Source organism: Nocardioides sp. T5, assembly GCF_048161455.1.
Lineage (GTDB): Bacteria > Actinomycetota > Actinomycetes > Propionibacteriales > Nocardioidaceae > Nocardioides.
Genome location: NZ_CP182415.1, coordinates 283,503 through 338,122, shown reverse-complemented (window position 1 = coordinate 338,122; position 54,620 = coordinate 283,503). Strand labels below are relative to the sequence as shown.

Here is a 54,620-nt window from a genome sequence, read left to right as displayed (position 1 = left end):
CGAGTAGGTGCCGTTGCGCTGGATGTTGCCGAGGTACTTGTCGTTGGTGTCCTGCAGCTCGGCGGTCGCCGGCTCGAGGATGTGGGTGCTGGTCTGGCTGGCCAGGATGCTGGCGATCGCGGGCTTGCAGACGTCGCAGCCGCGGCCGGTGCCGTGGGCCGCGACGATGTCGTCGAAGCGCCGGTAGCCGTGGACCGCCACGACGTCGAAGAGCTCCTGCCGGGTGAGCCGGAAGTGCTCGCAGATCCCCTTGTCGACGACCCGGCCGACGCTGGCGAAGTGGTCCTCGATGATGTTCTTCACCGTCGCCACGCACGACCCGCACGTCGAGCCGGCACGCGTGCACTGCTTGACGTCGGCCACGCTCTCGCAGCCCTGGTCGGTGACCGCGTGGAGGATGTCGGCCTTCGTCACGTCGTTGCACGAGCAGACCTGCGCCTCGTCGGGCATCCCGAGCTGGATGCCGGCGCCGGTGCCGACCGGGAGGATGAGCTGCTCGGGGTTGTCGGGCAGTGCGAGGCCGCTGCTGACCATCGGGCGCAGGACGCCGTACGCCGACGCGTCGCCGACCAGGATCCCGCCGAGCAGCCGCGTGCCGTCCTCGCTGACCACGAGCTTCTTGTAGACGCCGGCGACCGCGTCGGCGTAGGTCAGCTCGAGGGACCCGTCGGTGGTCGCGAACGCGTCGCCGAAGCTCGCGACGTCGACGCCGAGGAGCTTGAGCTTGGTCGACATGTCGGCGCCGGTGAAGGTGCCCGGGCCGTCGAGGAGCGCGTCGACGACGACCTCGGCCATGGCGTAGCCCGGGGCGACGAGGCCGTACATCGTGCCGCCCGGCGCCGCGCACTCGCCGATCGCGAAGACGTGCGGGTCGGCGGTCCGGCACTGCTCGTCGACCAGTACGCCGCCGCGCGGGGCGACCTCCAGGTCGCACTCGCGGGCCAGGGCGTCGCGCGGTCGGATGCCGGCGGAGAACACCACGACCTGCGCGTCCACGACCTGGGTCGGGGCGCCCTCGTCGGTGCCGGCCTGCCGCACCCTGAGGCCCGTCGCGGACGAGCCGCCCTCGATGGCCTCGGTCACCACGCCGGTGTGCACGGTCACGCCGAGGCGCTCGATGTGCCGTACCAGCGTCGAGCCAGCGCCGTCGTCGAGCTGCACCGGCATCAGCCGGGGTGCCATCTCGACGACGTGGGTGTCGAGGCCGAGCTGGACGAGCGCGTTGGCCGCCTCCAGGCCGAGCAGGCCGCCGCCGATGACGACGCCGCTGGTGGCCGCGGCGCTGGCCGCCTGGATCGCCTCGAGGTCCTCGATGGTGCGGTAGACGAAGCAGCCGTCCTTGCCGCGACCCTCGACGGGCGGGACGAACGGCGCCGCGCCCGTGGCGAGCACCAGGACGTCGTACTCGTGGACGGTGACGGCGCCCGGGTGCGCCAGCAGGTCGCCCACCGCGCTGGGCGGGGACACGACGGTGACGGTCCGCGCGACCCGGTCGACCTCGGTCACGACGCTGTCGAGCACCAGCCGCACCCGCGGGTCGTCGTACTCCCCGCCGGGCAGCAGCGACAGCGCGTCCGAGCCGCCATCCCCATCGGCGTGGGCGAACCAGCTCGTGAGGGCGACACGGTCGTAGGCCGCGCGCGGCTCCTCGCCGATGACGAGGACGTCGTGGGTCTCGGTGAGGCCGCGCTCGACGGCGGCCTGGGCGAACCGGTGGCCCACCATGCCGTGCCCGACGACGACGATCCGCTGGCGCTTGGTCATGCCGAGGAACCTAGGAAGCCGATGTTGTCAGCGGCTTCCACGAATGTTTCGGGCGTGAAAACTGGGTGGCACGACCTCACGCCGGATGGGCCGTTGTGACACACCGTGGTCGAACACCCACGACGGCGTTCGCCCTGTTGTGACGCGCCCCGTGCCACATTCGAGTCCGTTGCCTGTCAGGTGGTGACAGGCGCTGTGACGGAACGACAGGCTCCTGATCATCGGCGGCCGAGCCGTCACACCGACTCCGCCAGCTCCTCCCGCAGGGCGACCAGCACCTCGAGCTGCTCCGGCGTGACGTACGACGGGTTGCTGCCCGCCGGCATCCGCAGCACCTCCAGGGAGCCGAGGTCCGGATGGGCCACGAGCTCCGAGCGGAGCAACGGGTCGGTCAGCGGCGCCAGGACGAGCGGCATCTCGCCGTCGCGGGCCGGGCCGGTGGCGCGGCCGTGGGCGTGGATGCCGGCGGACAGGCCGCGCTCCGTCCCGCTCACCCAGAGCAGCACCGGCTGCCCGGCCGCGACGAGCTCGGTGCGGTAGGTCGGCTGCACGCACCACCTCTGCACGCCCGTGAACCCGGCGCGCACGTGCTCCCGGGTCGAGGCCTCGGCGCCTCTGGCCTTCACCAGCCAGGCGCCGAGCGTGTCGGTGGAGAGGGCACGGGTGGGCACTCCCCGAGCGTCGCACGGGGACCGAACCGGAGCAGGAGCGCCCCTCGGCTCCTAGACGGTGCCGAGCCGTGCCGCCTCGTCAGGCCGCTGCCGGAGGACGTCGGGCAGGAGGTGCTCGAGGACGCCGACCTCCTCGATGTTGTGCCGCACCCACGCCGTGGCCATCTCCGGCGGGAAGACGCGCGAGGTCAGGTGGCGGTTGACCGGTGCAGCCGCCCGACCGCGGGCGCCGAGGTCCATCACGCTGACGTAGTGGGTGCCCTGCTCGCCCGCGGACCAGGTGTGCTCGAGCTGGAAGACCTGGACCCCCAGGACACGGCGCACGAGCCGGATGCCCGTCTCGTCCAGCTTCTCGACCCGCTCGACGGAGTCGACGCCGAAGTCCTCGTTGCGCCCGAACGCCTCGACGATCCGGTAGCGCGCCCCCTCACCCGCGCCGCCGCCCGGTGCCGGGCGCTCGAGCTCCCAGCGGATGTGGTCGAGCGGGTGCCAGGCGAGGTAGCCCGACATCCGTTGGCCGGCATAGGTGACGTCGTCGCCGATGTGGCAGAACCACCACAGCAGCATCTCCGGGGTGACGCCCGCGAGGGGCCGGTGGTCGATCGTGACCCTCATCCGGTGGTGGCTCAATCGGCGGATGCTCGAGCGCGCGGACTCGGGCTCGCGCAGCGGGTGGACCACCGGGCGTGGGGGCGGAAGCACCGCTCGACGGGGCACGGGCCTCTCCCTCCGGACGCGGGTCGTCTCGTGCCCGACGATAGGCCCCAGGCCCTGTGCAAGCTCAGCGGTCGGTGACCGGCAGGTGCACGACCACGTCCTTCATCCGCATCGCGCCGACGACTCGGCTGCCGAAGCCGACGGACATGTCGGAGATCGGCGCGACGGTGAGGAACAGCGTCTGTCCGGCGGGTACGTCGACCGCGACCGACGGCAGCTCGACCCCGCGGCGCGGCTTGTCGATCGCGATGCCGTTCTCGCGGATCGGCAGCATGTTGTTCTGCACGACCCGCGCGTCGAGAGGGCTGGTGCCGACCGACAGCCCGAGGAAGGCACGGTTGTCGAGCCCGATCGTCGTGAGCCTCGCGTCGAGGGTGGGCAAGCCGGCGATCGTGAGCGGGCCCTGCGCGACGGGGTAGGCGACGGGTGCGCCGACGCCGACCGTGCTGACGACCTCGCCGAGCTCGACGTCGGTGGTGGGCGCGACGGCGGGGACGCTGACGCAGCGGTCCCCCGCCGCGGTGGTCAGGTGGTAGCGCCCGAAGCCGGTGAGCCCGGTCTTCTTGCCCTGCAGGTTCTGCTGCAGGAACCGCAGGCCGAGGTCGGCGAGGTCCGGGCTCCCGAGCGTCGGGGAGCAGGCGTCGGTGGTCGCGAGCGGGATGTCGAGGTTGGTGCCGGGCGGGAGCACGGCGGGGAGGGTGTGCCCGCCGTTGTAGCCGACGAAGATGCTGCGCAAGCGGGCCCGGTCGGTGAGCAGCCGGCCGAAGTTCTTCAAGCCCTGGTCGAACGGAAAGAGGTTGTCGGTCGCGCCCTGGCCGAAGAGCACCGGGACGTCGAGGCGGCGTCCCTGGCGCACGTGCCACTCCGGTCCGTTGCGGTCGAGGAACTCGTGGAGGTGGGTGGGCACGTTGCCCGTCGCGGTTGCCTCCACGAAGCCTTGGACCACGCGAGGCGGGAGGGCGTCGGTCGGCAGCGCGGCCGCGGTCAGCGCCGCCGCCCACTCGGTGCGGGGCACGCCCTGCGGGAACAGGCTCTCGGTCAGGCTCCACCAGGTGATCTCGGGGACCAGCGCGTCGAACCGCGTGGCGCCGCGGTCGCGGATCTCGCTCAGCGCGCCGACGAACTGGTAGCCGCCGCCGTAGGACCCGCCGATCGCGCCGAGCACCGGGTCGCCCGGCCGCTGCTCCTGCACCCACGGCTGCGCGGCGACGAGATCGACGACCTCCTGGACGTCCCGGCCCTCCACGTCGGGGTTCTCGATGTGGGCCTTGCCGCCGCTCTCGCCGAAACCACGCTGGTCGAAGCTCAGCACGCCGAACCCGGCGTCGGTCAGGTAGGCGAACGCCGCGGGATCCGTCGTACGGCTGCCGCCCCAGCCGTGGCTGTGCAGCACCATCGGCACGGGACGGTCCTGCGTGGCGCCCGCCGGCCGGAACAGCGTGAAGCAGATGTCGACCGGCGCGGTCGTGCCGGGGTCGGGCACGCTCTGCACGCAGCCGTCGGTCGTGGTGACCGGGTCGGCAGCGGCGACGGGCGTCGGGCCCACGAGCGGGACGGAAGCAGCGGTGAGCACGACGGCGGCGGCTGCGGTGACGAGTCGGTGCATGGCATCTCTCCTGCGACGGGGTCACCGGTAGCAACGAGCAGCCGCCGGGCGGGCTACGCCCGGCCGTGTCGCGAGATCCCCTCACTGCTCTTGACGTCGCCAGCCTCCCTGACCATGATGGTCAGTATTCCTGACGATTTAGGGGTGACCCATGACCCGACTTCCTCCCGTCCGGGTCGCCCGCGCTGCGACGACCGTCCGCACCGCGGTCCAGGGCCTCACGCGCCGGATGGTGCCCGCGCCCGTCGGTGTGCTCGAGCTGGTCTCGGGCCTCATCGAGGCCAACACGGTGTACGCCGTCGCGAAGCTGGGAGTGGCCGACGCGCTGGCCCGCGGTCCCCGCACCGCCGCGGACGTGGCCGCCGAGCTCGGCACCCACCCCGACGCGACCTACCGGCTGATGCGGGCCGCTGCCAGCTACGGCCTGCTGCACCAGGACGGCGACCGGTTCGACCTGACCGCGCTGGGGCGCCCCCTGCAGTCGGACGCGCCCGACTCGATGCGCGCGGTGGTGCTGATGATCGGCGACCCGCGCTACCAGTCGGTGTGGGCCCGGCTGCCGGAGTCGGTCACCACCGGGACGGCCCAGGCCGAGGCCGTCCACGGCGTGTCGATGTGGGAGCTGCTGGACCGCGACGCCGACTACGCCGCCACCTTCAACGAGGCGATGACGCGCCTCACCGCGCTCGACTGGCCGACGGTCGCGGCGGCGTACGACTTCACCCCGTTCCGGCGCATCGTCGACGTCGGCGGCGGCCACGGCCGGCTCCTCGCGTCGATGCTCGGCGTCGCACCGGCGGCCGAGGGCGTGCTGTTCGAGCAGGAGTCGCTCCTGCCCGACGCCGAGGAGCTGCTGCGGGAGGCCGGGGTCCTGTCGCGGTGCCGCCTGGTGGGCGGCTCGTTCCACGACCGCGTGCCCGACGACGGCGACCTCTACGTCATGCGCCGCGTGGTGCACGACCTCGACGACGAGCAGGCGCTCGCCCTCCTGACCACCGTGCGCCGCGACATGCCGGCCAGCGCCACGGTGCTCCTGCTCGAGAGCATCGTGCCCCCGGGCAGCGGGCCCGACTTCGCCAAGACCCTCGACCTCGACATGCTGCTCTTCGCCGGTGGCCGCGAGCGCACCGAGCAGGAGTACGCCGCCCTGCTCGGCCGCGCCGGGCTCGAGATGACGCGCGTCGTGCCAACCATCTCGACGATCTCGCTCGTCGAGGCCCGACCGGCGGCCTGACTCAGCCGCGGAGCCCGGCCCGGAGCTCCTCGAGCGCGGTCGACAGGTCGACCCGAGGCGTCCAGCCCCAGCGCCGCGCGCGGTCGGCCACGATCTGCCCGGCCCAGGCCGGGCTCTCGTCCCAGGTCGGCTCGAGGTCCAGCGCGTCCGTTACCGCGCCGAGGTAGTCGCGCTGGGTGGCCGGCCCGCTGGCCACGTTGACCGGCGTGCACCCGCCCGCGACCGGACCTGACTCGGGGTCGTCGGCGGTCGCGATGGCGCCGGTGGCGACGTCGGCCGCGATGCTCGCCAGGTCGTCGACGTGCACCCACGCGAAGGTCTGGTCGGGGTTGGCGTGCCGCTCGGCCTCGTCGTCGCGGATCTCCGCCGGGCGCACGGTGTTCCAGATCGACGTGGCGCCCGGGCCGAGGATCGCCGGCGGGCGCAGCAGCACCCGCGTCGGACCCGCCAGTCGCTCGAGCGCGGCGTCGACGTCCCGCTTGACGACGCCGTAGGCCGACGAGTCGTCGGGCACCAGCGCCGCGGACTCGTCGACCTCACCCATCCCCGGGCTGCGGTCGTAGACGCCGGCGGTCGAGACGTGGACCAGGAGGGGCACGCCGGCGTCGACGGCCGCCTCGGCGATCGTCATCGTGCCGTCGAGCCCGACGCGACGCTGGTCGTCGCGTCCGCTGCCGAGCGGGTGGACGGTCGTGACGAGGGCGTCGGCACCGGCCACCACGGTGGCCGCGAACGTGGGGTCGGCGAAGTCGCCGACGTGCTCCTCGACGTGCGGGTGCTGCGGCGCGGTGCCCACGCGGCGTACGACGGCGCGCACGGTCGCCCCGCGCTTGCCCAACGCGGACACGACGTGGCTGCCCACGAGTCCGTTGGCACCGGTGACGACGACGATCGGGGAGGTCATGCCTCCACCATGGCACTGCGGTCCTGAACGCGGTCGTCGGCCGTCCGGGGCAGGAGGACGTGGGCGACCGCCAGGACCCAGATGGTGGCGGAGACCAGGCTGGTCATCACGTCGGTCGGGTGGTGGGCGCCCTGGTAGAGCCGGGACGGTGCCACGACGAGCGGCGCGAGGAGCAGCGGCCAGACCCACCGGCGCCAGCGCGGCGCCACCGCAGCGACCCACAGCACGATGCCGCCGTAGACGACGATCGAGGTCGCCACGTGCCCGGACGGGAAGCTGTGGTCCGGCACCAGCCCGGGGTCGAGGATCTCCACCGGCGGCCGGTCACGCGGGACGAAGTGCGTGACGACGAGGTAGAGGGCGAGGTAGCCCCCGACGAGCACCGCGAAGTAGACGAACGGGCGCCAGGAGCGCTGCCACCACGACCCGGCGAGGCCGACCACGACGGCGATGGCGACGCCGACGATCGTGTCGGCGATCGCGCTGCCGGCAGCCGCCGCGGTGTCGAGGTCGGCCGTGCGGTGGTCCTCCAGCCAGCGCGCGACGCCGTCGTCCCACGGGTCGACCACCGAGACCAGCGGCCCGGTGAGGAGCCACCCGACCCCCAGGACCCCGAGGACGACGACGATCCACACCAGGGCCAGGGTGCGCGCGGCCTCGCGCCGCGTCGACGTACTCACGCCGCCGAGGATGCCCCAGATGGCGTCCGTCGTCGTCCACCCCGAGGGATGTCCGCGGTCCGGGCCCGACGCTAGGCCGGCTTGCGCACGTGCAGCCGCACGTGGGTGCCGGTGTCGTCACGACCGACGTCGACGGCCGCCACGAGCTGGCGGGCCAACCACAGTCCGTAGCCGTGCTCGGCCGGCTCGTCGGGCGGCAGCAGCCCCGCGAGCGGGTGCACCGGCATCCCGCCGCGGTCCTGGACGTGCCACACCCACGTCTCGTCCTCGTCGTAGACGTGCACCAGAACCGGGGGCGAGCCGTGCAGCTGGGCGTTGGTCACCACCTCGGTGACCGCCAGCTCCAGGTCGTCGAGGACGCCGCGATCGAGGCCCAGGTCTGCTCCCCGGGTGCGCACCAGGCCGCGGATGAGGGCGACGCCGGCGTGCTGGGAGCAGTCGAGTGTCGCGGCGTACGCCGGCGGACGAGAGACCGCCGCCAGGTCTGCCAGCACCGCTAGCGGGTCCTGGAAGCGGGCGTTGGGCGTCACTGAACCGTCCTCGCACACCCCGTCGTGGGCGGCGAGGGCGATGTCGACCAGGTGGCCGGGCAGACGGGCGTCGTAGGGGCAGAGGAGGTCGACCGGCTGCTCGGCGAAGACGAGGCTGGCCGCCGACTCGAGCCTGCGGTAGTCGACGATCTCGACCGGGGTCCTCGCCGCGAGCGACTGCTCGGCGATCACGCACGACCGCACGCCCGGAGCCGCGGTCACGAAGTCGAGCAGCATCCGGTAGACGTTCCACTGCGGCCCGTAGGCCACGGCGTCGTCGATGACCGTGACCTCGTCGGCGTCACTGCCGAGCTCGGCCCGGATCGCCTCCACCCGCGACGCCGGCGCCATGACGAGCCCGCGGTGGCCCTGGTCGAGGCCCGCGCGAAGGAACCCGCCCGCCTCGGTCGCGTAGTGGCGGTCGCCGTCGTAGAGCAGCGTCGTGTGCGTCGAGGTCGCTGTCACGGCTCGTGCCTCTGTCTCCCCGGCCGGAGCCGGCAGAGGTCGGCTGCCGCGCGGTGTCGCCCGTGCATCACCCGCTCAATCTAGGGCGGCGTGGCGGCGCGGGACCCACAGTTCTCCCACATTTTGGGCCACGGACCGGTTACCTCACCTCCGCATCAGCAGCGCGGAGTCCCCGAACTCGTGCCAGAGGTAGCCCTCCGCGACCGCAGCGTCGTACGCCGCCTGGGTGAGCCGAGGGCCCGCCACCGCCTCGACGAGCAGGAGGTGCGAGGCCATCGGGTCGTGCCACCCGGTGACGAGGCCGTCGACCACCCGGGGCGGGTCCGCCGGCGTGACGACGCGGTCCGTCCACCCGCGCCCGGCGACGACGGAGGACCCCCTCACCGTGGACTCGACGGCGCGGGTCGCCGTGGTGCCGACGGCCACGACACGTCCGCCGTTGGCGCGCGCCTGGTTGATCACGCGCGCACTGGTCGGCGTCACCTCGAACCACTCCGGCCCCGGGGCCTCTCCGGCCTCCTGCGACGACACGCCGGTGTGCAGCGTGACGGGTGCGAGCTGCACGCCCGCGGTGACCAGCCGGGTCACCAGCTCGTGCGTGAACGGACGCCCGGCGGACGCCATCTCGGCGCTGCCCGGCCTCGTCCCGAAGACCGTCTGGTAGTCCGCGAGCGGGTAGCGCCGGTCGAGGTAGCCGTAGGCGATGGGGCGCCCGTTCCAGTCGAGCTGGCGGTCCAGGTCGCCTCGCACCGACACGCGCCACAGGCGGTTGCCGACGCCCGTCGGGGAGGACGCCTGCCCGAGCCACGGCTCGCGGAGCACCAGGCGTACGTCGCCGACACGCACCACGTCGTCCACGCGCGCGGTCAGCAAGGAACGGGCGGCGTCGGGCGCGGTCCGCAGCTCGACGACGGCGTCCCCGTCGTCGAGGCGGTGCGCGACATGGAGCACCACCGGACGCCCGTCGAGGTCCGCATCGACCTCGGCAGCGACGGTCGCCGAGGTGTTGACGACCAGCACGTCGCCTGCGCGCAGGTGGTCGGGAAGGTCGGCGAATCGACCGTGGGACAGCCCGTCCGGGGTCGCCACGAGCAGGCGCACCTCGTCGCGGGCGAGCCCGCGCGACTCGGCGGGTCGGGGTGCGAAGGCCGACGCGGCGAACCGGGTCTGCGGGGTCTCGTGCACGAGCGTCATCGGCCTTCGCCTTTGAAGTCGGCGGCCCGGTGGCGACCGGAGTCCGGCCGCGCGGCCAGCAACGCCAGCAGGTGCGGCACGACCGCCTCCGGGAGCGGTCGATCCGAGATGTCCTCGCCGGGGAAGGCGTCCTGGTGCATCGCCGTACGCATGTCGCCGGGGTCGACGGCGTACGCGCGCAGTCCCGTCTCGGCGCCGTAGGTCAGGGTCACGTGGTCGAGCGCGGCCTTGCTCGCGCCGTAGAGGCCCCACGTCTCGTAGTGGTTCACGGCCGCGTCCGAGCTGATCGAGAGGAGCACACCGTCCGTCGCTCGCAGCCACGGCAGCAGGGCCGAGGTGAGCACCAGCGGACCGCCGATGTTGGTCCGCCAGACGTGCGTGAGGTCGGGGATGTCGACCTCGGCCAGCGGGCGCATCGGCAGCGGACCGAGCGTGCTGGCGTTGTGCACCAGGAGGTCGAGCCGTCCGTGACGCTCCACCTCTGTCCGCAGTCGCTCGCGGTGGTCGGCGTCGGTCAGGTCGCCGACGACCACCGTCACGCCGGCCGGGAGCTCGGCCTCCTTGAACTTCTCCTCACTGCGCCCGTCCGTGACCACCCGCCAGCCGTGCCGCGCGAGCTCGGCGACCAGCGTGCGGCCGAGTCCGGCCGATCCTCCGGTGACCAGCGCCACCCGTTCCGTCGTCCTGTCAGTGCCTGTCTTGTCGGTCATGGCACCATGGTTCAAGTTCAAGTGAACTTGAGTTCAAGAGGTGACCCCGATGGATGCTCGCGACCTGCTGCCGATGGGCGAGATCTCGCGGCGCAGCGGCTTCGCTGCGTCGGCGATCCGCTTCTACGAGGCCGAGGGCCTGATCGAGGCGCACCGCTCGGGCAACGGTCAACGGCGGTTCGAGCGCAGCGTCCTGCGGAGGCTGGCCTTCATCCGGGCTGCCTCCAACGTCGGGCTCAGCATCGAGGAGATCCGCGGCGAGCTCGCCCGGCTGCCCGGCAACCGCACCCCCACCAAGGCCGACTGGCACCGCATCTCCCGGCACTGGGGGCGCCGGCTCGACGAGCAGATCGCCGCACTCCAGCGGCTCAAGGGCGGCCTCGACGGCTGCATCGGGTGTGGCTGCCTGAGCCTGCGCTCGTGCGCCTTCTCCAATCCGGACGACGTGCACGCCGGGGACGGGGCCGGTGCGCGGCTGCTCCCCGACTCGCTGCGGCGCCCGCACCCGACGCGGCGCTCCTCCGGGTAGTCCACCGGGAACCGGTCGTCCGAGGGACCGCCGGAGGACCCGTCGCCGGTGGACTACCCCGGCGGCGTGGCGAAGGAGCGGACGAGCGCGTCCATGGTCGCCGTCCGCTCACGATGGGCGATGATCCGCAGCACCGGCGTCCCGAGCGCGCGGATGCCGTTGGCCCGCAGCCGCACGTCGTGGCGTACGCGCGTCTCCCGCTCGCCGACGGCCTCGAGGGTGTAGCCGGGCCAGCCCTCCATCCTGGTCTTCCCGGACGAGCCGCGGTCCCACCAGTGGTAGACGATCCGGTTCGGGGCGTCGAGCTCGGCGATCTCACCCGGCATCGTCCCCATCCGGGTGCGGTCCTCGTAGGTCGTGCCGGCGGTCACCGGACCGGGCGACGTCTGCCGTGTCCCGCGCAGGATGCTGCCCCGCCCGGGCACCCACGTGTTGTGTCCCTCGATGTCGGCGAGACGGGCGAAGACCTCGCCGATCGGCGCCGCGACCGTGCGCTGGATCTCGAACTCGACGTCGCTCATCTCGCCATGGTCGGCCCGCGCCGACCGCCGCTCAAGCCCGGTCCAGCCCGATCGACGAAGATGCGGGCGTGACCGACTACGCGATCCGCACCGACCTGGCCGCCATGGACCTCGACCGCGTCCACGACTGGCTCAGCACCGACGCGTACTGGTCCCTGGGGCGCAGCCGCGCGGCCGTCGCCACGGCAGCGGAGCACTCGCTGAACGTCGGCGCCTTCACCGACGACGGCCGGCAGGTGGCGTACGCCCGGGTCGTCACCGACCACGCCACCTTCGCCTGGCTCTGCGACGTGTACGTCGACCGGGACCACCGCGGTCGCGGCCTGGGCAAGCGGCTGGTGGCCGCTGTCGCGCAGCGGGTCGACGAGCTGGGCGTCGGCCGCACCCTGCTCAAGACGAGGGACGCCCACGAGGTCTACGCGGGCCACGGCTTCGAGCCCGTTCCCGACCCGGACCTCTGGATGATCAGGACTCCCCCGACAGCGTGAACAGCGTCAGCTGCATCCCGTCGGGCGCGGCGACGCGGGCGTTGCGGTCGCCCCACGGCGTGTCGACGGTGGGCGCCACCGGGGTCGCGCCCGCGGCGGTCAGCGTCGCAGCGGCGGCATCGGCGTCCGGCACCTGCAGCGCGAGGCGCACCTTGCCCGAGACCCGCTCCCCCACCTCGAGGTCGTCGACCATCGCGGCCTGGGCCTCGTCGAAGAGCTCGAGCGTGGCGCGCCCGGCGTCGAGCAGCACCACGCGACCTTGGTCGCTGCTCCAGTCGGCCACCTCGGACAGCCCGAGAGCGTCGCGGTAGAGGCGTACGGCGGCGTCGAAGTCGTCGACGGTGAGGGTGATCCGGAGCTCATGCACGGCGATCTGGGCATCGGTCATGGAGTCGATCGTGCTGGCTCGGGTGCACCTGAGGTCAAGACCCTGCCCGGACCGATGCGGAACTCGCCGATCACGGTGACGCCGTCCTGGGCGTAGAGCGGGATGTCCTGACCGTCGGGGTCCGTCTGGTTCCGTGCCTCGGCGGAGCGGATGAAGCCGCACCGGCCGTTGGTGCCGTAGGCGGCGACCAGGTCCGGGCCCGGGTCGTGCTCGTCGATGGCGGCGCCGGATCCGTAGGACATGCCGTTCTCGTTGACCGGGTAGGGCGGCGCCATCGCGGCCTGGGGACAGTCCTCGAAGACCACCTCGTCGTCGCGGTGCGCACTCGGGTCGATGGCGCGGAAGGTGGCGGCCGGCTCGCCGGGCGACGCGACGACCTGGTGCAGCTGGACGCCCCCGAGGAAGCCGACGACCACCGTCGCGGCCCCCAGCGCCACGCGCACGAGCATCCGTCCTCCTCCGGTACGTCGATGGGACGAGGCGATCGGCCGAGAAGTTGTCAGCCGACCACGACTGGCGCCGGACTGCCCTCGACGAGTCGGCGTACGACGTCCGCGCACCCGCCGCAGCCGGTGGTCGCCCGCGTCCGGTCGACGCACTCCCCCACCGTCCCGCACGCCCGGACCTCGCCCGCGCTCACGCCGGCACACGCGCAGACCTCCGCCTCGTCGGGCAGCGGCGTCGGGGCGTCGGCCGCCTCGGGCAGGAGCAGCTGACCGGGCTCGTCGGGACCGAGCAGGGTGCCCCGGTCGTAGAGCTGGGTGATCAGCCCGACGCGGGACAGGTCGCCGACGAGGGCCGCGGCCACGATCCGCCCGCCGTGGACGACCAGGCGGCGGTGGGATCCGGCGACCGGGTTGGTCACCTCCACGACCTCGCCCGCTGCGCGCTCGGGGTCGCCGAGCACGGCGACGTCGAGGCCGGTGGCGCGCAGGCGCGCGACGCTGCGGTTGCCGTCGTACGACGCCTCCTCCCCGCGCAGCACCCGGGCGAGCACCTCGGCCTGCTCCCAGGCGGGCGAGACGAAGCCGGTCGTCCGGCGACGGTGCTCGGCGCAGTCGCCGATGGCGTGCACCCGGTCGTCGGTGACGCTGGTGAGCGTGTGGTCGACGACGACCCCCCGACGGACCATCAGCCCGGCCCGACGCGCGAGCGCGGTCGACGGGCGGCCGCCGGCGGTGAGGACGACGAGGTCGCTGGGCAGGACGTGGCCGTTGTCGAGCTGCAGCCCGTCGTCGGTGATCCGGACGGCCCGGGCGCCGGTGTAGACCTCGGTGCCGAGACGGCGGAGGTCGCGGGCGAGGACGCGTCCGGCGCCGGGACCGACCTGACGGGCGAGCAGGTGGTCGGCGCCCTCGACGACCTCCGTCCGCAGCCCACGCACCGCTAGCGCCCGGGCGACCTGCAGCCCGAGCAGGCCGCCGCCGACGACGATCGCGCGGGGTCTCGTGACAGGCGCCAGGGCGCCTTCCTCGACCAGCGAGCTGGCGGCTTTGTCGAGGCGCCGGCAGTCGGCGAGCGAGCGGAAGGCGTGGACCGTGGGGTGCAGGGTGCCGTCGCGGCGGACCAGGCCGCGGATCGGCGGCAGGGTGGGGATCGAGCCACAGGCCAGGACGAGCCGGTCGTAGGCGACCCGTTCCCCGTCGACCAGCACGACCGCGCGGGCGGCGCGGTCGATCTCCAGGACCCGCGCCCCCAGCCGCAGGTCGATCCCGTGCGCCGCGAACCACTCCTCCGAGCGCAGGGTCAGCGCGTCGGCGGCGTGGGTGCCCTCGAGCACGGCGGACAGCAGGATCCGGTTGTAGGGGGCGTACGACTCGTCGGCGAGGACGGTCACGGCGAAGCGGTCGTCCCCGGCGAGGTGCTCGACCAGGCGGACGGCGGCCATGCCGCCGCCGACGACGACGATGCGCTCAGCCATGGGTGACCGAGGCCGCGCACACCTTGAACTCCGGCATCCGGGAGGCCGGGTCGAGGGCGTCGTTGGTGAGCCGGTTGGCGCCGACCCAGTGGAACGGCACGAAGACCGTGTCCGGCCGGATCGTCGGCACCACCTTGGCGGGAGCGGTCATCTCGCCGCGCCGGGTCGCCACGCGCACGACGTCGCCCGGCCCGATCCCGATGCGCGCGGCGAGCAGCGGGTGCAGCTCGACGAACGGTCCGTCGTCGGGCAGCGAGCGGACCCGCCGGGTCTGGGCACCGGACTGGTACTGCGCGAGCACCCGCCCGGTCGTGAGGTGCACCGGGTAGTCGGCGCACGGTTGCTCGGCCGCGCCGCGGTGCTCGACGGCGTACATCCGGGCGCGCCCGTCGGGGTGCGCGAACGACTCGGCGAAGAGCCGCTCGCCGCCCCAGAAGACGCCCTGCTCGTCGCGGATCCGGTCGTAGGTGATCGCCGAGTAGTCGGCCGGGCCGCCCGCCGACGCGCGGCCGAGCTCGGTGAAGACCTCCTCCGGGTCGGTCGGGAACGACGCCGCCGACCCGAGCCGCTCCGCGAGCCCGGCGAGCACCTCGAGGTCCGACCGCACGCCCGACGGGGGCGTGACCGCGCGCTGCCGCAGGACCACCCGACCCTCGAGGTTGGTCATCGTCCCGGTCTCCTCGGCCCACTGCGTCACCGGCAGCACGACGTCGGCCAGCGCCGCGGTCTCCGACATCACGATGTCGCACACGACGAGCAGGTCCAGCGCCTCCAGCCGCGAGGTCACGTGGGTCGCCCGTGGTGCGCTGACGACGATGTTGGACCCGAGGACCAGCAGCGCCGACGGGCCGCCCGGTGTGCCGAGCGCGTCGAGGAGCTCGTACGCCGACCTCCCGGGTCCCGGCAGCGAGTCGGGCTCGACCCCCCACACGTCCGCGACGTGCGCGCGGGCGGCGGGGTCGTCGATGCGCCGGTAGCCGGGCAGCTGGTCGGCCTTCTGCCCGTGCTCGCGCCCGCCCTGGCCGTTGCCCTGCCCGGTCAGGCAGCCGTAGCCCGCGCCCCGCCTGCCCACCGCGCCGAGCGCGAGCGCGACGTTGATCCAGGCCAGCACCGTGTCGGAGCCGGTCGAGTGCTGCTCGGCCCCGCGCGCGGTGAGGACCATGACCTTGCGGCCCGCGAGCATGGCCGCCAGCGCCCGCAGCTCGTGCGCCTCGATCCCGGTCACCCGCTCGACCCGTTCGGGCCACCAGGAGGCGACCGAGTCACGCACGTCCTCCCAGCCGGTGGTGCGCTCGGCGAGGTACGTCGTGTCGACCGCGCCGGCGGCGACGAGCAGGTGCAGCAGGCCCAGCGCCAGGGCGAGGTCGGTGCCCGGCACCGGCTGGAGGTGCAGGTCGGCGCGGTCCGCGGTCGGCGTACGCCGTGGGTCGACGACGACGACCTTCCCGCCGCGCTCGCGCAGCCGGTCGAGGTGGCGGGCGGCCGGCGGCATCGTCTCGGCGAGGTTGGAGCCGACGAGCACCAGCACGTCGGTCTCCTCGACGTCGGCCAGCGGGAAGGGCAGCCCGCGGTCGAGGCCGAAGGCGCGGATGCCGGCCGAGGCGGCCGAGCTCATGCACCAGCGACCGTTGTAGTCGATCTGGGAGGTGCCGAGCGCGACCCGGGCGAACTTGCCGAGCGCGTAGGCCTTCTCGTTGGTGAGCCCTCCGCCGCCGAAGACGGCGACCCCGTCCGGCCCTCCCGCCGCCTGCGCGGCTCGGATCCCGTCGGCGACGCGGTCGAGCGCGTCGTCCCACGAGACGGCCGTCCACTCGCCCGTCTTCCGGTCGCGCACCAGCGGCGACGTGAGCCGCTCCCGACTGCCGTACAGCCCGGCCGCGGCCCACCCCTTGCGGCACAGCGCGCCCTGGTTGACGGGGAACTCCTCCCACGCCGACACCTCGGGCGTACGCCGTCCGGCCAGTCGCATCCCGCACTGCAGCGAGCAGTAGGGGCAGTGGGTCTCGGTCGCCACGGTGCTCCTCAGATCCCGGCGCCGGCCAGGCTCTTGGCGCGGACCTCAGCGGGGCGTCGCAGGTAGACCGCCCAGGTCACCGCACCGCAGACGACGTAGAACGCGGTGAACACCAGGAAGGCGCCCTTGGTGGCGGACATGGGGTCGGCCACCCACGGTGCGCTGAAGGCCATCGGGATGAGGAACCCGCCGATGGCGCCCACCGCGCCGATGACGCCGATCGCGGCGGACGCCTGCTTGGTCCCGGCCAGCAGGGCGGCGGTGCGCTCGGGTGTGCCGGGCGTCGTGGCGCGCTCGGCCTCGGTGCGCCAGATCGCCGGGATCATCTTGTAGGTCGAGCCGTTGCCGACGCCGGTGGCGGCGAAGACGCAGAGGAAGAAGGCCAGGAACCACGGGAACCACGACTGGTTGGCCGACGCGATGGCCGGGTCCGCGGTGGGGTTGGGGGTGAGCTGCACGAGCGTCCACAGCACAGCCAGGGTGAAGACGACCATCGCGCCGAACGCGCCCAGCGTCACCCTCGCGCCGCCGACGCGGTCGGCCAGCCACCCGCCGAACGGCCGGGTCGCCGAGCCGACCAGGGCGCCGAGGAACGCGAAGTAGGCGAAGTAGATGCCGGTCCCCAGCGGCGTCGGCTCCGGCACCCAGAAGTTCAGCTTGATGAGCAGGGGCATGGCGGCGGAGTAGCCGATGAACGAGCCGAAGGTGCCGATGTAGAGGAACGCCATGATCCACGTCTGCCGCTTCCGCACGACCTGCAGCTGCTCGCGGGGGGAGGACTTCGCGGTGCCCAGGTTGTCCATGAAGAAGTACGCCGCGAGCGTCGCGACGACCGCGAGGCCGGCGTACACCCAGGCCGCGCGCTGCAGGTCGATCCCGCCCTCCGCCGCCTTGACCAGGCCGAAGATCCCGGCACCGCCGACGATGACGGGCAGGAAGAGCTGGATCAGTGCGACACCGAGGTTGCCGCCCGCTGCGTTGAGGCCCAGCGCGGCGCCCTTCTTGGCCGAGGGGTAGAAGAAGTTGATGTTGGCCATCGACGAGGCGAAGTTGCCGCCGCCGAGGCCGGCCGTGGCCGCGATGACGCAGAACACCCAGTACGGCGTCTCCGGTCGCTGCACGACGTAGGCGAACCCCAGCGTGGGGACGAGCAGCAGAGCCGCGCTCGCCATCGTCCAGTTGCGGCCACCGAACTTCGGCACCGCGAAGGTGTACGGGAGCCGCAGCAACGAGCCGACGAGGTTGGGCAGAGCCACCAGGAGGAAGAGCTGCTGTGGCGTGAAGTCGAAGCCCTGGGCCACCAGGAAGGCCGAGCTCACGCTCCAGATCAGCCACACCGAGAAACCGAGGTGCTCGGCGAAGATCGACCAGACCAGGTTGCGGCGGGCGACGGACCGGCCGGTCGACTCCCAGAAGTCGGGGTCCTCCGGGCGCCAGTCCTCGATCCAGCGACGCGTGCGGCGGGTGTCAGTGGCGGGGGTGCTCATGCCGACGAGCGTCGGCTCCCGGTGTGACGTCCGGCCTGCCGGTCCGGTGGCGGAGCCGTCAACTTCTCCTCACGACCTCACGACGTCACCGAGGAGCGAGGTGCTGCGCGAAATGCAGAGGAGCCCCGACCGCTGTGCGGTCGGGGCTCCTCAGAGGTACGTCAGACGACGCGGACGTTCTCGGCCTGCGGGCCCTTGGGGCCGGCGGTCACGTCGAACTCGACCTTCTGGTTGTCGTCGAGCGACTTGTAGCCGTTGGACTGGATCGCGGAGTAGTGCACGAACACGTCCTCGCCGCCGCCGTCCTGCGCGATGAAGCCGAAGCCCTTGTCAGCGTTGAACCACTTGACAGTTCCCTGAGCCATGATCTGTTCCTTTGTTCTCTTCCGGCGACGACCTGCCGCCGAGGTGCTGAAGACATCCATCGTGCTGATTGTCCAGCGAACCGAAAACCAGGAGATACAAGACACGAGCCGCACCACGTGTGCGGCCAGGACGCGCCAGGCGCATCCCTTCAACACCACGAGCCTACGGCACGCGGCGCCCGGTGACGACTTCCGGGCGGGCCCCGACCGCTCGTCGTACGTCGCCGACCGCTGAGCGACCGGCGACGCCCATCGACCGACAGTGCGACGCGCACCCCTCCCGCGCGGCGCGCGAGCGGTGTCACGGTGACGGCGGTCACACCCGGTGGCCCCACGCTCGTAAGGACCGATCCGTGACTGACCAAGAACAGGCCGCGCGCCACGACCCCATCTACGACCGGCTGCACGCGACACCCGAGTTCGCCGAGCTGCGGCGCCGCTACCGCGGCTTCGTGTTCCCGGCGACCGTCGCCTTCCTGGCCTGGTACCTGCTGTACGTCGTCATGTCGACCTGGGCCGGCGACTTCATGTCGATCAAGCTCTGGGGCAACATCAACGTGGCGCTGGTCTTCGGCCTGCTCCAGTTCGTGACGACGTTCGGCCTCGCCTGGATGTACGCCCGCTTCTCCTCCGCCAAGCTCGACCCGTTGGCCCGCCAGCTCGACGCGGAGTACAACAAGGGAGGCGACGCCTGATGGACACCCAGGTCCTCACCACGTTCCTGTTCCTGTCGGTCGTCGCCCTGACGATCGGCATCACCTTCTGGGCGAGCCGCCAGACCAAGACGGCCGCCGACTTCTACTCCGGCGGGCGGTCGTTCTCCGGCTTCCAGAACGGTCTCGCCATCGGCGGCGACTACATGTCGGCGGCGTCGTTCCTCGGCATCTCCGGCGCCATCGCGGTCTACGGCTACGACGGCTTCCTCTACTCCATCGGCTTCCTCGTGGCATGGCTCGTCGCCCTGCTGCTCGTCGCCGAGATGCTCCGCAACGCCGGCCGCTACACGATGGCCGACCAGCTCGCCTTCCGGATGTCGCAGCGCCCGGTGCGCACGGCGGCGTCGGTCTCGACCGTCGTCGTGTCGATCTTCTACCTGCTGGCGCAGATGGTCGGCGCGGGCTCGCTCGTCGCGCTGCTGCTCGGCGTCGACAGCCAGGCGGTCAAGAACATCACCATCATCGGCGTCGGCGTCCTGATGATCTTCTACGTCGTCGTCGGCGGCATGAAGGGCACGACCTACGTCCAGATCGTCAAGGCCGTGATGCTGATGATCGGTTCCGCGCTGATCGTGGTGCTGGTGCTCGCGGAGTTCAACTTCAACCTCTCCGACCTCCTCGGCGCGGCGGCCGACAACTCCGGCAAGGGCGAGGCGTTCCTGCAGCCCGGTCTGCAGTACGGCGCCTCGCTGACGTCGCAGATCGACTTCCTGTCCCTCGGCCTGGCCCTCGTGCTCGGCACCGCCGGCCTGCCGCACATCCTGATCCGCTTCTACACCGTGCCGACCGCGCAGGACGCCCGGAAGTCGGTGCTGTGGGCCATCGGCCTCATCGGCGCGTTCTACCTCATGACGCTGGTCCTCGGCTTCGGCGCCGCGGCCCTGCTCGACCGTGACCAGGTCGACCCGCTCGAGGGCGGCAACCAGAACCTCGCCTCCCCGCTCCTCGCCGAGGCCGTCGGTGGCGGCGAGGGCTCGACGGGCGGCGCGATCCTGCTCGCGCTCATCTCCGCGGTCGCCTTCGCGACCATCCTCGCGGTGGTCGCGGGCCTCACCCTGGCCAGCTCGTCCTCGGTGGCGCACGACCTCTACAAGGGCGTCATCAAGAAGGACGAGCCGGTCTCGGAGCACGACGAGGTCCGGGTCGCCCGCATCGCCGCGTTCGTCATCGGTGCGATCGCCATCGCCCTGTCGATCCCGGCGCAGCGCCTCAACATCGCGTTCCTCGTGGCCCTGGCCTTCGCCGTCGCCGCGTCGGCCAACCTGCCGGCGATCATCTTCAACATGTTCTGGCGGCGCTTCAACACCCGCGGCGCCACCTGGAGCATCTACGGCGGCCTCATCGCCGCCGTCGGGCTGGTGTTCTTCTCGCCGGTGATGTCGAGCCTGCCGACGTCGCTCTTCCCCGACTCGGACTGGGCGATCTTCCCGCTCAACAACCCCGGCATCATCTCCATCCCGATCGGGTTCCTGCTCGGCTACCTCGGCACGATCACGTCGAAGGAGCCCGCTGCCGAGGACCGCTTCACCGAGCTCGAGGTCCGCGCCCTGACCGGCGCCGGCGCCGAGCAGGCCGTCAAGCACTGAGGCCACGACCGCTGCACCACGCAGACGTACGACGCCCCGGAGGCCAGGCCTCCGGGGCGTCGTCGCGTGGTGCGGTGGATCAGGTGCCGGTGCCCGGCAGGACCGGGACGCCGTTCACGCTCATCGTGCCCCCGTCGTTGTAGGCGTCGGGACCCTCGGGCGCCGTGTTGGCGTCGAAGACGATGCCGGTGGCGGTGAGGACACCCGCGGAGGAGTTCCACAGCCCGCCGCCCTCGTTGCTGGCGTCGTTGCCGGTGATCGAGCCGTCGGTCCAGGTGACTGTCCCGGCGCCGGTGATGTGCAGCGCGCCGCCGTTGCCGGGGGCCGCGCCGGTGGCGTTGCCGCGGGCGTTGACGTTGCTCAGGTCGGCGGAGCCGCCGTTGACCTCGACCGCACCGCCGGCACGCGGGGCGGCGTTGCCGTCGAAGTTCGTCCAGCCGACGGTGAGGTCGCCGTTGAGCGACAGCACGCCTCCGCCGGAGCCGGCCGCGCCGGTCGCCTTGTTGGCCTCGAACGTGGCGCCCATGACGTCGACGTCGCCACCGTCGTTGTAGATCGCGCCGCCGCCCTGGTCGGCCGCAGCCCCGCTGGCGGTGTTGCCCCGCAGGTGCGTGTCACGCACGGCCATCGTGCCGGTGGCGGAGTTCCACAGGCCGCCGCCCTCGACGGCGGCGTTGTCGTACACCTTGGTCTGGGTGACCTCGACCGAGCCGGTGCCGGTCAGGTGCAGGCCGCCGCCGTTGCCGGGCGCGGTGCCGGCGTCGTTGCTCTGCAGCACGGAGCGCGCCACCGTCGTGGTGCCGAGGTTGGCCTCGATGCCGCCGCCGGCACGCTTGGCGGCGTTGCCCTGCACGGTGGTGCCGGTGAGGGTCAGCGTGCCCTGGTTGTTGAGCACCCCACCGCCCGAGCCGGCAGCGCCGGTCGCGGTGTTGCTCGCGATCGTCGAGCCGCTGACCGAGGTGGTGCCGTCGGAGTAGATGCCCCCGCCGCCCTGGTCGGCCGCGGCGCCGGTCGCGGTGTTGCCCGAGATCGTCGAGCCGGTCACGGACAGCTGCCCGGTGGCGGCGTTCCAGAGGCCACCGCCCTCGACGGCGGTGTTGCCGAGCACCTGCGTGGTGTCGACGAGGACCTTGCCGGCACCCGTCAGGTGCAAGCCGCCGCCGTTGCCCGGCGCCGCGCCGGTGCTGTTGGCGCGCAGCGTCGAGCCGACCAGCGTCGTGGACCCGAGGTTGGCCTCGATGCCACCGCCGGCTCGCGGAGCCGTGTTGCCGCGCACCTCCGTGGTGGCGACCACGAGGGTGCCGAGGTTGTTGAGCACGCCGCCACCCGAGCCGGCGGCACCGGTGGCGGTGTTGTCGTGGATCTCGCTGCCGCGCACGGTCAGCGAACCGCCGTCGTTGAAGAGGCCGCCACCGCCCTGGTCGGCAGCCGCTCCGGCCGCGGAGTTGCGCCGGACGGTCGTGCGCTCGACCACGAAGGTGCCGGTCGCGGAGTTCCACAACCCGCCGCCCTCGGCGCTCGCGGTGTTGCCGGACACCAGGCCGTCACGCACGAGCACGTCACCGGTCCCGGTGAGGTGGAGCCCGCCGCCGTTGCCCGGCACGGCGCCGGTGGCGTTGCCGGTCAGCCGGGTGCGGACGAGGAACGTGCTCCCGCCGGCGGCCTCGATGCCGCCGCCGGCCCGCTCGGCCTCGTTGCCGCGGACCCGCGTGTCGACGAGGCGCAGCGTGCCGCCCTCGTTCATCACCGCGCCGCCGGAGGCGCCGGCGCCGGTCACCGTCGAGCTCAGCAGGTGGGACTTGCGCACCTCGACGGTCCCGCGGCTGCGGATCAGTCCGCCGCTCTCGGTCTCCGCGGGCGCACCGTTGCGCAGCTTGGCGCGCTTGATGACCAGCCGGGTGCCAGACCGTACGTCGAAGACCCGGTCGACCTTCTTCGCGTTGATGGTCCGGCCCCGCCCGAGGACGACGAGGTCGGCGCGGACGTCGAGGTCGCCGCGTCCGGCACCGCCGCGGGCGCTGCGGCCCGTGGCGAAGCGGATGGTCCGCACCAGGACGATGCGGTCCTTGGCCTTCGTCCTGTTGGCCTTGCGCACGGCCGTGCGCAGCTGCTTCTCGGTGCGGACCTTCCACGTGCGGGAGGCCTTGCCCTGCTTGTTCGTCGGCGCGGTGCTCGCGGCGCTCACCGTCGTTGCCGCGGCCGCGGTGGCGCCCGAGGCGGGAGCTGCGGCGGGCTCGGCCGCGGCGGGTGCCACCGCGAAGGCGGCGAGTGCGAACGCCGACGCAACCACCCCTGTGGCCGCTCGTCGTCCGGTTGTCCTCAGTGCTGACATCGCTGTCTGCCCTTCTGGTCGTCGTCCGGCGGGCGGTTCCGCCCCCCTGGTCGCCGCCACGCCAGGTGGTGGCGGTGGCGGCACTGGTGGGTACGGCGCCCGGCGCGACCGCGTTCACCCCGATCGCGATCCGGTGCGTGATCGAGGCTGGGTCCGGGGGTTCGGACCGGACGGTGAACGCCGCCGCGTCCTGCGCCGTACACACCACTGTGACCGGCAGACTGCGTGGCGTGAGCGACCCCGACGGCGCCGTACCGTCGCTCGACGACGAGGACGGGGTGATGGCGGCCTACCGGCTCCACGGTGCCGAGGTCTACCGCTTCGTCCTGCGTGGCCTGGACGATCCGGCGTCCGCGCAGGACGTCACCCAGGAGACCTTCGTCAAGGCGTGGCGGCACGCCGACCGCTTCGACCCGGAGGTGGCGTCGCTGCGGGTGTGGCTCTTCGGCATCGCCCGCAACACGATGATCGACCACGTCCGGGCCAGGCGGGCCCGTCCCTGGCAGGGCGCCCTCGCCGACCCACCGACGGTCGAGGCGGCCGCCGGCTCGGTCAGCGACCACGCCGACGCCGTCCTCGACGGGTGGCTGGTGGAGGAGGGTCTGCGCCGCCTCGCCCCGCACCACCGCGAGGCCCTCGTGCAGACCCACCTGCTGGGCCGCCCCTACGACGAGGTGGCGGCCGAGCTCTCGATCCCGGTCGGCACGCTCCGCAGCCGGGTCTTCTACGCGATGCGCGCCCTCAGGGCCGCCATGGATGAGATGGGAGTGAGCCTGTGAGCACCTTCGACGACGCCGCTCACCGCGAGCTGCGCGAGCTGCTGGGCTCCTACGCCCTCGGCCACCTGGCCGGCCCCGAGGCCGACCGGGTGCGCGCCCACCTCGACGGCTGCGCCGCGTGCCGGCTCGAGCCTGGACGGTCTGCTCCCGGTCGCCCGCGCGCTCGGCTCGGTGGACGCCGCGGCGTTCGCCGACCCCGCTCCCCTGCCGCCCACCCTCGGCGACGACGTACGCCGTGCCGTCTCCGAGGCGCGATCGGCACGCGACGACGAGGTCGGCCGGCCGGCGCCGGGAGGCGGCCGACCTGCGCGCGCGACGCGGGCGGGTCCGGTTGGCCACCGTCGCCGCGACGGTCGTGGTGGCCCTGGGGGTGGGCGGCGTCGTGGGTGGCGTCGTCGGCCGGGCGACGGCCCCCGAGCCGCCGACCGTGCCCACCGAGGCGATCTCGATGGCCCCGTCCCCCCAGCGGTCGGTCTCGGTGGACAGCGCCGACCTGGTGGCCCACACGTGGGGGGTCGAGCTCCGGATCGTCGCCGCCGGCTTCGCCGAGGGCGAGACCTTCCGGGCGGCCTTCCGCACCGACGACGGCGAGCTGGTGCCCGCGGGCGAGTTCATCGGCGTCGGCGACTCGCCGATGACGTGCTTCCTCCAGTCGGCCGCGCTGCGCGAGGACGTCACCCAGGTGGTGATCACCGACGACGGTGGCGAGACCGTGCTGTCCTCGGACCTCTGAGCCGCCCACGCCGTCCGTCCGTCGCGCCCGACGGACCGTCCGTCGCTCGCTGACGGTCTCGACCTGTCCGCGGCACACGTGCGCCCGCTAGCGTCGGTGACCACAGTCACATCCGCGATGGGAGCGACCGCACATGAGCAGCGAGACCTTGGCCAACCTCTCCAACGAGGACCGGCGCTTCGACCCCCCGGCCGACCTGGCCGCCGACGCCAACGTCACGGAGGAGGCCTACGCCCGCGCCGACGCCGACCGGGAGGCCTTCTGGGCCGAGGCCGCCGAGCGGCTCGACTGGGGCCAGAAGTGGGACCAGGTCCTCGACTGGACCAACCCGCCGTTCGCCAAGTGGTTCGTCGGCGGCACCCTCAACGCCTCCGTCAACTGCGTGGACCGCCACGTCGCCGCCGGCAACGGCGACAAGGTGGCGATCCACTGGGTCGGCGAGCCCGACGACGACACCCGCGACATCACCTACGCCCACCTCAAGGACGACGTCTCCCGGGCCGCGAACGCGCTGACCGAGCTCGGCGTGAAGAAGGGCGACCGCGTCGCGATCTACATGCCGATGATCCCCGAGGTCGTCGTCGCCATGCTCGCCTGCGCCCGGCTCGGCGCCCCGCACACCGTCGTGTTCGGCGGGTTCTCCGCCGACGCCCTCGCCTCGCGCATCACCGACTGCGAGGCCCACGTCGTCATCACCTCCGACGGTGGTTACCGCCGCGGCGCCGCGTCCGCGCTCAAGCCGGCGGTCGACGAGGCGGTCGGGAAGACCGGCGACCTGGTCCGCAACGTGCTCGTCGTACGCCGCACGGGCCAGGACGTCGAGTGGCACGAGGGTCGCGACGTGTGGTGGCACGACGCCGTCGACGGTGCCTCGGCCGACCACGAGCCGGAGATGCACGACTCCGAGCACCCGCTCTACGTCATGTACACCTCCGGCACCACCGGCAAGCCCAAGGGCATCCTGCACACCACCGGCGGCTACCTCACCGGGACGTCGTACACCCACTGGTCGGTCTTCGACCTCAAGGACGACGACGTCTACTGGTGCACCGCCGACGTCGGCTGGGTGACCGGCCACTCCTACATGGCCTACGGACCGCTGGCCAACGGCGCGACGCAGGTGATGTACGAGGGCACGCCCGAGAAGGGCCGCTGGTGGCAGATCATCCAGGACTACAAGGTCTCGATCTTCTACACCGCCCCCACCGCGATCCGCACCTTCATGAAGCAGGGCCGCGAGATCCCCGACGGCTACGACCTGTCGTCGCTGCGGCTCCTCGGGTCGGTCGGTGAGCCGATCAACCCCGAGGCCTACATGTGGTACCGCGAGGTCATCGGCGGTGACCGCTGCCCGGTCGTCGACACCTGGTGGCAGACCGAGACCGGCCAGATCCTGATCAGTCCCCTGCCCGGCGTCACCGCCGGCAAGCCGGGCTCGGCGATGAAGGCGCTGCCCGGCATCGCCGCCGACGTGGTCGACGACGACGCGAAGCCGGTCGGCAACGGCAACGGCGGCTACCTCGTGCTCAAGGAGCCGTGGCCCGCCATGCTCCGTACGCTCTGGGGTGACGACCAGCGGTTCAAGGACACCTACTGGTCGCGCTGGCCGGGCCTCTACTTCGCCGGCGACGGCGCCAAGCTCGACGACGACGGCGACATCTGGCTGCTCGGCCGGGTCGACGACGTGATGAACGTGTCGGGCCACCGCCTCTCGACGACGGAGATCGAGTCCGCGCTCGTGTCGCACCCCAAGGTCGCCGAGGCGGCCGTGGTCGGTGCCGCCGACGACACCACCGGTCAGGCCGTGTGCGCCTTCGTCATCCTGCGCGACTCCGCCGGCGACGGCGGCGAGGACATCGTCGAGGAGCTGCGCAAGCACGTGGCCAAGGAGATCGGCGCGATCGCGAAGCCGCGCCAGATCATGGTCGTGCCCGAGCTCCCCAAGACCCGCTCCGGCAAGATCATGCGCCGCCTGCTCAAGGACGTGGCCGAGCACCGCGAGGTCGGCGACGTGACCACCCTCGCCGACTCGACGGTCATGGACCTGATCAAGGGCAAGGAGGGGTCGGCCGCCTCCGAGGACTGAGATCCGCCTCCCACCCCAGCGTCATACGGACCCGCACCCATCGGTGCGGGTCCGTATGACGTCCGGGGTCGCCTGCTCGGCCGACGGCCGCTACGTCATACGAAGCGGCACCTATGCGTGGGCATCCGTATGACGCTCCGGCTCGTCGTGCGCGGACGTCCGGTGGCGGGTCGAGGCCAGCAGGAGCACGACGCCGAGCACGGCAGCGATCACCGAGGCCAGCAGGATCGCGATCTTCGCCTCCTCGGTCAGCAGGTCGGAGCCCGGGAAGGACAGCCCGGCGATGAAGATCGAGACGGTGAAGCCGATGCCGGCGACCGCGCCGAGGCCGACGACCATCGGCCACGAGGTGTCCTCGGGCAGCTTCGCGATGCCGAGGCGTACGGCGAGGTAGGAGGTCACGAGGATGCCGACGGGCTTGCCGAGGACCAGGCCGAGCACGATGCCCAGGCCGACCGGCTCGGTGAAGACCTCGCCGATCGCGCCCAGCTCGACGCCGGCGTTGGCGAGCGCGAAGACGGGGAGCACGACGTAGGCCGACACCGGGTGCAGCGTGCTGATGAGCCGCTCGACCACCGACACCGACTCCTTGAGCAGGAAGCGCAGTCGCGCGAGCTCGTCGGGGTTGAGGTGGTGGTCGCGCAGCGCCTTCCCGGCGTAGTCGCGGGCCACCTCCTCCTTGAGCAGCGGCTTGGCGGGCGCGAGGAGGCCGATCGCGACGCCGGCGAGCGTCGCGTGCACGCCCGACTCGAGCAGGGCGAACCACACGCCGATGCCGAGGAGCGCGTAGACGACGGTCGACCAGACCCGCAGCAGCCGCGCCGCCACCATGGCCGCGAGGAGGCCGAGCGCGATCGCCAGCCAGGACAGGGACAGGTCGCTGGTGTAGAAGACCGCGATCACGAGGATCGCGCCGATGTCGTCGACGATCGCGAGGGTCAGCAGGAACAGCCGGGCCGCTGACGGGATCCGGCGCCCGAGGATGCCCAGCACACCGACGGCGAAGGCGATGTCGGTCGCCATCGGGATGCCCCAGCCGTCGCTGCCGGCGCTGCCGGGCGGGTTGAGGGCGAGATAGATGCCGGCCGGGACGACCATCCCGCCGACCGCTGCGACGATCGGCAGGGCCGCGGTCCGCGGGTCGCGGAGGTCGCCGTTGACCAGCTCGTACTTGATCTCCAGACCGACGACGAAGAAGAAGATCACCATCAGCGCGTCGTTGACCCAGTGCTGCAGCGACTCGTCGAGGTGCAGCGGACCGACGTCGAGGGTGAGGTGGGCGTGCCAGAGCGCGTCGTACGACGACGCCCACGGGCTGTTGGCCCAGAGCAGGGCGGTGGCCGCGGCGATCAGCAGCAGGATCGAGCCGGCGGCCTCGACGCGGAGGAACTCGCGCACCGGACGCGCCACCAGGCGGGCCAGCGGCTTGTCACTGGCGCTGTAGACGGGGCCGGCCCGCCACAGGTCGTCGAGGCGGAAGCGTTCGCGGGGCGTGGCCATGAGGAGGGATGGTCCTTCCGGGGGTGGTCGAAGCGTGATCACCGCGGAGAGACTCTCCACGGGCCGACCAGACTTCCCGGCTCACCTGAGACCTCAGTGTAGACAGGCCCGTTGGTAAGGTCGCTGCACCCAGCCCCCGGCGTACAACGAAGGACCTCGCAACATGACCAACGCACCGATCAAGGACGACGATCCGACGCTCGGCAAGCTCGTCATGGACGCGCAGCGCGACATCTCCTCGCTCATCTCCAAGGAGATCCAGCTCGCGAAGAGCGAGATCAAGGTCAGCGTCAAGCACGGCGGGGTCGGCGTCGGCCTCTTCGCCGGCGCGGCCTTCCTCGGCCTGCTGGCGATCATCATGCTGTCGGTGGCGTTCGCCTACTTCCTCCACTGGAACGGCGACGGCCTCGACCTGCACTGGGCCTTCACCGTCGTCTTCTTCGTTTACGTCCTCATCGCCGCCCTGCTGGCCTACATCGGCCTCCGCCAGGTGAAGAAGGTCAAGGCCCCCGAGCGCGCGATCGAGCAGGGCCGGCAGATCCCCCAGGCGCTCAAGGGACGTCCCTGACCCGTCACCGCACGCAGGTGCCGGTGTCGACCGGGGCAGTCGCGGCGACGCCGGCGGCTGCTGACCCGGCCACCTGCTCCGCCGTCAGGGCGTAGCCGGTGTCGGGGTCGCTGACCGAGGCGGCGAACACCATGCCCGCCACGTCACCGGCCGACGTCACGATCGGGCCGCCGGAGTTGCCCGGCCTGATGAGTGCCCGCAGCGAGAAGACCTGGCGGATCACGGTGCCCTCGCCGTAGATGTCGGGCGAGCGCAGCCGCTGCTCGGAGCGGACGCGGCCGGACACCACGTCGTAGGGGCCGTCCTCCGGATAGCCCAGGACCGCGACCGGGTCGCGCGGCTCGACCTCGGTGTCGAAGACGAGCGGGAGGGACCCGGTGTCGGGCAGCGACAGCACGGCGATGTCGAGGGCGGGGTCGTAGAGCACGACCGACGCGGTGACCGAGGAGCCGCCGACCTCCACCTCGGGACGGGTCACCCCGGCGACGACGTGGGCGTTGGTCATCAGCCGGCCCGGGGCGTAGAAGAAGCCCGTGCCCTCGACACCGCCGCCGCAGCCGTTGGTGCCGCGGACCTTGACCACGCTGCCCTCGGTCGCCATCACGTCGGGGTCGGTGAGCATCCTGGGGTCGCCGGGGCGGACCGCGACGATCCGCTCAGGCGCGAACGGCTCGAGGTAGCGCGGGAAGAACGTCGTGCCGACGACGTTGTTGAACGCCTGCAGCACCTTGTCGGAGTCGGTCGGCAGCGTCTGGTCGACCTTGGCCAGGATCGTCGAGTCGCGCACCAGCGGCGTGAAGGCGCCGATGCGGGTGCCGGACACGGCCACACCGAGCGCCCACGCGACGAGCAGCACGGCCACGGCGCTGAGCGCCGATCCGCCGATCGCGTCGACGGCCCGGATCGGCTGCCAGGTGATCCGGTCGCGCAGCCGCGCGCCGACGTACTGGAAGAGCGCCTGGCCGAGCGAGGCGGAGATGATCACGATGAACAGCGCACCCAGCGACACCCACAGGGAGGGAGCGGCGTCGCCCAGCGCGAGCGGCGCGGCCCAGATGCCGGCGAGGCCCCCGAGCAGCAGGCCGGCGGTGGCGCTGGCGCCGGTGATGAAGCCCTGCCAGTAGCCCGAGAGGGCATAGATCCCCACGAGTGCGACGAGGCACCAGTCGAGGACGTTCATCACTGCTGCTCCTCGAGCCTGGTGTTCTGCGGCGTGTTGGGGGCGAGGTCGGTGCCCCGGGGGACACCCTGCAGCATGTGGTCGGGCAGGTCACGCACCCGCGCCCGGTCCCAGTCCTCGGCCCAGCCGAGGTAGCTGAACAGCCGGGCGATGATGCCGGCGGTGAAACCCCACAGGATGACGTCCTTGTCGGGGCCGATCAGGAAGCCCGGGCCGGTCCAGCCGCTGGGGTGGCGGACGTTGATCCGGTGCTCGGGGTCGAGCAGCTCGGCGATCGCGACGTGGTGGATCTCGTGGACCTCGTCGGGGCTGGCGATCCGCACCTCGCCGCGGTCGCGCCAGTAGCCGAGGATCGGCGTCACCGCGAAGTTGCTCGGCGGGAGCCACAGCTCGGGCAGCTCGCCGAAGACCTCGATCTCCGCCGGCTCGAGCCCGATCTCCTCGTACGCCTCGCGCAGCGCCGCCTGCTCCGGGGTCTCCCCCTCGTCGAGCGAGCCCCCGGGGAAGGACACCTGACCGGGGTGGGAGCGCATGTGGTGGTTGCGCTCGGTCAGCAGGAGCTCTCCGCGGTGGGCGAGGTCGTCGGGGGTCGCCGGGTCGGCATCGCGGTCGGCGAAGACCATCAGCACCGCACCGCGCCGCGGGTCGCTGTCCTCGGGCGGCATGAAACGGGTGAGCTCGTGGACGGTGATGGAGGAGGCGGCCTCCACGACCGGCGCCAGCCAGCCCGGCAGCCGGTCGTTCACAGACCGCTCTCCTGATCGATCACAGCGTGATCCCGAGGTGCTCGGCGACCTTGGCCTTGATCTCCGCCACCGAGTCCACGCCGCCGGAGTCCTGCGCGACGACGACACCGTCCTCGTCGACGAACACGAACGCGGGCAGCCCGCGGCGGGCGACCGCGAAGGCGTCCTCGACCATCAGCTCGCCGCCCGGGTCGGCGATCGAGGGATAGGTCGCCCCGGTCTCCTCGGCCAACGCCAGGGCGCCGTCGGGGTGCACGTCGTTGAAGTCGATGCCCAGCACGGGCACCCGGTCGCCGTACTGCTGGTGGAACTCCTCCAGCGCCGGCATCTCCTGCCGGCACGGCTCGCACTGCGCCTGCCAGAGGTTGATCACGACGGGTCCCCGGAGCGAGGACAGGTCGACGTCGGGCCCGCCGCCCAGGCACGGCAGCGTCACCTCGGGCAGGCCGCCCTCGACCGCCTCCCCGCTGCCGGGCCGGCAGTCCTCCATGCCGATGCGCGCCTTGACCTCCCGCAGGGCGGGGGTGTCGACGTCGACGTCGGGAGGGCGTACGTCGATGCTGCTGCCGCTCATCGACGACCACGCGAGGGCGCCCACGGCGACGCATGCGGCGAGCGCCAACGCCAGGAACAGCTTCCTCATGCAGGGCCCTGGGTCGTGACCAGCTTCTCCGCCTCGACGGGGTCGGTCGGGCCGGCGCCGAACGACGGGCACAGGCGGGCGACCGGGCAGGCGCCGCACGCGGGCTTCTTGGCGTGGCAGCGGCGGCGTCCGTGCCAGATGAGGTGGTGCGAGAGCATCGTCCAGTCGCGCTTGGGGAAGAGCGCGCCGACGGCGTGCTCGACCTTGACCGGGTCGGTCTCCTCGGTCCAGCCGAGGCGACGGGCGAGCCGGCCGAAGTGGGTGTCGACGGTGATGCCGGGCTTGTCGAACGCGTTGCCCAGCACGACGTTGGCGGTCTTGCGGCCGACACCGGGCAGCGTCACCAGGTCGTCGAGGCGGTCGGGCACCTGGCCGTCGAAGCGCTCCACGAGCGCCTGGCTGAGCTTGAGCACGGAGTCGGTCTTGGCGCGGAAGAACCCGAGCGGGCCCAGCAGCTGCTCGAGGTGCTCGCGCGGGGCGGCCGCCATCGCCTCCGGCGTCGGGTAGGCCGCGAAGAGCGCGGGGCTGGCGGCGTTGACCCGGCGGTCGGTCGTCTGCGCGGAGACCACCGTGACGACGAGGCACTCGAACGCGTTGGTGAAGTCGAGCTCGGCGCGGGCGTCGGGATAGGTCTCGCCGAGGATCCGGTCGACCTTGCGCGCCCGCCGCACGAGCGACGTGTCGGGCTTGGGGATCACGGCCGGGACGGCCTTGGTGGCCTTCTGGGTCACCTTGCGGGCGGGGGCGGGCACGCGCCCAGCGTACGGTCCGGCTCCGACAGCATCGAAGCCGACGCAAACGCCGCCTCGCCCACGCCGAGTCGCGGTTGTGAGTCACACCACGGCTAGGATCGTCCCGGATCCCGAGCAGCACCCGTCGGGACGCACCCCACTGGGAGGAATGACGTGGACAACGACGTGCTCCGTCAGGCACCGCTGTTCAGCTCGCTCGACGACGAAGCAGCGACGGCACTGGGCGGTTCGATGGCCGAGACCAAGCTGCGTCGCGGCGACGTCCTCTTCCACGAGGGCGACTCGGGCGACAAGCTCTACATCGTCACCGAGGGCAAGGTGAAGCTCGGCCGCTCCTCCTCCGACGGCCGCGAGAACCTCCTCGCCATCATGGGCCCCGGCCAGATGTTCGGCGAGCTCTCCCTCTTCGACCCGGGCCCGCGCTCCGCGACGGTCACCGCCGTCACCGACGCCGCCTTCGGCTCGCTCTCCCACGACGACCTGCTGCGCTGGCTCGACGGCCGCCCGCAGGTCGCGCGCGGCCTGCTCTCCCAGCTCGCCTCGCGGCTGCGCAAGTCCAACGACGTCGTTGCCGACCTCGTCTTCTCCGACGTGCCCGGCCGAGTCGCCAAGGCGCTGCTCGACCTCGCCGACCGCTTCGGCCGCACCGCCGACGACGGCGTCCACGTCCACCACGACCTCACCCAGGAGGAGCTCGCCCAGCTGGTCGGCGCCTCCCGCGAGACGGTCAACAAGGCGCTCGCCGACTTCGCCTCGCGCGGCTGGTTGCGCCTGGAGCCCCGCTCCGTGGTGATCATGGACCTCGAGCGCCTCTCCCGCCGGGCCCGCTGAAACTTCTTCGTCCCGGCTGACCCCCGCCGCGGCGCATCCTTGCGTCGTACGTCGTGAAGGGGGTGCCCGGTGACTGATCGATCGGCGTTCGACGGGTTCGTGCAGGCGCGCGGACCGGCGCTCGCGCGCACCGCCTACCTGCTCACCGGCGACCACCACCTCGCCGAGGACCTGGTGCAGGCGGCGCTCGTGCAGGCAGCGAAGCACTGGGAGCGCATCCACACCTCGCCCGAGGCCTACGTACGCCGTGCGATGTACCACCAGAACATCTCCTGGTGGCGGCGCCGCAAGCTCGCCGAGACCCCGCTGGAGTCGTACGACGCCCCGGTTCCCGCGGCCGACCCGACGCTGCGGCTGACCCTCGAGCAGGCCCTGCGGCGGCTCACCCCGCGCCAGCGCACCGTGCTGGTGCTGCGCTACTTCGAGGACCTCACCGAGGTCCAGACGGCCGCTGCGCTGGGCATCTCCAGCGGCGCGGTCAAGTCCATGTCGCGCCAGGCCCTGCAGCGGTTGCGCGTCCTGGCCCCCGAGCTCGCCGACCTGGTGGGAGCAGACGCATGACCACCGACCTGCGCGAGGAGCTCGACGCCCTCGCCCGCACCCAGACCTTCTCGCCCGACCCGTACGCCTGGGACCGCGGGCGCCGTGCCCGACGTCGTACGCGGGTCGCCGCCGGCGCGGCCGCGGTCGCGGTCGTCGCGGTGGTCGCCGGCGCGGGGGCGCTCGTCCTGCAGCCGGACCGGGAGGCGCGTACGGCGACGAGCGAGGTGGTCGAGGGCGGTGCGATCCCGAGCCGGATCGACGACATCCCGGCTGATCTCGAGCCCACCATCGACCTCGCGGTGGGGCGCGGGGCGGCGGCGTTCATCTCGACCTCGCAGCGGGTCCCGGTGGTGGTCACGGCGGCCGACGGTGTGGCGCACCTGCTCGACCTCCCGGGCTGGGACGAGGACGGCCAGGCGTTGGCCCTCTCGCCGGACGGGCTGAAGCTCGCGTGGCAGCAGACCGGTGACGGTGGTGCCACCATCGGCGTGCTCGAGCTGACGACCGGTCGGCAGCGGAGCGACGAGGTGCACCCCGATGACCTCGCCCTCCGCGAGCTCACCTGGTCGCCCGACTCGCAGTGGCTGGGCTGGTTGGGCGACGCCGACGGTGGCGCCCACGTCGGTCGGCTGCCGGTGCCCGGGGCGGACCTGGGCCTGAGCACGTTCGTCGAGGGCAACGTCTCCTCGCTCGCCATCGGCGACGCCGCGGACGTCGTCCTCGGTGCGAAGGGCGGGCTCCACCGGATCACCGTGGACCAGCCGGAGCTCATCACCCGGACGACCGGCGTGAGCCCCGGCCTCTTCTCCCCCGACGCCCGCTTCGTCGCCCTGCGCTCGGCGCCGTCCGCCGCGTCCTCCACGCTGCGGCTCTCGGACGGCGCCGTCCTCACCCACCCGTTCCCGGACGGCACCTTCGACTCCGGCGCCGTCGTCCCCCTCGGGTGGCTCGACGACCGGCACCAGCTCCTGCAGGTGTGGTCGGCCGCGGACGAGGACGCCGAGCTCGTGGTCACGACGCCGCAGGTCGGACCGACCAGCACGTGGCGCCGATCCGTCGGCTCGATCGACGCCAGCATCGCCGGGCGGGTCAGCCTGGCCGTCGACCTCGTGCCCGACCTGGACGGCACGTCGTCGCAGGAGCTCACCCACGACTTCGACACGGCCGACGAGCCCCCGGCACCGTTCGGCATCGAGCTGTCGCTGTTCATCGGGCTCGGGGTCGCGGCGGCCATCGCCGTCCTGCTCGCACTGCGGTGGCTCTGGCGCCGCTTGCTCGGCTGACGTAGCAGCGCGGCCAGCCCGGGGGGTGGTCCAGTGGACACCGGTCGGAGATCGGCCTCACGCACGACCACTTCCCACTGGACTACCGCAAGCGGGCAGCCACTCGCCACTGGACTACCGGCGGCCGCGGGCCCGTACGACCCGCGAGTCAGGCGCGGGGGTCGCGCCCGGCGAACGCGACCAGCCGGTCGTACGCCGACGCGTCGTCGGGCACCTCGACCGGGGCGCCGAAGACCGGGCCGCGGTTGTCGTCGGTCAGCCCCTGCTGCATGAAGGCAAGCCCCCGCTCGGCGACCTCGTCGTCCAGCGGCAGCGGCCGGCCGAGGGCGCGTACGAGGTCCCAGGTGTGCACCCCGAGCTCGGCGCTCTGCCAGTCGGCCTGGGCGACCCGGTCGTCGGGCTGGCCGTGCCAGTGGTGCAGCAGGTCGTCGGCGTGCGAGCGGAAGTGCGCGGCCAGCTGGGCCGGCTCCACGCCAGTGCCGGCGCTCCAGTCGACCTCCTCCCCGCGGCCGAGCCGCAGGAAGTGCTCGGGAGCGGCAGCCAGGTGGTCGGCGAGCTCGCGCACGGTCCATCCGTCGCACGGCGTCGGCTTGTCCAGGTCGTCGTGGTGGACGGACGCGAGGACGTCACCGGCCTGGTCCAGGGCACGGGACAGGACGACGACGGGCCGGTGCGGACTGGTCATCGAGGTGGTCTCCATGCCACCCACCTCACTCCTCGCGCGGAGCGGACGCAAGGGTCATTGGCCCTGGAGATGGGCGAGCTGCGCGCGTACCGACAGCTCCGCCGCGCCCCACAGCACCGGGTCGACGTCGGCGTAGACGATCTCGACGACGGCACGGGCGGGGTCGTCGAGGTCCGGCAGGGTGGCCAGTGCGGCGCGCACCTGCTCGAGCCGCTGCTCACGGTGGGCGAGGTAGAAGTCGAGGGCGCCGAGCGCGTCGTCGATGACCGGGCCGTGACCGGGCCAGACGCTGGTGATGCCCTGCTCGCCGCAGAGGGCGTGGAGCCGCTGCAACGAGGAGAGGTAGGCCCCGAGCTGGCCGTCCGGGTGCGCGACGACGGTCGTGCCGCGGCCCAGCACGGTGTCGCCGGTCAGCACGGCCCGGTCCTGCGGCACCACGAACGACAGCGAGTCCGACGTGTGACCGGGCGTCGCCACGACGTGCACCTCCAGCCCACCCACCGCGACCACGTCGCCCTCGCCGAGGCCCTCGGAGCCGAGCCGGTACGCCGGGTCCAGGGCGCGTACGCCGCACCCGTGCCGCTCGGCGTACTCGCGCGCCGCCTCGCTGTGGTCGGCGTGGTGGTGGGTCAGCAGCACCACGGAGACGTCGCCGGCGGCCGCGTCGATCGCGTCGAGGTGCGCCTCGATCGACGGCCCCGGGTCGATGACGACCGACCGGGAGGAGTCGGGGTCGCGCAGCACCCACGTGTTGGTGCCGTCGAGGGTCATCACGTCGGCGTTGGGGGCGAGCACGCAGGTGCCGGTGTCGCCGAAGGCGCCGCCCGACCAGCCCTGGCCGGCTGTGGGTGCGGTCATCGAGCCGCCATCAGTGCGGTGTAGTGCGGCGGCGTGGACAGGATGAACTCGTCACCGTCGGAGACCACCTCGGGCATGAACATGTCGACCGCCCGCCCGCCCGCCGCCGCGAGGACGGAGGAGGGGTCGGCGTACTGACCCACCTCGAGGCAGGTCAGCCAGGTCGGGGGCAGCATCAGGATCTGCTCCTGTTCGACCTGCGCGACCGCGTCGAGAGCGCCGGCCCACATCACCGACGACGACTCGCTCGACACGTCGCGGGTCACCTGGCCCTCGGGCAACCGGGCGACGAAGAACCAAGTGCGGTAGCGCCGCGGCTCGAAGACCGGCGTCAGCCAGCCCGACCAGGCGCCGAGCAGGTCGGTGCGCAGCACCAGCGAGCGCTTCTCGAGGAACTCCGTCAGCGACACCTCGCGCGACTCGAGGGCGACCCGGTCGGCCTCCCAGTCGTCGCCCGTCGTGTCGGCCACGACGGAGTCGGCACCGGTCCCGGCGAGCAGCACGCCGGACTCCTCGAAGGTCTCGCGCACGGCGGCGCAGACCAGCGCCCGCGCCTTCGGCTCGTCGCAGCCGAGCCGCGTCGCCCACTCGGCGGGCGAGGGCCCGGCCCACAGGCCACGCTCCTCGAGCTCGTCGTCGAAGTCGCGCGGGTCCACCCCGCCGCCGGGGAAGACGCACATCCCGCCCGCGAAGGCCATCGACGTCTGGCGCCGCAGGAGGTAGACGTCAGGCCCCGCCGGGCCGGGTCGCAGCAGCACGACCGTCGCCGCGTCGCGCGGCTCGGCGGGTGCGGCCTCGCCCGAGGCGTACGACCGCGCCTGGGCGACGAGGGCGTCGGGGAGCGGGAGCCGCTCCACTCAGACCTCGACGACGATCTCGACCTCGACCGGCACGTCGAGCGGGAGCACGGAGACGCCGACGGCGGAGCGGGCGTGCTTGCCGGCGTCGCCGAAGACCTCGCCGAGCAGCTCGGACGCGCCGTTGGCGACCTGGGGCTGACCGGTGAAGTCGGGCGTCGAGGCGACGAAGACGACGACCTTGACCACCCGCTTCACGTCGTCGAGGGAGCCGATCTCGGCCTTGACCGCGGCGAGCGCGTTGAGGGCGCACTGGCGCGCGCACGCGTAGCCCTGCTCGGCGTCGACCTCGCCGCCGAGCTTGCCGACGGCGAGCATCTCGCCGTCGCGGGCGGGCAGCTGGCCGGCGGTGAAGACGAGGTTGCCGGTGCGGGCCGTCGGCTGGTAGGCCGCGACCGGCGGGACGACCTCGGGGACGGTGATGCCGAGCTCGGCGAGCCTGGCCTCGGCCCCCACGTCAGGCCGCCTTCGGCTTCTTGAGGAAGGCGACGAGGCCGCCCTGCGCGTTGGTGTGGATGGCCACCAGCTCCCAGCCGTCCTGGCCGAAGTTGTTGAGCATCAGGGCCTCGTTGTGGAGCGGAATCGGCGCCACCTGGTATTCCCACTGGGTCATGGATCGCACCCTACTCGGGCCCCATCCGACGCGGCGCGGCGTCCTCCCGTGGTCGGACGCCCGACGCCGCTGCGACGTCTAGCCTCTGCACCATGCGCGATCACCGGGACCCGTACCCGTGGCGTCTCGGTCCGTTCGGCCAGCGGTGGCTCGACCGGCTGGTGGTCGCGTTCCTCCTGCTCCTCGCAGCGGGCCACGCCCTCTCGGGCCAGCTCCCCCACGCGGTCTTCACCGTCGTCGAGGTGCTGCCGCTGCTGTGGCGTCGCCGCCACGCGTGGCCGGTCTTCCTCGTCGTCGCGGCGGCATCGGCGGCGCAGGCGGTGGTCGTCGCGGAGCCGACGGTCGGCCAGCTCGCGTTCCCGATCGCGGTCTACTCCGTCGCCCGCTGGTCGCCGCGCTGGCAGGGCGTCACGGCGCTGCTCGTGGGGTACGCCGGTGCGTTGGTCGCCGCAGTCCGCTGGCTGGTCGGCTTCGGGGCCGCCGACCTCACCCCGGGCAACCTCGCGCCCTACACCGTCACGATCGGCGCCATCGTCACCGCCGCGTGGGCGCTCGGCTTCGCGGCGCAGGAGCGGGAGAGGTACGTCGCCTCGCTGGTCGCGCGTGCCGAGCAGGCCGAGCGGATGGCCGAGCGCGAGGTGGAGCTGGCGGCTCGCGACGAGCGGTCGCGGATCGCCCGCGAGATGCACGACGTCGTCGCCCACGGGTTGTCGGTGATCGTCGTCCAGGCCGACGGCGCCAGGTACGCCGCCGCCAAGGACCCGGACGTCGCGGTCGGCACCCTCGAGACGATCTCCGCCGCCGGCCGCGAGGCCCTCACCGAGATGCGGCGGCTGCTGGGCCTGCTCCGCGAGGGCGACACCGGCGTGGCCCCGCAGCCCGGGCTGGACGACGTACGCCACCTCGTCGACGAGGCCCGCGCCGCCGGCATGCGGGTCGCGGCCGACCTCCCCGCGCACCCGCCCGAGGTGCCCGACGGCGTCGCGCTGGCGGCGTACCGGATCGTGCAGGAGGCCCTGACCAACGTGCGCAAGCACGCCGGGCCGGATGCGCGGGTCGACGTGCGTGTCGCCGTGGACCGCGGCGTCGCCGTCGACGTGCGCGACGACGGTCGCGGCGCCGCGGCACCCGCGGACGGCCGCGGCCTCGGGCGTCGGCATGCGCGAGCGCGCGGCCGTGCACGGCGGGGTGCTGGAGGCCGGCCCGGCGCCCGGCGGCGGGTTCGCGGTGTCTGCGAGGCTGCCGCTGTGAGCGACCAGGCCGTGCCGACGCCGATCCGCGTCTTCCTCGTCGACGACCAGCAGATGGTGCGCGCCGGTTTCCGGATGCTCGTCGACAGCCAGGACGACATGGAGGTCGTCGGCGACGCCGGTGACGGCGGCGAGGCCTTGGACCGGCTCGCGGTGACGGCCGCCGACGTGGTGCTGATGGACGTCCGCATGCCCCGCGTCGACGGGGTGGAGGCGACCCGGCGGTTGCTCGAGAGGGACGCGCCGCCGCGGGTGATCGTGCTGACCACCTTCGACCTCGACGAGTACGCCTTCGCCGCGATCCGCGCGGGCGCCTCGGCTTTCCTCCTCAAGGACGCCGCCCCGCCCGACCTGCTCGGCGCGATCCGGGCGGTGATGGCCGGCGACGCGGTCGTCGCGCCCAGCACGACGCGTCGTCTGCTCGACCACTTCGCCGCGCTGCCCGACCCGGCCCGGCCGACGGCGTACGACGACCGGCTCGCGCCGCTCACCGAGCGCGAGACCGAGGTGCTCACCCTCATCGCCCGCGGCCTCACCAACACCGAGATCGCCGCGCACCTCGTCGTCGCCGAGACGACCGTGAAGACCCACGTCGGCCGGGTGCTGGCCAAGACCGGCTCCCGCGACCGCGTCCAGCTCGTCGTCCTCGGCTACGAGACGGGCCTCGTCACGGCCTGACCCCGAGGTCCTACCGGAGTCGTACGCCGACCACGCGAGGTGGGCCCGCCGACGGACGGCAGGTCCGTGCCGCGGGCCGACGACCCGGAGGCCGCGCTCGACGAGCGTTGTCCCCATGACGACGACACTCGACACCACCACACCGGCCAGCACCCGGGCGGCCGCCCACGCACGCGGCCTGACCCGCACCTACGGCGCCGGCGACAACGTCGTGCACGCCCTGCGCGGCGTGGACCTCGACCTCCCGGCCGGGCGGTTCACCGCGATCATGGGTCCCAGTGGCTCCGGCAAGTCCACCCTGATGCACTGCCTGGCGGGCCTCGACGCCGCCACCTCCGGCACGGTCACCGTCGCCGGGCGCGACCTCGCCGGCCTCGACGACACCGCGTTGACGATCTTCCGCCGCGAACACATCGGCTTCGTCTTCCAGGCCTTCAACCTGCTGCCGATGCTCACCGCCGGGCAGAACATCCTCCTCCCCCTCGAGCTCGCCGGACGCGCGGTCGACCGGCAGCGCTACGACCACGTGGTCGGTGTGCTCGGCCTCGCCGACCGCGTCGGCCACCTGCCCAGCCAGCTCTCCGGCGGCCAGCAGCAGCGCGTCGCCATCGCCCGCGCGCTGGTCACCCAGCCCGACATCGTCTTCGCCGACGAGCCCACCGGCAACCTCGACAGCGAGGCCAGCGCGGAGGTGCTCGACCACCTGCGTCGATCGGTCCGCGAGCTCGGCATGACGGTCGTCATGGTGACCCACGAGCTCGCCGCAGCGGCGTACGCCGACGACGTGGTGGTCATCCACGACGGCGCTGTCACGGCCCACCTCACCGAGCCCGGCCAGGACGAGCTCGTCGCCGCACTCCGCGGGCGGGATGCCTGATGCGCACCGTGCTCGTGGCGTCGATGCGCCACCACACCCGCAGGTACGTCGCCGCGTCGGTGGCGGTCGTCATCGGCGTGGCCTTCATCGTCGTCGTCGGCGTCCTCACCGGCGCCACGCGCTCCGGCCTGACCGCCGACGTCGGCGCCCCGGTCGAGGGCGTCGACCGCGTCGTGACGACGTACGACACCCGCGAGGTGGCGCGGCTCGTCGAGGCGGCCGGCGACCGCGGCGTCCCGGCCCTGACCCTCGGCTACGCGATGGAGGCGGTCAGCCGCGACGGCGTGCAGCTGGACTCCACGGCGGACGTCGCCGAGGTGTCCCTCGACCCGCGCCTGCAGTGGCAGCAGCTGGAGGACGGCCGGTTCCCCGCCGCCGCCGGCGAGGCACTGGCGGACGTCAATCGAGCCAAGAGCAGCGGCGTCGCCCTCGGCGACGTCGTGCGGGTCGGCAGGGGCGAGGCCGCGGTCGACGTGGAGGTCGTCGGGATGGTCGACAGCCCGGTCGCGATGGGCGCCTCGCTCTACGTGCCGTGGGCGGACCTGGCGCGGTTCGAGGACACCCTCTGGGTCGACGCCGTCGCCTGGGGAGGGTCGGCCGCCCTGGCGCGCGAGGTGGTGCCCGAGGCGACCGTCGAGGCATCGGGCGACTGGGTGGCCGCGCGGCAGGCGGAGATCTCGCGCGGCGTGGACGTCATCGCGATCATGGCGCTCGTCTTCGTCGCGATCGCGGTCTTCGTCGGGGCGCTGGTCATCACCAACACCTTCGCGATCCTCTTCGCCCAGCGGATGCGGGACTTCGCGCTGCTGCGCTGCGTCGGTGTCACCCGGCAGCAGCTGCGCCGAGCCATCCGGCTCGAGGCCTTGGCGCTGGGGCTCGCGGCCGCCGCCCTCGGCGTGATCGTCGGCCTGCTCGCCGGATGGGGGTTGGTGGCCCTGGTGGCGCACTGGTTCACCGACATCGGACCGGCCGCGCTCGATCCGGTGTGGACCTTCGCGGCGTTCGCGGTCGGCACGCTGGTGACCGTCGGTGCCGCCTGGCTGCCGACCCGCGCGGCGACCCGGGTCGCGCCCCTGGCCGCGCTCCGGCCCGACACCGGCGTCGACGTGCGCTCGGCCGCCGGCCGCTGGCGGCTGGGCCTCGCCCTGGTGTGCGTCGTGATCGGAACCCTGCTGCTGGCCGTGGCCGTGGCGGCGAGCTCGGTGCCGGCCATGCTCGCGGGCGGGATGTCGTCCTTCGTCGGCGTGCTCCTCGTGGGCCCGGTGCTCGTGCCGTGGCTGATCCGGCTGGTCGGAGCGGTCCCGGGTGGCGGCCCGGTGCGGCGGCTCGCGACGGGCAACGCCGTGCGCAACCCGCGGCGTACGGCGACCACCGCGGCGTCGCTGCTCGTCGGCGTCACCCTCACCACCGCGATCCTCACGGGGCTGGCGTCCTCACGCACGGCCATCGACCGCGACATGGACGACTCCTACCCGCTCGACGCCACCCTGACCGTGCTCGACGCGCCGCTCGAGGCGTCCCTCGTCGACCGGGTGGCGGCGACTCCGGGCGTGCAGGGAGCGCGCGGCCTCGACGGCACCGTGGCACGTATCGCCGGGGTGGACGTGCCGCTGCTGGGCAGCGGCGCCGACACCACCGGCGTCCTCCGGGGCTCCACCGGCCTGGCGCCTGCCGACGGCGTGGTGCTGCTGCCCTACTCCGTGGTCGAGGAGCTGCCCCGGCGCATCGGCGACCGGGTGTGGGAGGACGGCGAGGTGACCGTCGTGGTCGCCGGCCGCGAGCGCACCCTCCGGGTCGAGACCGACCACGGCTGGGGCCGCGCGGGCCTGGTGTCGACGGCCACGCTGGCGGAGCTCGACCCCGACGCGCAGCCGATGGCGGTCTGGGCCCGGGCCGCCGAGGGCGCGGATGCAGAGGACGTCTCCGGCGACCTCGCCGCGCTGGCCGGTGCGGCCGGCGCGGAGCTCGACGGCGGTTACACCAACCGCAGCTGGGTCTACCTCCAGGTCGACATCCTGACCGGCGCGGTCGTCGGGCTGATGGCGGTCGCCATCGTCATCGCCCTGGTCGGCATCGCCAACACGCTCGGCCTCTCCGTGCTCGAGCGCGGCCGGGAGAACGCCCTGCTGCGGGCGATGGGACTCACCCGCGAGCAGCTGCGCCGGGCGATGGCGGCCGAGGGCCTGCTGCTGTCCTCGGTGGCGACGGCCCTCGGCACCGCCCTCGGCCTGGCGTTCGCCTGGGTCGGCGTGCAGGTGATGGTGGCGGGCGTCGTCGAGGACGCCGGCTTCACCGTGCCGCTGTGGCAGGTCGTCGCGGTGGCCGCGGTGGCCGCGCTCGCCGGCCTGGCCGCGTGCGTCGTACCGGCCCGTCGGGCCGCCGCCGTGACGCCCGCTGCCGGCCTGGCGCTCGACTGATCGCGAGCATCTCCGACCCGGACGTCATACGAACCCGCGCTCATGGGTGCGGGTTCGTATGACGCAGCGGGCCGGGACCGAGAGCCGATCACCCGGCCTTGCGGCTGACCAGCACGCCGAGGACGGCGTAGCCGACGCAGAGGTGCGCGACGGCCACGACGTGGCCGACCGTGTCGCCGAAGATCGCCAGCGCGGGGATGGTGACGACGGCCCAGCTCTCGGCGACCATCGGCCAGAAGCGGGTGACGCCCTTCCATCGGCCCGCGATCGCGATCCGGATGCCGATGAGGAACATCCCGAGCATCGACAGCGGCCAGAACGCGTCGAGGACGATGAAGCCGACCTTGTCGAAGTCGGTCAGCCCCAGTCCGTCGCTCGCCGTGGAGCAGATGGCGAGCCCGACCGCGACGGCTTCGGCCCGCAGCGCGGCGCGGGCCAGCCGGCCCTCGCCGAGGGCCTGCGTGCGCCACAGCGTGCGCAGCAGGAAGAGCAGGCCGACCTGGAAGAGGCCGGACGAGATCGAGAACGCGACCTCTTCGGTGTGCCCGACGGGGTCGATGCCGACGACGGCCATGGTCGCTGCCCAGGCCAGGGCGCCGGCGGTGAGGACGCCGCCGTGGACGACGTACGGACGGCGGTTCGCGCCGGTCGGAGCCGTCGTGGCGACATCGGAGCGAGCGGGAGCGGGAGAGTGCGAGAGGGTCAACGGACCGGTCCTTTGCTTCAAGGGTGCTTCAGTGGTGGGCCGCCGGTTGCGGCATGCCACGAGGTTCGCCGTCCCGGCGACCCGACCCACAGGGAGAGCGGTCCCGTCCCCGGTCCCCTCGTGGTGTCCCGTCGAGGAGGGACCGCAGTCCCCTGACGACGGGACGTCCGCGCGGTGATACTGCTCGCGTGAGCAGAGTCGCGGAGCCCGTCGCCATCGGTGCGGTGTCGCTCGTCGCGGTCGCCACCGCCGCGTGGCTGGACCTCGCCACCAGCGACGCCGAGCGCGCTGCCGCCTCCACCGGCCTGGGTACGACGACCGCGCTGCCCGGGCTGTTGCTGACGGCGGCGGCCGTCGTGGTGCTGCTCGCCCGCCCGCGGGACCCGGTGGGTCGGCTCCTCGGCGCGGTGGCCCTGGTGTGGACCGTCGACGGCGCCCTCGACAGCTGGATCTCCTACAGCCTGGCCCGCGACCTCCCCGGCACCGACGTCGCCTACTGGTTCGTCGCCAGGGTGGGCGCCCTCCTGCTCTCGGGACTGGTGGGGCTGCTCCTGATCTATCCCACCGGTCACCTCCTGACGGGCCGCTGGCGGACCGCCGCGATCGCTGTCGCCTGCGCGTCCCTCGCGCTGCCGGTCATGCTGCTGCTCGCGCCCGACTCGGTGGTCTTCTCCGTCGGCGAGCCGGTCGGCTCGACCGAGGTCGTGCCCTTCCCGTGGTCCGACGCCGCTGCCGAGGCCATGCTGCGCGGGGCGCAGGTGCTCACGCTCGGCTCGGTCCTCGCGGCGGTCGGTCTGGTCTGGGCGCGGCGCCGGCAGGCGTCGGCGACGGAGCGCACGCAGCTGAGGTGGCTGCTGTGGGCCGGGATCATGTGCGTGCTGATGGTGCTCGCGGCGCTGACGTTGTCGGTGGGCGGGCTGGTCACGACCCTCTTCCTCGACCTCGCCGTCGCCGCCCTCGCGGTCTCGGTGACGATCGGCCTGCTGCGCCCGGGGCTGGGCGACGTCGACGCCCTCGTCGCCTGGACCCTCACCACCGCCGTCGTGGCGGCGATCGTCGTGGCCGTCGACCTCGCCGTGCTGGCCGCCGGCACGGCGCTCCTCGGTGACCGGCTCGACCAGCGCGACGTCACGCTGGTCGTGCTCGTGCTGGCCGTCGTCGTCTACGGGCCGCTCCGCGCCTGGCTCGGCGGGCTCGTCCACCGTCTGCTGCTGGGCCGGCGCAGCGACCGCTACGGCGCCGTGTCCGCGCTCGCGGCCCGGCTCGAGACCATCGGCACGGTCGACGAGCAGCTCCCCGCGCTCGCGTCCGCGGTGGCGGACACCTTCAAGGTCCGCCACGTCCGCGTCGACGTCCTCACCCCCGACGGCGGGCTGCTGTCCGCCTCGCACGGCACCCCGCCCGCGGAGGTCCAGGAGATCGACATCGCCTACCAGGACGAGCGCGTCGGCCGGCTCGTGCTGCCCGCCCAGGGCTACCGGTCGATGCTGTCGCGACGCGACCAGGGCCTGCTGGTCGACCTCGTGCGGCAGGCGGCCGTCGCCATCCGCGCCGGGCTGCTCGCCACCGAGCTCCAGGCCAGCCGCGAACGCCTCGTCCTCGGCCGCGAGGACGACCGGCGCCGGATCCGCCGCGACCTGCACGACGGCCTCGGCCCGGTCCTGGGCGGGGTGGCGCTCCGCCTGCAGGCCGCCGGCAACGCCATCGACTCCGACCCCGGCCGGGCCCGCGAGCCTGGTGGGCCTCGCCCGCACCGAGGTCCGCGACGCCCTCGACGACGTACGCCGCCTCGTGCACGACCTGCGCCCGCCCGCACTCGACGACCTGGGCCTGGAGGCCGCGGTGCGCCAGCAGGCCGAGCGCGTGCGGTCGGAGGTCGAGGTTCAGGTCTCGGCCGCGGCCACGACGGGCCTGCCCGCGGCCGTGGAGGTCGCCGCCTACCGGATCGTCTCGGAGGCGCTGGCCAACGTGGTGAAGCACGCCCACGCGCGCCACGTCGACGTACGCCTCGAGGGGGACGCGAACGCGCTGGCCGTCACCGTCGCGGACGACGGACGGGGCATCGGTCCCGACGTCACCGCCGGCGTCGGCCTGCTGTCGCTGCGCGAGCGCGCCGAGGAGCTCGGCGGACGCTGCGAGGTGGTGTGCCCGGAGTCCGGCGGCACCACCGTGCGCGCGGTCCTCCCCTACGGCGGCGCAACGCCGACGACCCCCTCGACCGTCCCCCGGACCGAACCCGCGAGGAGCGCCCGATGAGCCAGCCGATCCGGTTGCTGATCGCCGACGACCACCCCGTCTTCCGCGACGGCCTCGCCTCGCTGCTCGACCCGCTGCCAGGGATCGAGGTGGTCGCCCGGGCGTCCGACGGCGCGGAGGCCGTTGCCCTCGTCGACGAGCACCTCCCCGACGTCGTGATCATGGACGTGCAGATGCCGGTCATGAACGGCATCGACGCCACCCGCGCGGTCGCCGCGGCGCACCCCGAGGTCGGCGTGCTGGTGCTGACCATGGGTGAGGACGACGGCACGGTGCTGTCCGCGCTGCGGGCCGGCGCACGGGGTTACCTCCGCAAGGGGGCCGAGCAGGACGAGATCGTGCGCGCGGTGTCGACGGTCCACGCCGGGGGCGTCGTCTTCGGCGCCTCGCTCGCGGCCCGCATCGCGGAGGTGCTCGCTCCCACGTCCCGCCCCGAACGGCCCTTCCCCGAGCTCACCGAGCGCGAGACCGAGGTGCTCGACCTCATCGCGGCCGGTCGCTCCAACGGGCAGATCGCGCAGGAGCTGTTCCTCTCGCCCAAGACGATCCGCAACAACATCACCAGCATCCTGGCCAAGCTGCAGGCCACCGACCGCGCCGACGTGATCATCCGTGCGCGCGACGCCGGACTCGGCCGTCAGGGGTGAGGACCCCCACCGCGTCGCGGCACTAGATTCCCGCACATGGAGCGCACCGGTGCGGCTGAGAGCCGCGAGAAGAACGAGGGGCTCGACCCCTTCGAACGGTTCGTCGAGCTGTCGACGAAGGTGATCAGCCGGGCGCCGTTCTTCGCGGTCGTCGTGATCATCGTCGTGATCTGGGCGGCGAGCTACCCGCTGTGGAAGTCCACCACCAAGTGGGAGCTGGCCATCCACACCTTCGGCGCGGTGCTCTCGCTGCTGCTGCTCGTGCTGCTGGAGAACGCCGGACGCCGCAACACCGAAGCGATGCAGGAGAAGCTCAACGTCATCGCCGAGGCGCTCGCCGCCCTGATGGACTCACGCGCCGCCGACGATCCCCGGCTCCGGGAGGCCGCGGAGGACCTGCGTGAGGCGGTCGGGCTCGAAGAGCGCCACTGACCGGGTCAGCCCGCGAGCAGGCGCAGGGTCTCCTCGCGCGCGGGTGAGGTGCGTACGTCGGTCCCGGACGCGGCGCCCGCCACCGGGTGCACCATCACCTCGTCGACGTCGAACTCACCGGCGAGCTCGTCGACCTGGGCGCGCGCCTGCTCGGGCGACCCGACGATCCAGCGCTGCGCCATGGCGTCGCCGAAGGCGCGCTGGTCGGGCGTCATCTCGACCGCCTCGGCCTCCTCGACGAGCCGCTGCGGGAGCAGCGGCGCCCCGGTGCGCAGGGCCAGCATCATCTGCACGTTGGGCAGGGCGCGGCGCCGGGCCTCCTCCTCGGTCTCGGCGACGACGGCGTTGACGGTGAGGAAGGTCCGCGGCTCGGGGTGCTCGGGCGAGGGGCGGTAGGACGAGCGGTAGAGGTCGAGCGCGACGCCGGTCCCCTCGCCGGAGAAGTGGTGGGCGAAGACGTAGGGCAGGCCCTTCTCGGCGGCCAGGCGGGCGGAGTAGTCGCTCGAGCCGAGGAGCCACATGTCGGCGATCGTCCGGGCGGCCGGCGTGGCCCGCAGCGGCTGGCGGCGGGGCCCGACCTGCAGCTCGACGCCCTCGGTCGTCATCAGGGTGCGGATGTCCTCGACGTAGTCGGGGAACTTCGCCACCGCCTCGTCGGCCGACTCCGCACTGCCCCCGCGCAGGACGTACCTGGTGAGCGGGTCGGTGCCGGGCGCGCGCCCGATGCCGAGGTCGATGCGGCCGGGGAAGGCGGCCTCGAGCAGCGCGAACTGCTCGGCCACCACGAGCGGCGCGTGGTTGGGCAGCATCACGCCGCCCGACCCGACCTTGATCCGCTCGGTCGCTGCGGCGAGCATCGCGATCAGGACCGGCGGGTTCGTGGCCGCCACGGCCGGCATGTTGTGGTGCTCCGCGACCCAGTAGCGGCGGTAGCCGAGCTCGTCGGCGACCCGGGCCAGGCTGCGTGAGGAGGCGATGGCGTCACCGGTGGTCTGGTCGCTGCGGACGGGCACGAGGTCGAGCACGGAGAGGGCAGTCACTGTCGGCCCAGCGTCTGCACCCGGTGCGTTTATTCCGACAGCGTCGACAGGTTGGCCTCAGGTGCACAGGAGGTCCTACCGTCAGGCCAGTGACCACCAGCACGACTCCCCAGCCGCGCGAGCGCATCCTCTCGCCGGCCTACGCCGGGACCACGATCGCGATGTTCGGCCTGATCGCCTTCGCGGCCTTCGAGGCGATGGCGGTCACCACCGTGATGCCCACGGTGGCGCGCGACCTCGGCGGCCTCGACCTGTACGCCCTCGCGTTCGCCGCACCCCTCGCCAGCGGGGTCGTCGGCATGGTCGCCGCCGGCATGTGGAGCGACCGCACCGGCCCGGTGGTGCCGCTGCTCGCGTCGTTGGCTCTCTTCTCGGCCGGGCTGCTGGTGTGCGGGCTCGCGCCGTCGATGGAGGTGCTGCTCGCCGGGCGGGTGCTGCAGGGCCTCGGCTCCGGCGCCATGATCGTCGGGCTCTACGTCGTCGGGCTCGTCTTCCCCGCCACCTTGCGGCCGGCCGTCTTCGCCTCGTTCGCCGCGGCCTGGGTGCTGCCGGCGCTCTTCGGCCCCGCGCTCGCGGCGTTCGTGGCCGACGTCTGGTCGTGGCGCTGGGTCTTCCTCGGCACGGTCGTCCTCGTGGTGGTCGCGCTGGTGCTGCTCACCCCGGCGCTGCGGGGCCTCGAGCCGCACGCCGAGGGGGTGTCCACCCCGGCCGTACGCCTGTGGTGGGCGCTGCTGGGCGCGGTTGCGGTCCTCGTCCTCGAGCTGGTCGGCTCCGCGCGGGGCGTCGCCGCCCTCGGCGCGCTCGCCGCGCTCGCCGTCGTGTGGGTCTCCCTGGGACGCCTGCTCCCGGCCGGCAGCCGCACGCTGCGCCGCGGCCTGCCGGCGGTGATCGCCACCCGGGGCCTGCTGGCCGCGACGTTCTTCTGCGCCGAGGCCTACATCGTCTACGTGTTGCAGGAGCGCTGGGGCCTCTCCCCCGGCCGCGCCGGCATCGCGCTGACCTGCGTCGGCGTCGTGTGGGCGAGCGCCAGCCAGGTCCAGTCCCGGCTCGGTCGGCGCGTGTCCCACACCCGCGCGATGGTGGTCGGCACCAGCCTGGTGCTCGTCGGGCTGACGGCCCTCGCCGCCAACGTCCTCGCTTACGACGCCGGCGCGCGCCCGTCCGCCGTCCTGCCGGCAGCGGCGTACGTCCTCGCCGGCGCAGGCATGGGCTTCGCCTACCCGCGCACCGGGTGGCGATGCTCGAGGCGTCGACCGACCGCGACCGCGGCTTCAACTCCTCCGCCCTGACCGTCGCCGACTCGCTCGGCGCGGCACTCGCCCTGTCCGTGGCGGGCGCCGCCTTCGCGGCCGCCGAGCGGCAGGACCTCGACCCGTTCCTCACGGTCTTCGCCTTCGCCGCGCTCGCCGCGGTGCTCGGGGTGCTGGCCGCGGCCCGGACCCGACCGGCATGAGTCCGGCCGGCCCCACGGGGGTCGGGGCCGGCCGGACTGTCAGCGGGAGCGGTCAGGAGGACTGCTCGAGGGTGGGGTAGTCGGTGTACCCCTCGGCGCCGCCGCCGTAGAACGTGTCGGGGTTCGGCGCGTTGAGCTCCGACCCGGCACGCCACCGGTCGGCGAGGTCGGGGTTGGCGAGGAACGGGCGCCCGACGACGACTGCGTCGGCGAGGCCGGTCTCGAGCAGCTTCTCGACCGACTCGAGGGTGGTGACGTCACCGAACCCGTCGTTGAGCAGCACGACGCCGTCGAAGCGCTCCCGCAGGTCGCGGACCAGCGTCTCGAGCGGCTCCAGCGGGCTGGCCAGCAGGCTCAGGTACGCCAGGCCGAGCGGCGCGACGGCGTCGACCACGGCCCGGTAGGTGGCGGTGAGGTCGGGGCCGAGCTCCTCGCCGATGCCGTTGAACTGGTGGGCCGGGCTCAGCCGCAGGCCGACCCGCTCGGCGCCGATCGCCTCGGCGACCGCGGTCACGACCTCCACGACGAAGCGCGCCCGGTTCTCGGGCGAGCCGCCGTAGACGTCGTCGCGCAGGTTGACCGTCGGGTCGAGGAACTGGTGCAGCAGGTAGCCGTTGGCCGCGTGCACCTCGACACCGTCGAGGCCGGCCGCGACGGCGTTGCGGGCCGCGGTCACGAAGTCGGCGACCAGGCCGGCGATCTCGTCGGTCTCCGGCGCGCGGGGCACGTCGTGCGGCTTCGGGCCCTGGGCGGTGATCATCTCGCCGGGTGCCTGCACGGCACTGGGGGCGATCGTCTCGGTGCCGCCCTTGTTGTCGGCGTGGGCGATCCGTCCGACGTGCATGAGCTGGGCGACGACCACACCATCACCGGCGTGCACGGCGTCGGCGACCAGGCGCCAGCCGGCGACCTGCTCGTCGGTGTAGAGCCCGGGCACGTCGAGGTAGCCCTGGCCGACGTGGCTGGGGGCGGTGCCCTCCGTGACGATCAGGCCGGCGCCGGCGCGCTGCGCGTAGTACTCCGCGTTGAGGTCGGTCGGGGCGTGGCCCTCGCCCGCGCGGTTGCGGGTCAGGGGGGCCATCACGAAGCGCTGGGGGAGCTTCCAGGGGCCGACGGCGAGGGGCTCGAATGCACGGGACATGAAGGTGGTGCCTCCAGAGTGGTTGAGGACTGTACGACTCCCTCAGCCACCGTGCGGCGGTCGATGTTCCCCGACGAGAGAAGCCTCACAGCAGATACCTGAGGACGTCGTGGACGGAGATCGGGGTCCACGACAGCCACCACGTCCTCAGACAGCCCGTCCTTGCGGACAGCAGGTGTCAGCAGGGCCTTCTAGCCTCGGGGCATGGACATGAAGCTGGAGCTGGTGATGGTGCCCGTGACCGACGTCGACCGGGCCAAGGAGTTCTACGAGAAGGTCGGCTTCGTCGTCGACCACGACCAGACCGTGAACGACGACGTGCGGTTCGTGCAGCTGACCCCGCCGGGGTCGGCCTGCTCGATCGCCATCGGTCGGGGCCTCACGCGCATGGAGCCGGGCTCGCTCGACAACATGCAGATGGTCATCGCCGACGCCGACGCGACCCACGCCGACCTCGTCGCACGTGGCATCGAGGTCAGCGAGGTCGACGAGCTGGCCTGGGGCCGGTTCGTCTTCTTCGCCGACCCCGACGGCAACGGTTGGGCCCTCCAGCAGCTGCCTGACTGGTCGGCCGGCGCCGCCGGCGGGGCCTCGTAGGGGTTGCGGGTCGCCTGGGGAACGAGACGCAGGTCGATCGACCCGATGAGCCTGCAGGTCGTTCCCCAGACGCGGGCTGGGCTCCTGCCCGAGCGGTCGGCCCGCGCTCCCTACCGTTCCCAGTCGCTCTCAGCCGGACGGAGCACGTAGTTCGCGTAGGTGAGGTAGCGACACGCGCGTGGTTGGTCGACCACGAGCTGCCGTACGTGTGCTGCTCCCGATTCCATGTGCCAGCCGCCGATGCTGCACATGTCGTCCCACTCCTCAGGTGTCATGTCGACCTCGACGACCTGGTCCGAGCCGTCGTCCCGACTGAGCACCACGGTGAGACCGCGCGGGACCCGGTCGGTCACCTCGCCGATCGTGGACAAGATGTCGACGAGATGGTCCCACCGCGGGTCGACTCCACGCTCCATGCGGGCAGGATGGCACGACGGGCGACGTACAGCACGGTCAACGCCCGCCACGCCGCCGCCGCTTGGGGGGTCGCGGCAGATCGGGGAGCGCCAGCCTGCTCAGAGCGAGCCGGCACTCCCCGTTCGGACTGCGCTTCTACGCGGGCTGGGAGTCGTCGCTGCTGTCGAGCTGCGCCTGATCGGGAGCAGGGTCGAGCCGGTCCAGCATGTCGTTCAGGTGTCGACGGAGGTGCTGCGCGTGGTCTGCCGCCACCTGCTGGAGACGAGCGACCTCGGCCTCCCCTCGCGTGCGCTGCTCCTCGGACTCCGCCTGCACTCCATCGGCAGTCGCTCGGGCCTCGTCCACCGTCCGCGACGCCTCGAGTCGGGCGGCCTCGACCATGGTCATGGCCTCTCGCTGCGCCGACTGCACCAGCGCATCCGCCTCGGCCTGGGCCGCGGCGACGATCTCAACCGCTTCGGCCCGGGCATCGGAGCGCCACTGATCGGTGTCGCGGGCAGTCATCTCCAGCAGTCGTGCCGCCGAGGGCGAACGCTGCCCCGGCACCACGACCTGCCCTGCGGAGTCGTCTCGATCGTCGTCCGCTGCCCTGCGGGCATCTGCGGCGTCTTCCTGGTTCAGCACGTGCGTTCTCCCTCTCCTCCCCCCGCGGCCGGTGTCATCGGCAGCGTACGAGGTCAAGGCGTCGATGCGTCCCGGGGGACCGGGTCGGCGGTGTGCCCCGAGCTCAGACCAGCGGCGGCTGGGTCTTCTCCCGCACCTCGTCCTCGGTGACGCCGGGGGCGAGCTCGACGAGCCTGAGCGCCCGGTCGCCGAGGGTGCCCGAGGGCGCGACCTCGCCGGTGGTGGGGTCGATCACGTCGATCACGCAGAGGTCGGTGATGATCCGCTGCACGACCCGCTTGCCGGTGTAGGGCAGGTCGCACTCGTCGAGGATCTTCAACGACCCGTCCTTGGCGGTGTGCTCCATCAGCACGATCACCCGCTTGGCGCCATGGACCAGGTCCATCGCGCCACCCATGCCCTTGACCATCTTGCCGGGGATCATCCAGTTCGCGATGTCACCCACTGCCGAGACCTGCATCGCACCCAGGATCGCGGCGTCGATCTTGCCGCCGCGGATCATCCCGAACGACTGCGCGGAGTCGAAGAACGACGCACCCTTGCGCAGCGTCACCGTCTCCTTGCCCGCGTTGATCAGGTCGGGGTCCTCCTCGCCCTCGAAGGGGTACGCCCCCACGCCGAGGATGCCGTTCTCCGACTGCAGCACCAGCTCCACGTCGTCGGCGACGTAGTTCGGCACCAGCGTCGGCAGCCCGATCCCGAGGTTGACGTACGACCCGTCCTTGAGCTCGCTCGCAGCACGAGCGGCCATCTCCTCACGACTCCATGCCATCTCGCTCAGCCTCCCAGTCCGAAGCTCGCCGCGTCGTCCGACCCCTGCACCGGGTCCGGCTCGGGCCGCGGCCGCGTCGTGACCCGCTCGATCTTCTTGTCCGCCGCCTGCTCCGGCGACAGCGCGACGACGCGCTGGACGTACACGCCCGGGGTGTGGATGTCGTTCGGGTCGAGCTCACCGGGCTCGACCAGCTCCTCGACCTCCGCGATCGTCACCCGCCCGCACATCGCAGCCAGCGGGTTGAAGTTGCGCGCCGACTGGCGGTAGATCAGGTTGCCGTGCCGGTCGCCCTTCCAGGCCCGCACCAGCCCGAAGTCGGCCACGATCGCCTCCTCGAGGACGTACTCCTTGTCGCCTTCGGCGGTGGAGAACACCTTCGTCTCCTTCGGCGGCGACGCGACGACGACGTTGCCGGCGTCGTCGTACTTCCACGGCAGACCACCCTCGGCGACCTGCGTGCCGACACCGGTCGCGGTGTAGAAGCCCGGGATCCCCGAGCCACCCGCCCGCATCCGCTCCGCCAGCGTGCCCTGGGGGGTCAGCTCGACCTCGAGCTCGCCGTGCAGGTACTGCCGGGCGAACTCCTTGTTCTCCCCGACGTAGGAGGAGATCATCCGCCGGATCCGCTTCGCGAAGAGCAGCCGGCCCAGTCCCCACTCGTCCACGCCGCAGTTGTTGGAGACCGCCTCGAGGTCGGTCGTGCCCGCCTCGAGGATGGCGTCGATGAGGACCGACGGGATGCCCGAGAGCCCGAAGCCACCGACGGCGAGGGTGGCGCCGTCCGGGATGTCAGCGACCGCCTCGGCCGCAGAAGAGACCACTTTGTCCATGCCCGAGACCCTAGCGGGGATGTGACCGGCGCCACCGTGTGGGCGGGCACCACAGTCGGTGCCGCCGTATGTGCCCGGACGTGGTTCGGCCGGGCCCAGGGAAGAGGCACCCTCCCCGGGCCCGGCCGGCTCAACGACGCAGCGGTGTCAGAGCTTCGCCAGGCGAGCCCTCACCTGCGTCAGCAGGGCGGCGCGGAGCTCCCCGTCGAGCTTGCGACGGATGAGCTTGCGCAGCTGCTTCAGCTCCTTCTTGGCCGCACGGTCGGTGCCGGAGCGCTCCGCCTTCCGCGCGTCCTTGTCGGCCTGGAGCAGCTTGTTGGCGCGCTTCGGGCCGATCTCGCCGTCGGCGGCCATGGACTTCACGACCTTCTTGAGCGACTTGCCGGTCGCCCGGACGGTGAAGACCACCGTGCGCGAGCTGCTGTTGCCGGCGCCGTCCGTGGCCGTGACCGTCAGGACGTGGCGGCCGGTGGACAGGGTCCACATCTGCCACTCGCCCTGCTCGACGCTCTCGCCGTCGAGCACCGCCCGCACGTTGCGCACACCCGAGGTGGCGTCCGCACCGGCCCACGTCACCGTCGCCGACTTGTGGCTCGGGTAGCTGCGCTCACGGATGCCTCCGACGAGCGCCTCGGGCTGCACGGTGTCGACCGCGACGTCCTTCGACTGCGCCGTCTCGACGTTGCCGGCCTTGTCGACCGACCGCACCTCGAGGACCTGGCGGCCCTGCGCGGTGATCGTGAACGGAGCGGTGTACGCCGTCCACGCGCCGTTGCCGATGCGGTACTCGGTGCGCGCCACCCCGGACCCTTCGTCGGTCGCGCTGAGCGTGACCTTCGGGGCCGTGGTGAACCAGCCGGAGCGACCGTCGGGCGAGCCCGGGTCGGTGCGCACGGTCGTCACCGGGGCGGTGGTGTCGGCGGGCGGTCCGTCGACGACGACCGTCATGGACTGCTCCTCCTCCACGTTGCCCGCGACGTCGGTCGAGCGGAAGCGGACCG

56 protein-coding genes and 3 pseudogenes (2 of these 59 cut by a window edge) are annotated in these 54,620 nt (G+C 72.9%); 24 read left to right on the top strand and 35 right to left on the bottom strand.

All coding sequences use genetic code 11. The features are described from left to right. The 4 genes from nirB to ACNKF0_RS01580 form a co-directional block, all read right to left on the bottom strand. Positions 1-1,764 carry the 5' portion of a nitrite reductase large subunit NirB gene (gene nirB / locus ACNKF0_RS01595; protein WP_416955194.1) on the bottom strand. Its footprint begins 837 nt before the window's first position, so 1,764 of the gene's 2,601 nt are visible here — the first part of the coding sequence; its start codon is at positions 1,762-1,764; its stop codon lies beyond the left edge, outside the window. Positions 1,765-2,000: 236 nt separating this feature from the next. Then, positions 2,001-2,435, bottom strand: coding sequence for a hypothetical protein (locus ACNKF0_RS01590; protein WP_416955193.1), 435 nt, complete (start codon positions 2,433-2,435; stop codon positions 2,001-2,003). A 51-nt stretch (positions 2,436-2,486) separates the two neighbouring features. Further along, positions 2,487-3,050 (bottom strand): hypothetical protein, encoded by a 564-nt coding sequence (locus ACNKF0_RS01585; protein ID WP_416955192.1) that lies wholly within the window; start codon positions 3,048-3,050, stop codon positions 2,487-2,489. A 166-nt stretch (positions 3,051-3,216) separates the two neighbouring features. After that, the gene (locus tag ACNKF0_RS01580; protein ID WP_416955191.1) at positions 3,217-4,758 is read right to left on the bottom strand and encodes an alpha/beta hydrolase; all 1,542 of its coding nucleotides are present in this window, start codon (positions 4,756-4,758) and stop codon (positions 3,217-3,219) included. Positions 4,759-4,909: 151 nt separating this feature from the next. Between ACNKF0_RS01580 and ACNKF0_RS01575 the strand changes: the two genes are divergently transcribed. After that, positions 4,910-5,992: a methyltransferase gene (locus ACNKF0_RS01575; RefSeq protein ID WP_416955190.1), complete on the top strand. Its 1,083-nt coding sequence runs from the start codon at positions 4,910-4,912 to the stop codon at positions 5,990-5,992. Between the two features lies 1 nt (position 5,993). Here ACNKF0_RS01575 and ACNKF0_RS01570 read toward each other — a convergent pair whose 3' ends face one another. The 5 genes from ACNKF0_RS01570 to ACNKF0_RS01550 form a co-directional block, all read right to left on the bottom strand. Beyond that, entirely contained in the window at positions 5,994-6,896 is a 903-nt protein-coding gene (locus ACNKF0_RS01570; RefSeq protein ID WP_416955189.1) for an NAD-dependent epimerase/dehydratase family protein, read from the bottom strand. Next, complete coding sequence (locus ACNKF0_RS01565; protein ID WP_416955188.1) at positions 6,893-7,576, bottom strand: phosphatase PAP2 family protein; 684 nt, start codon at positions 7,574-7,576, stop codon at positions 6,893-6,895. The genes ACNKF0_RS01570 and ACNKF0_RS01565 overlap by 4 nt, the downstream gene beginning before the upstream one ends. 71 nt (positions 7,577-7,647) lie before the next feature. After that, positions 7,648-8,571, bottom strand: coding sequence for an ATP-binding protein (locus ACNKF0_RS01560; protein WP_416955187.1), 924 nt, complete (start codon positions 8,569-8,571; stop codon positions 7,648-7,650). A 144-nt stretch (positions 8,572-8,715) separates the two neighbouring features. Then, positions 8,716-9,765: an S-adenosylmethionine:tRNA ribosyltransferase-isomerase gene (locus tag ACNKF0_RS01555; protein ID WP_416955186.1), complete on the bottom strand. Its 1,050-nt coding sequence runs from the start codon at positions 9,763-9,765 to the stop codon at positions 8,716-8,718. Beyond that, entirely contained in the window at positions 9,762-10,475 is a 714-nt protein-coding gene (locus ACNKF0_RS01550; protein WP_416955185.1) for an SDR family NAD(P)-dependent oxidoreductase, read from the bottom strand. Before ACNKF0_RS01550 ends, ACNKF0_RS01555 begins: the two co-directional genes overlap by 4 nt. 49 nt (positions 10,476-10,524) lie before the next feature. On the opposite strand from ACNKF0_RS01550, the gene soxR reads away from it, so the two are divergent. After that, complete coding sequence (gene soxR, locus ACNKF0_RS01545) at positions 10,525-11,004, top strand: redox-sensitive transcriptional activator SoxR (RefSeq protein WP_416955184.1); 480 nt, start codon at positions 10,525-10,527, stop codon at positions 11,002-11,004. A 53-nt stretch (positions 11,005-11,057) separates the two neighbouring features. Here soxR and ACNKF0_RS01540 read toward each other — a convergent pair whose 3' ends face one another. Continuing rightward, positions 11,058-11,525, bottom strand: a complete 468-nt coding sequence (locus tag ACNKF0_RS01540; protein WP_416955183.1) for an SRPBCC family protein — start codon at positions 11,523-11,525, stop codon at positions 11,058-11,060. A gap of 68 nt (positions 11,526-11,593) precedes the next feature. Between ACNKF0_RS01540 and ACNKF0_RS01535 the strand changes: the two genes are divergently transcribed. Further along, positions 11,594-12,013 (top strand): GNAT family N-acetyltransferase, encoded by a 420-nt coding sequence (locus ACNKF0_RS01535; RefSeq protein WP_416955182.1) that lies wholly within the window; start codon positions 11,594-11,596, stop codon positions 12,011-12,013. Here the strand turns inward: ACNKF0_RS01535 and ACNKF0_RS01530 are convergent. From ACNKF0_RS01530 to ACNKF0_RS01505, 6 genes are all read right to left on the bottom strand, one after another. Continuing rightward, positions 11,991-12,401: a VOC family protein gene (locus tag ACNKF0_RS01530; protein ID WP_416955181.1), complete on the bottom strand. Its 411-nt coding sequence runs from the start codon at positions 12,399-12,401 to the stop codon at positions 11,991-11,993. The genes ACNKF0_RS01535 and ACNKF0_RS01530 overlap by 23 nt on opposite strands. Next, the gene (locus ACNKF0_RS01525; protein WP_416955180.1) at positions 12,398-12,850 is read right to left on the bottom strand and encodes a hypothetical protein; all 453 of its coding nucleotides are present in this window, start codon (positions 12,848-12,850) and stop codon (positions 12,398-12,400) included. The genes ACNKF0_RS01530 and ACNKF0_RS01525 overlap by 4 nt, the downstream gene beginning before the upstream one ends. 50 nt (positions 12,851-12,900) lie before the next feature. Beyond that, positions 12,901-14,322, bottom strand: coding sequence for an FAD-dependent oxidoreductase (locus ACNKF0_RS01520; protein ID WP_416955179.1), 1,422 nt, complete (start codon positions 14,320-14,322; stop codon positions 12,901-12,903). Beyond that, positions 14,315-16,336, bottom strand: a complete 2,022-nt coding sequence (locus tag ACNKF0_RS01515) for a molybdopterin oxidoreductase family protein (protein ID WP_416955178.1) — start codon at positions 16,334-16,336, stop codon at positions 14,315-14,317. The genes ACNKF0_RS01520 and ACNKF0_RS01515 overlap by 8 nt, the downstream gene beginning before the upstream one ends. A gap of 8 nt (positions 16,337-16,344) precedes the next feature. Then, the gene (locus ACNKF0_RS01510; protein WP_416955177.1) at positions 16,345-17,823 is read right to left on the bottom strand and encodes an MFS transporter; all 1,479 of its coding nucleotides are present in this window, start codon (positions 17,821-17,823) and stop codon (positions 16,345-16,347) included. 161 nt (positions 17,824-17,984) lie between these two features. Then, positions 17,985-18,188, bottom strand: coding sequence for a cold-shock protein (locus ACNKF0_RS01505; RefSeq protein ID WP_299931207.1), 204 nt, complete (start codon positions 18,186-18,188; stop codon positions 17,985-17,987). 353 nt (positions 18,189-18,541) lie between these two features. Here ACNKF0_RS01505 and ACNKF0_RS01500 point away from each other — a divergent pair, with 353 nt between their 5' ends. Both ACNKF0_RS01500 and ACNKF0_RS01495 read left to right on the top strand, forming a co-directional pair. Continuing rightward, positions 18,542-18,883, top strand: coding sequence for a DUF485 domain-containing protein (locus tag ACNKF0_RS01500; protein ID WP_416955176.1), 342 nt, complete (start codon positions 18,542-18,544; stop codon positions 18,881-18,883). After that, entirely contained in the window at positions 18,883-20,490 is a 1,608-nt protein-coding gene (locus ACNKF0_RS01495) for a cation acetate symporter (RefSeq protein ID WP_416955175.1), read from the top strand. Before ACNKF0_RS01500 ends, ACNKF0_RS01495 begins: the two co-directional genes overlap by 1 nt. Before the next feature lie 79 nt (positions 20,491-20,569). On the opposite strand, the gene ACNKF0_RS01490 is transcribed toward ACNKF0_RS01495, so the two are convergent. Then, positions 20,570-22,780, bottom strand: coding sequence for a hypothetical protein (locus ACNKF0_RS01490; RefSeq protein WP_416955174.1), 2,211 nt, complete (start codon positions 22,778-22,780; stop codon positions 20,570-20,572). Positions 22,781-23,052: 272 nt separating this feature from the next. Here ACNKF0_RS01490 and ACNKF0_RS01485 point away from each other — a divergent pair, with 272 nt between their 5' ends. The 4 genes and pseudogenes from ACNKF0_RS01485 to acs all read left to right on the top strand — a co-directional run bounded on the left by ACNKF0_RS01485 (position 23,053) and on the right by acs (position 26,420). Beyond that, positions 23,053-23,601, top strand: a complete 549-nt coding sequence (locus tag ACNKF0_RS01485; protein WP_416955173.1) for a sigma-70 family RNA polymerase sigma factor — start codon at positions 23,053-23,055, stop codon at positions 23,599-23,601. Continuing rightward, positions 23,598-23,678 (top strand): annotated as a pseudogene (locus tag ACNKF0_RS01480) (hypothetical protein); the annotation flags it as partial. The gene ACNKF0_RS01485 and the pseudogene ACNKF0_RS01480, both read left to right, overlap by 4 nt. A gap of 158 nt (positions 23,679-23,836) precedes the next feature. Then, a complete protein-coding gene (locus ACNKF0_RS01475; protein WP_416958655.1) occupies positions 23,837-24,334 on the top strand; it encodes a hypothetical protein in 498 nt (165 codons plus the stop codon). A gap of 133 nt (positions 24,335-24,467) precedes the next feature. Continuing rightward, positions 24,468-26,420 carry an acetate--CoA ligase gene (gene acs / locus ACNKF0_RS01470; RefSeq protein WP_416955172.1) on the top strand — a complete coding sequence of 651 codons (1,953 nt, stop codon included), beginning with the start codon at positions 24,468-24,470 and terminating at the stop codon, positions 26,418-26,420. Between the two features lie 111 nt (positions 26,421-26,531). On the opposite strand, the gene nhaA is transcribed toward acs, so the two are convergent. Then, positions 26,532-27,920, bottom strand: a complete 1,389-nt coding sequence (gene nhaA, locus ACNKF0_RS01465; protein ID WP_416955171.1) for a Na+/H+ antiporter NhaA — start codon at positions 27,918-27,920, stop codon at positions 26,532-26,534. A gap of 163 nt (positions 27,921-28,083) precedes the next feature. Between nhaA and ACNKF0_RS01460 the strand changes: the two genes are divergently transcribed. Then, positions 28,084-28,488, top strand: coding sequence for a phage holin family protein (locus tag ACNKF0_RS01460; RefSeq protein ID WP_416955170.1), 405 nt, complete (start codon positions 28,084-28,086; stop codon positions 28,486-28,488). Between the two features lie 4 nt (positions 28,489-28,492). Here ACNKF0_RS01460 and ACNKF0_RS01455 read toward each other — a convergent pair whose 3' ends face one another. From ACNKF0_RS01455 to nth, 4 genes are read right to left on the bottom strand one after another with little or no spacing between them, the layout of a single operon-like run. Beyond that, positions 28,493-29,668 carry a MarP family serine protease gene (locus tag ACNKF0_RS01455; RefSeq protein ID WP_416955169.1) on the bottom strand — a complete coding sequence of 392 codons (1,176 nt, stop codon included), beginning with the start codon at positions 29,666-29,668 and terminating at the stop codon, positions 28,493-28,495. Next, positions 29,668-30,414 carry an NUDIX hydrolase gene (locus ACNKF0_RS01450; RefSeq protein WP_416955168.1) on the bottom strand — a complete coding sequence of 249 codons (747 nt, stop codon included), beginning with the start codon at positions 30,412-30,414 and terminating at the stop codon, positions 29,668-29,670. The genes ACNKF0_RS01455 and ACNKF0_RS01450 overlap by 1 nt, the downstream gene beginning before the upstream one ends. Positions 30,415-30,433: 19 nt before the next feature. After that, positions 30,434-31,057 carry a TlpA family protein disulfide reductase gene (locus tag ACNKF0_RS01445; RefSeq protein WP_416955167.1) on the bottom strand — a complete coding sequence of 208 codons (624 nt, stop codon included), beginning with the start codon at positions 31,055-31,057 and terminating at the stop codon, positions 30,434-30,436. Further along, positions 31,054-31,755: an endonuclease III gene (gene nth / locus ACNKF0_RS01440; protein WP_416958385.1), complete on the bottom strand. Its 702-nt coding sequence runs from the start codon at positions 31,753-31,755 to the stop codon at positions 31,054-31,056. Before nth ends, ACNKF0_RS01445 begins: the two co-directional genes overlap by 4 nt. Before the next feature lie 207 nt (positions 31,756-31,962). Here nth and ACNKF0_RS01435 point away from each other — a divergent pair, with 207 nt between their 5' ends. The 3 genes from ACNKF0_RS01435 (at position 31,963) to ACNKF0_RS01425 (ending at position 34,466) form a co-directional block, all read left to right on the top strand. After that, the gene (locus ACNKF0_RS01435; RefSeq protein ID WP_378546742.1) at positions 31,963-32,640 is read left to right on the top strand and encodes a Crp/Fnr family transcriptional regulator; all 678 of its coding nucleotides are present in this window, start codon (positions 31,963-31,965) and stop codon (positions 32,638-32,640) included. A gap of 69 nt (positions 32,641-32,709) precedes the next feature. Next, positions 32,710-33,201 (top strand): SigE family RNA polymerase sigma factor, encoded by a 492-nt coding sequence (locus ACNKF0_RS01430; RefSeq protein ID WP_416955166.1) that lies wholly within the window; start codon positions 32,710-32,712, stop codon positions 33,199-33,201. Continuing rightward, entirely contained in the window at positions 33,198-34,466 is a 1,269-nt protein-coding gene (locus ACNKF0_RS01425) for a hypothetical protein (protein ID WP_416955165.1), read from the top strand. The genes ACNKF0_RS01430 and ACNKF0_RS01425 overlap by 4 nt, the downstream gene beginning before the upstream one ends. Before the next feature lie 148 nt (positions 34,467-34,614). Here the strand turns inward: ACNKF0_RS01425 and ACNKF0_RS01420 are convergent, their stop codons facing one another. Genes ACNKF0_RS01420 through ACNKF0_RS01400 form a run of 5 tightly spaced genes read right to left on the bottom strand, consistent with a single transcriptional unit; the run spans position 34,615 to position 37,479 of the window. Then, the gene (locus ACNKF0_RS01420; protein ID WP_416955164.1) at positions 34,615-35,166 is read right to left on the bottom strand and encodes a TIGR03086 family metal-binding protein; all 552 of its coding nucleotides are present in this window, start codon (positions 35,164-35,166) and stop codon (positions 34,615-34,617) included. Between the two features lie 39 nt (positions 35,167-35,205). Next, entirely contained in the window at positions 35,206-36,009 is an 804-nt protein-coding gene (locus ACNKF0_RS01415; protein ID WP_416955163.1) for an MBL fold metallo-hydrolase, read from the bottom strand. Further along, a complete protein-coding gene (locus ACNKF0_RS01410) occupies positions 36,006-36,866 on the bottom strand; it encodes an NUDIX hydrolase (RefSeq protein ID WP_416955162.1) in 861 nt (286 codons plus the stop codon). The genes ACNKF0_RS01415 and ACNKF0_RS01410 overlap by 4 nt, the downstream gene beginning before the upstream one ends. Continuing rightward, the gene (locus ACNKF0_RS01405; RefSeq protein WP_416955161.1) at positions 36,867-37,322 is read right to left on the bottom strand and encodes a RidA family protein; all 456 of its coding nucleotides are present in this window, start codon (positions 37,320-37,322) and stop codon (positions 36,867-36,869) included. A gap of 1 nt (position 37,323) precedes the next feature. Next, complete coding sequence (locus ACNKF0_RS01400; RefSeq protein WP_165357049.1) at positions 37,324-37,479, bottom strand: hypothetical protein; 156 nt, start codon at positions 37,477-37,479, stop codon at positions 37,324-37,326. A 92-nt stretch (positions 37,480-37,571) separates the two neighbouring features. Between ACNKF0_RS01400 and ACNKF0_RS01395 the strand changes: the two are divergent. From ACNKF0_RS01395 to ACNKF0_RS01380, 4 genes and pseudogenes are all read left to right on the top strand, one after another. Further along, a pseudogene (locus ACNKF0_RS01395) lies at positions 37,572-38,585 on the top strand (sensor histidine kinase); the annotation flags it as partial. 156 nt (positions 38,586-38,741) lie between these two features. Further along, a complete protein-coding gene (locus ACNKF0_RS01390; protein WP_416958383.1) occupies positions 38,742-39,407 on the top strand; it encodes a response regulator in 666 nt (221 codons plus the stop codon). 115 nt (positions 39,408-39,522) lie between these two features. Continuing rightward, positions 39,523-40,284, top strand: coding sequence for an ABC transporter ATP-binding protein (locus ACNKF0_RS01385; protein ID WP_416955160.1), 762 nt, complete (start codon positions 39,523-39,525; stop codon positions 40,282-40,284). Then, positions 40,284-42,701, top strand: a complete 2,418-nt coding sequence (locus tag ACNKF0_RS01380) for an ABC transporter permease (protein ID WP_416955159.1) — start codon at positions 40,284-40,286, stop codon at positions 42,699-42,701. The genes ACNKF0_RS01385 and ACNKF0_RS01380 overlap by 1 nt, the downstream gene beginning before the upstream one ends. A gap of 88 nt (positions 42,702-42,789) precedes the next feature. Here the strand turns inward: ACNKF0_RS01380 and ACNKF0_RS01375 are convergent, their stop codons facing one another. Further along, the gene (locus ACNKF0_RS01375; protein WP_416955158.1) at positions 42,790-43,407 is read right to left on the bottom strand and encodes a hypothetical protein; all 618 of its coding nucleotides are present in this window, start codon (positions 43,405-43,407) and stop codon (positions 42,790-42,792) included. A 53-nt stretch (positions 43,408-43,460) separates the two neighbouring features. On the opposite strand from ACNKF0_RS01375, the pseudogene ACNKF0_RS01370 reads away from it, so the two are divergent. From ACNKF0_RS01370 to ACNKF0_RS01355, 4 genes and pseudogenes are all read left to right on the top strand, one after another. Further along, positions 43,461-45,086 (top strand): annotated as a pseudogene (locus ACNKF0_RS01370) (hypothetical protein); the annotation flags it as partial. Positions 45,087-45,144: 58 nt separating this feature from the next. Next, positions 45,145-45,663 (top strand): sensor histidine kinase, encoded by a 519-nt coding sequence (locus tag ACNKF0_RS01365; RefSeq protein ID WP_416958381.1) that lies wholly within the window; start codon positions 45,145-45,147, stop codon positions 45,661-45,663. After that, positions 45,660-46,310 carry a response regulator gene (locus ACNKF0_RS01360; protein ID WP_416958379.1) on the top strand — a complete coding sequence of 217 codons (651 nt, stop codon included), beginning with the start codon at positions 45,660-45,662 and terminating at the stop codon, positions 46,308-46,310. Before ACNKF0_RS01365 ends, ACNKF0_RS01360 begins: the two co-directional genes overlap by 4 nt. A gap of 36 nt (positions 46,311-46,346) precedes the next feature. Further along, positions 46,347-46,742 carry a low affinity iron permease family protein gene (locus ACNKF0_RS01355; RefSeq protein WP_416955157.1) on the top strand — a complete coding sequence of 132 codons (396 nt, stop codon included), beginning with the start codon at positions 46,347-46,349 and terminating at the stop codon, positions 46,740-46,742. Between the two features lie 5 nt (positions 46,743-46,747). On the opposite strand, the gene ACNKF0_RS01350 is transcribed toward ACNKF0_RS01355, so the two are convergent. After that, positions 46,748-47,782: an LLM class flavin-dependent oxidoreductase gene (locus ACNKF0_RS01350; RefSeq protein ID WP_416955156.1), complete on the bottom strand. Its 1,035-nt coding sequence runs from the start codon at positions 47,780-47,782 to the stop codon at positions 46,748-46,750. An 89-nt stretch (positions 47,783-47,871) separates the two neighbouring features. On the opposite strand from ACNKF0_RS01350, the gene ACNKF0_RS01345 reads away from it, so the two are divergent. Together ACNKF0_RS01345 and ACNKF0_RS01340 are read left to right on the top strand one after the other, a co-directional pair. Continuing rightward, positions 47,872-49,071, top strand: coding sequence for an MFS transporter (locus ACNKF0_RS01345; RefSeq protein WP_416955155.1), 1,200 nt, complete (start codon positions 47,872-47,874; stop codon positions 49,069-49,071). After that, positions 49,020-49,235 carry a hypothetical protein gene (locus ACNKF0_RS01340; protein WP_416955154.1) on the top strand — a complete coding sequence of 72 codons (216 nt, stop codon included), beginning with the start codon at positions 49,020-49,022 and terminating at the stop codon, positions 49,233-49,235. The genes ACNKF0_RS01345 and ACNKF0_RS01340 overlap by 52 nt, the downstream gene beginning before the upstream one ends. Positions 49,236-49,287: 52 nt before the next feature. Here ACNKF0_RS01340 and ACNKF0_RS01335 read toward each other — a convergent pair whose 3' ends face one another. Next, on the bottom strand, positions 49,288-50,376 hold the full coding sequence (locus ACNKF0_RS01335; protein ID WP_416955153.1) for an alkene reductase: 1,089 nt from the start codon (positions 50,374-50,376) through the stop codon (positions 49,288-49,290). Positions 50,377-50,580: 204 nt separating this feature from the next. Between ACNKF0_RS01335 and ACNKF0_RS01330 the strand changes: the two genes are divergently transcribed. Beyond that, positions 50,581-50,973, top strand: coding sequence for a VOC family protein (locus ACNKF0_RS01330; protein ID WP_416955152.1), 393 nt, complete (start codon positions 50,581-50,583; stop codon positions 50,971-50,973). A gap of 110 nt (positions 50,974-51,083) precedes the next feature. Here the strand turns inward: ACNKF0_RS01330 and ACNKF0_RS01325 are convergent, their stop codons facing one another. The 5 genes from ACNKF0_RS01325 to ACNKF0_RS01305 form a co-directional block, all read right to left on the bottom strand. Beyond that, positions 51,084-51,389: a hypothetical protein gene (locus ACNKF0_RS01325; RefSeq protein WP_416955151.1), complete on the bottom strand. Its 306-nt coding sequence runs from the start codon at positions 51,387-51,389 to the stop codon at positions 51,084-51,086. Positions 51,390-51,525: 136 nt separating this feature from the next. Then, positions 51,526-52,014 carry a hypothetical protein gene (locus tag ACNKF0_RS01320; protein WP_416955150.1) on the bottom strand — a complete coding sequence of 163 codons (489 nt, stop codon included), beginning with the start codon at positions 52,012-52,014 and terminating at the stop codon, positions 51,526-51,528. Between the two features lie 103 nt (positions 52,015-52,117). Beyond that, positions 52,118-52,786, bottom strand: coding sequence for a 3-oxoacid CoA-transferase subunit B (locus ACNKF0_RS01315; RefSeq protein WP_416955149.1), 669 nt, complete (start codon positions 52,784-52,786; stop codon positions 52,118-52,120). 5 nt (positions 52,787-52,791) lie between these two features. Continuing rightward, on the bottom strand, positions 52,792-53,619 hold the full coding sequence (locus ACNKF0_RS01310) for a CoA transferase subunit A (protein ID WP_416955148.1): 828 nt from the start codon (positions 53,617-53,619) through the stop codon (positions 52,792-52,794). 147 nt (positions 53,620-53,766) lie between these two features. Then, positions 53,767-54,620: the 3' end of an OmpL47-type beta-barrel domain-containing protein gene (locus ACNKF0_RS01305; RefSeq protein ID WP_416955147.1), read on the bottom strand. 6,100 nt of this gene lie beyond the right edge of the window; only the last 854 of its 6,954 coding nucleotides appear in the window; the start codon falls outside the window, past its right edge; the stop codon is at positions 53,767-53,769.

Coding starts and splice junctions, on each gene's coding strand:
- ACNKF0_RS01585 (WP_416955192.1), bottom strand. CDS start 3,050: ATGAGGGTCACGATCGACCACCGGCCCCTCGCGGGCGTCACCCCGGAG.
- ACNKF0_RS01580 (WP_416955191.1), bottom strand. CDS start 4,758: ATGCACCGACTCGTCACCGCAGCCGCCGCCGTCGTGCTCACCGCTGCT.
- ACNKF0_RS01575 (WP_416955190.1), top strand. CDS start 4,910: ATGACCCGACTTCCTCCCGTCCGGGTCGCCCGCGCTGCGACGACCGTC.
- ACNKF0_RS01570 (WP_416955189.1), bottom strand. CDS start 6,896: ATGACCTCCCCGATCGTCGTCGTCACCGGTGCCAACGGACTCGTGGGC.
- ACNKF0_RS01555 (WP_416955186.1), bottom strand. CDS start 9,765: ATGACGCTCGTGCACGAGACCCCGCAGACCCGGTTCGCCGCGTCGGCC.
- ACNKF0_RS01550 (WP_416955185.1), bottom strand. CDS start 10,475: ATGACCGACAAGACAGGCACTGACAGGACGACGGAACGGGTGGCGCTG.
- soxR (WP_416955184.1), top strand. CDS start 10,525: ATGGATGCTCGCGACCTGCTGCCGATGGGCGAGATCTCGCGGCGCAGC.
- ACNKF0_RS01540 (WP_416955183.1), bottom strand. CDS start 11,525: ATGAGCGACGTCGAGTTCGAGATCCAGCGCACGGTCGCGGCGCCGATC.
- ACNKF0_RS01530 (WP_416955181.1), bottom strand. CDS start 12,401: ATGACCGATGCCCAGATCGCCGTGCATGAGCTCCGGATCACCCTCACC.
- ACNKF0_RS01525 (WP_416955180.1), bottom strand. CDS start 12,850: ATGCTCGTGCGCGTGGCGCTGGGGGCCGCGACGGTGGTCGTCGGCTTC.
- ACNKF0_RS01520 (WP_416955179.1), bottom strand. CDS start 14,322: ATGGCTGAGCGCATCGTCGTCGTCGGCGGCGGCATGGCCGCCGTCCGC.
- ACNKF0_RS01510 (WP_416955177.1), bottom strand. CDS start 17,823: ATGAGCACCCCCGCCACTGACACCCGCCGCACGCGTCGCTGGATCGAG.
- ACNKF0_RS01505 (WP_299931207.1), bottom strand. CDS start 18,188: ATGGCTCAGGGAACTGTCAAGTGGTTCAACGCTGACAAGGGCTTCGGC.
- ACNKF0_RS01495 (WP_416955175.1), top strand. CDS start 18,883: ATGGACACCCAGGTCCTCACCACGTTCCTGTTCCTGTCGGTCGTCGCC.
- acs (WP_416955172.1), top strand. CDS start 24,468: ATGAGCAGCGAGACCTTGGCCAACCTCTCCAACGAGGACCGGCGCTTC.
- nhaA (WP_416955171.1), bottom strand. CDS start 27,920: ATGGCCACGCCCCGCGAACGCTTCCGCCTCGACGACCTGTGGCGGGCC.
- ACNKF0_RS01460 (WP_416955170.1), top strand. CDS start 28,084: ATGACCAACGCACCGATCAAGGACGACGATCCGACGCTCGGCAAGCTC.
- ACNKF0_RS01455 (WP_416955169.1), bottom strand. CDS start 29,668: ATGAACGTCCTCGACTGGTGCCTCGTCGCACTCGTGGGGATCTATGCC.
- ACNKF0_RS01445 (WP_416955167.1), bottom strand. CDS start 31,057: ATGAGGAAGCTGTTCCTGGCGTTGGCGCTCGCCGCATGCGTCGCCGTG.
- ACNKF0_RS01425 (WP_416955165.1), top strand. CDS start 33,198: ATGACCACCGACCTGCGCGAGGAGCTCGACGCCCTCGCCCGCACCCAG.
- ACNKF0_RS01420 (WP_416955164.1), bottom strand. CDS start 35,166: ATGGAGACCACCTCGATGACCAGTCCGCACCGGCCCGTCGTCGTCCTG.
- ACNKF0_RS01415 (WP_416955163.1), bottom strand. CDS start 36,009: ATGACCGCACCCACAGCCGGCCAGGGCTGGTCGGGCGGCGCCTTCGGC.
- ACNKF0_RS01400 (WP_165357049.1), bottom strand. CDS start 37,479: ATGACCCAGTGGGAATACCAGGTGGCGCCGATTCCGCTCCACAACGAG.
- ACNKF0_RS01385 (WP_416955160.1), top strand. CDS start 39,523: ATGACGACGACACTCGACACCACCACACCGGCCAGCACCCGGGCGGCC.
- ACNKF0_RS01380 (WP_416955159.1), top strand. CDS start 40,284: ATGCGCACCGTGCTCGTGGCGTCGATGCGCCACCACACCCGCAGGTAC.
- ACNKF0_RS01360 (WP_416958379.1), top strand. CDS start 45,660: ATGAGCCAGCCGATCCGGTTGCTGATCGCCGACGACCACCCCGTCTTC.
- ACNKF0_RS01355 (WP_416955157.1), top strand. CDS start 46,347: ATGGAGCGCACCGGTGCGGCTGAGAGCCGCGAGAAGAACGAGGGGCTC.
- ACNKF0_RS01340 (WP_416955154.1), top strand. CDS start 49,020: ATGCTCGAGGCGTCGACCGACCGCGACCGCGGCTTCAACTCCTCCGCC.
- ACNKF0_RS01335 (WP_416955153.1), bottom strand. CDS start 50,376: ATGTCCCGTGCATTCGAGCCCCTCGCCGTCGGCCCCTGGAAGCTCCCC.
- ACNKF0_RS01330 (WP_416955152.1), top strand. CDS start 50,581: ATGGACATGAAGCTGGAGCTGGTGATGGTGCCCGTGACCGACGTCGAC.
- ACNKF0_RS01325 (WP_416955151.1), bottom strand. CDS start 51,389: ATGGAGCGTGGAGTCGACCCGCGGTGGGACCATCTCGTCGACATCTTG.
- ACNKF0_RS01315 (WP_416955149.1), bottom strand. CDS start 52,786: ATGGCATGGAGTCGTGAGGAGATGGCCGCTCGTGCTGCGAGCGAGCTC.
- ACNKF0_RS01310 (WP_416955148.1), bottom strand. CDS start 53,619: ATGGACAAAGTGGTCTCTTCTGCGGCCGAGGCGGTCGCTGACATCCCG.